The following is a 57096-nucleotide window of genomic DNA, read 5'->3' as shown; positions in this document are numbered from 1 at the left end:
ACGGCGCACATCCGGTGTCATCTGGTCCAGCGGCACATTGAACATCTCGGACGCAGTGATCGCATGGATATCCTGCCCCTCTTTGAACGCCTGTTTCAGCGCATCAATACCCGCGATATGGGCCAGTATCCGCAGCTCGATCTGGGAATAATCCAGCGAGACCAGAACCTTGCCCGGTTCCGCAATAAACGCCTCGCGAATCCGCCGCCCCTCTTCGGTGCGCACCGGAATGTTCTGCAAATTCGGGTCGGTCGAGGCCAGTCGCCCGGTATTCGCCCCGGCAATGGAATAGCTTGTATGCACCCGGCCCGTATCAGGGTTGATATGGTCCTGAAGCGCGTCCGTATAGGTCGATTTCAGCTTGCTGAGCTGACGCCAGTCCAGCACGCGGGCGGGCAGGTCATGGCCCTGCGCGGCCAGGTCTTCCAGCACATCGGCGCCGGTGGCATAGGCCCCGGTCTTGCCTTTCTTGCCGCCTTCCAGCCCCATCCGGTCAAACAGGATTTCGCCCAACTGCTTGGGGCTGCCCACATTGAACGGTGTGTCCGCCAGCGCGTGAATATCCGCCTCAAGCCCGGCCATTTTCTGGGCAAAGGCATTGGACATCCGGCTCAGCGTATCGCGGTCCACCTTAATGCCCGCCATCTCCATCCGGGCCAGAACCGGCACCAGCGGGCGTTCGAGGGTTTCATAGACCGTGGTCACCTGCGCCCGGTGCAGCCCCGGCTTGAACCGCTGCCAGAGGCGAAAGGTGATATCCGCATCCTCCGCCGCGTAAGGTGCCGCATCGGCAATGCTGGTCTGGGCGAATGTGATCTGGGATTTTCCGCTTCCCAGCAAGGATTTGATCGGGATCGGCTGGTGGCCGAGATAGCGGTCAGACAGGGTATCCATACCGTGATTATGCAGGCCCGCATGCATCGCATAGGACATCAGCATCGTGTCGTCGATCGGCGCGATCATGATGCCGTAGCGGGCCAGTATCTTCGCGTCATATTTCATGTTCTGACCGATCTTCAGAACGCTTGCATCCTCCAGCATCGGTTTCAGCGCGGCCAGGACATCTTCCAGAGCCAGCTGGCCCTCGGAAAGCTTGGCCCCGCCGAACAGGTCATCGCCGCCTTCCATATGGCCCACGGGGATATAACACCCCTCGCCCGCCGCAGTGGACAGGCAGATACCGACCAGATCGGCGGTCATCTCGTTCAGACCCGTGGTTTCCGTATCCACCGCCACGGCGCCGAAGGCATGGGCCTTGGCAATCCACTGCGCAAGGGCATCCATATCGCGCACGGTCTCATAGGCGGAAATGTCGAAGCCAACCGCCTCCGGCGCGCCCTCCGCAGGCGGGGCCGTATCCGCGATCTCGGGCGCCTCCACCCCCAATTGTTCGGCCACCCGGCGGGTCAGGGTGCGAAACTCCATCTCCGCCAGAAACGCCATCAGGGTGTCAGGTTCCGGGTCTTTCACTTCCAGATCCGTCAGCGCCACCTCGATCGGGGTCTGATCATCCAGTGTCACCAGCCGTTTCGACAGGCGAATCTGATCCGCGAAATTGATCAACGTCTCGCGGCGCTTGGGCTGTTTGATCTCATCCGCGCGCTCCAGCAGCGCGTCCAGATCGCCATATTCATTGATCAGCAGCGCCGCGGTCTTGATCCCGATCCCCGGCGCGCCCGGCACATTGTCGACGCTGTCGCCAGCCAGGGCCTGCACGTCGATCACCCGGTTCGGACCGACGCCGAATTTGGCCTCGACGCCTTCCACGTCGATCCGGGTATTCTTCATCGCATCCAGCATTTCGACGCCGCCGCCGACCAGTTGCATCATGTCCTTGTCCGACGAGATGATCGTGCAGCGCCCGCCGGCCTCGCGCGCCTGCCGGGCCAGGGTGGCGATGATGTCATCGGCCTCGAACCCCTGCATCTCAAGACAGGCCAGATTGAAGGCCCGGGTCGCCTCCCGGGTCAGGGGGATTTGCGGGCGCAGGTCTTCGGGCATTGCCTCCCGGTTGGCCTTGTACTGGTCGTAAATCTCGTTGCGGAACGTGTGGGAGCCCTTGTCGAACACCACCGCCGCATGGGTCGGCGCATCGGGGCCGGTATTCCCCTCGATCATCTTGTGGATCATGTTGCAGAACCCCGCGACCGCGCCGATCGGCAGCCCGTCGGATTTGCGCGTCAGCGGCGGCAGGGCATGATAGGCGCGGAAGATGAAGGCCGAGCCATCCACCAGATGCAGGTGATGCCCTTTGCCGAATGTCGCGTCTGCCATTTCCATCTCCCAAACCGGTCGCATCTGTTCTACGCAAGGATGGGCCGGGGTGCATCCCTGTTTTTGTCCGGCAGCTTTGTGCGGAATGCTTTAGCCGTACCACCAAAGCGACAGACGGACGGAATAGGGCGTGGGTGTCCAGATACCGGCGGGCATACCTGCAGCACGTAACATATCGGTGATCCAGGTGTTGCAGGTACGAAAGATGTGGAACCGGCCCTCAGCCTCCAGAAAACCGTCTGTCTCGGTGAAACCGGCATCAAGGATCGGTATGCCGGTGGTGCTGTCCGTGATCGCAGACAGCAAAGCACTGTATTGGGCCTGGCTCAGCTGCAGCCGGTCATATTCCAGCCCCGAAGGCAGGGCTCCCAGAACCTCCACCCGCAGCACAGACCTGTCACCGGTCACAGCCCGCATAACGGCACCGCCGGTGATATCGGCATATGTGCCTGCGGTGGTATAAAATTTCCGAGCGCCCCACCCGACCAGAAAACTCTCCACAAGCGGGTTCTGAACCGGGACGCCCACTGCCTCGGCAGAGGCTAGGGACCTGCGTGTCTCGGCTGTTGCGGGTAAAATGAAATCATAGTGGATCGGGCCGGAAATCAAGCCGATCTCGACCTGCGCACGGCCCGTGGCCGGGATGTCAACCACCTGTCCCGGCACCAAACCGCCAACAGCCGCCGCAACAAGATAGGCACCCAGAACACCGCAAAGCGCCACAAGACCCTGCCGCAGCCCCCGCCACATCAGGTTTGATCGGCGCGATCCGCGAACTCTTCGTGGATGTATTTCTTGTCGCAATAGCCGCATTCGACCCAGCCCCGCTCTGGCGAGATCTGCAGCCAGACCCGGGGGTGACCCAACGCGCCTTCGCCGCCATCACAGGCCACGCGCCAGGTTTTGACCACTTCGGTTTCCGGGGCGTCTTGCATCATATCCACGATCCTTGCGCTTGCCGGGCCTGGCGCCACAGCCTAAGTCACACCCATATTGCAGGTTGCCCCGGATCGGGCAAGCCCGGGGGAGGATGTAAACCATGTCAGGCAACGCGATAGAGGTGACGGGTCTGCGCAAAACCTATGCCGCCTCGGGCCGCACCGGGCCGAAACTGGCGTTGAACGGCATTGATCTGGCGATCCCCCAGGGCGCGATTTTCGGGCTGCTCGGGCCAAACGGCGCCGGCAAATCGACAATGATCAATATTCTGGCCGGGCTGGTGACCAAAACCGCGGGCAAGGTGATGATCTGGGGCTTCGATCAGGATGTGAACCCGCGCCAGTCCCGCGCCGCCATCGGGGTCATGCCGCAGGAACTGAACCTTGACCCGTTCTTTACCCCGCGCGGCGCGCTGGAGGTACAGGCCGGGCTTTACGGCGTCCCGAAGGCACAACGCAATACGGATGAAATCCTCAACCTGATCGGGCTGGAGGACAAGGCCGACGCCTATGCGCGGTCGCTGTCCGGCGGCATGCGGCGGCGGCTGCTTCTGGGCAAGGCGCTGGTCCATCATCCGCAGATCCTGGTGCTGGATGAACCCACCGCAGGTGTGGATATCGAATTGCGGCAGATGCTGTGGGCCAATATCCGCAGGCTGAACCGGCAGGGCATGACCATCATCCTGACCACCCATTATCTGGAAGAAGCCCAGGACATGTGCGACGAGATCGCGATCCTCAACCATGGGCAGGTGATCATCCGCGACCGCACGGTCAACCTGCTGGCGCGGATCGATGCCAAAACACTGGTGATCATACCCGATGGCCCCGCAAAACCGGTCAATCCGCCCCCGGGCGTCACCTGCCGGACACGCGGCGATGGCGCATTGGTCTTCCGCTATCGCCGCTCGGACATCTCGGCGGATGCGATCCTGCAAGCGGTGCGCGCGGCGGGCATCACCATACGCGATGTGGCCACCGAAGAACCGGATCTGGAGGATGTGTTTGTCGAACTGACCTCCTCCAGACCCGTCCCGGCGGCCTGAGGCGTTTTGTGTAGAGCATCGTCCATGTAATCTGCAACGCGCATACGTTTTGTGGAGGGCATCGTCTGAGCCGAGGGGTGGGCGAGAAGCGCCCGCCCCAGTGGGGCGGTACGGGCGCTGCCCGGCGGTGCCGCCGGGCGGAAGGATGATGTGGGGTGGTTCAGAATTTCAGTCCGAAGCTGTAAAACGCCCTAACCGCCCCCATCTGCCCGCCGGACCCGGGCCAGAAAGCAATTGTTCCGGGCAGACCGGATATCGACGAAATCCACCCCCGCATCGGCCAGCAGATGCGCAGACCGACGGGCAATCTCCGCCCTGGGTGTGATTGCGCCAGTGCCATAGATGATCCGCTCATCCGCATCATAGGCTTTCACCAGATAATCGGGGGACGCGGTGAATATCTCCGGCAATCTGTCATCCCCGCCACCGCGCTTGCATGCCCCGGCACACAAAAAGACCGGGCCGCTTTCCGCATAGGGGTGCAATGCCCTGAATGGGCGCAGGTTCAACACCAGGGCGTCGGCCCCTTCCGGCACCTCGCACAGGCAATGACGGCATGGCATGCCCGCCCCGGTCGAGATTTTGCGTTCCGCCACCTGGCCATTGGCATCGGGCGCGCCGTTGCGCAGGGCCGTCACCAGATCGGTCGGCAGGGCATGGAATTGAATGGTCATCGGCTTTCTCCGGCTCAGATAGTGTCTGAAACCAGAATGGGCATGCCACAGATCGCGGGGCGACCCGGAACCTGCGGAAATATCAGCCGTCGAACAGATGCGGGGTTTCGGCCAACTGCCGGGCAATTTCGGGGCTGGTGCTGAAAAAGCCCTGCAACACATCGGCCTGTTCATCGCGGCCATGCCCCTCGCGCAGGCGGAAATGATTGGGAAACTCCGCCTCGCGGATGCTGACGGATTGATACTCGAACTCATAGCGCAGCGTCGGCAGCAGCCGCTCCATGATCTCGGGCGGCGTATCCCGGGTCGCCAGCCCCACCCGTTCCGCATGGCCAACCAGATACTGGTCATCGAAGGCGCATTGAATTTCCAACAATTTCGTATTCGTGCGATCCGAGACGAAATCCTTCACCAGGTCTATATTGTTGGGGTCAAGGCAGATTATCATCCGGTCGGTGTTATGATAATCGAACAACATGCGCATCAGCGCCCGGCAGTGGCGGTTGCGTTTTCCCAATGTGCGTTCCAGCCCGCCCAGATGCGGAATGATGCAGGAAGCCTCATCAAACAGATACTCGATACCTTGCAGACCGGTGGCCTTTTCGGCGGCATGCAGCAGGCGTTTGGCCACATGCCATTTCTTGCAGATAATCATCAACAATTCCCGGTCCTGGCCCAGGGTTGATTCCCGTTCCCAGAAGCGCGGCGCAAACCGCCGCCCGATCCGCCCGCGCCCGGTGAGGAAATTGTGCAGTTTCTGCCCATCGCCCGCGAGCGCGAAATCGGTCCTGTCCGAGGCCCAGAGCGCGCCCAACCGTTCTTTCAGGAACACCGCCTCGGGGCTGATCTTGCGTGCAAACAGGTAATCCTGACTCAGCAGCAGGTCGAAATGATCGTTGTAGAATGTCACCGGCATCCCGTAATCCGAGAACATCTTGAAGGTAAGCGACCGGCTTTCAATCTCCACATCGGCGACCAGATGGCGCACCAATGTCTGAAAAAACGTCTCATCGGGGATCCAGGTGGTTCGGAAAAACCGCAGGATATCGGGCCGTTGCCGGCAGAACTCCAGCACCGCCTCGATGGTCCGGCGGCGCAGACACCACCATTGGCTGCCAATCATGACCTGCAGATCATCGGGAATTTTACGGTCCAGCCGCAGGCGTTTCTGGGCATTCAGCAGGGCGTAAAACAGCCATTTGTGTTTTCGCTCATTGACCAGATGGCGATAGACCAGCCGTTCCCCCTTGAATCCGATCTTGATCCAGTCGGACTGGAAGAAATCGAAGCTTTCGATGTAATCCTTGTCGGCACTGTCCAGCACATCGCGCGCATAGGCGCCGGATTTCACCGACATGCAATCCCCTGACAGCATGTAGAAATGCGTGGCCCTGGGAAAGGCGGCCTCGGCCGCCTCCAGCGCGTGCAGGCTGGCCTGAACCAGCGACCATTCCCCCCAACCGCATTTGATGCGTTTGCGGGCAAAGACCACGCCGGGATTGTCCGCAAGCGCGGTGGTGATGGCCTGATAATCCGCAGGTCTGGCGCGCGCGTCGAAATGGATCGACACATAATCGCCGGTGGCGGTCAGACGCTCCGCCTGCTGGATGACGGCGGGCGCATCCTTGTGACACAGCAGAATAAAGGCGATTTTTGCCATTTTCGAAACAGATGCCCCAATCTTTGCCGCGTCACTGATGCCACTATTAGCGGATTGCGGTTGAAGAAACCCTAGTTCTTTGCTTTTTCAGGATCAATCTGCACGTTATAACGCGTCAGACGTCACGTAGGAGGTGTCGCCAAGATGGGCTTTCCCGGAACCTGGATGACCGAAAGCGAAAGCATGGTCTATCGCGTTGTACCGAAATGTGCCTGCTCGACCATCGGTCAGATCATGTATTATTCCGATCAGGGTGAATTCTTTGACGGTGACATCCATGATGCCACGGGCGGGCTTCACAAATGGGCGCTGGAACCGTCGCAGCCCCTGATCGAAAGCAATGTGACGGCGCATAAATCCTATGCCTTCACCTGTGTCCGCAACCCCTATACCCGCATCCTGTCAAGCTTCTTTGACAAGATCTGCGGCATCCAGCGCAACGGCAACCGTTATCGCGGCAATCTGGTGCCACTGCTGATCCAGAAATACGGGATCGAGGTGGGTGATGATGACGGCAAGGAGGAATTCGACCAGATCGCCAGCTTTCGCCGGTTCCTGCTGTTTGCCCGCGACACCATCCGCTGGCGCCGCCCGATGGACCCCGATATTCACTGGTCGGCAATGTCGGGCCATGTCTCCACCTTCATCGCCAATGGCGGGCGGTATGACAACATTTTCTGGACGGAAACGTTCAATGACGGGATGCAGAGCGTGCTGGATGCGGTGCCCATGGCCCATGAGATCAAGCTGGGTGATGTGCCGCGCTTCAACGAATCCGAAGGACATGGCCCGAAACGGGCCCATCCGGTCGAGGATTACTTTGACGATCTGTCAAAACATCTGGTCTATGAAATCTACAAACGCGATTTCCAGCTGTTCAAATATGATTTCGAGGATCCGTCCAACAAGATGCCGATCAGTGAGATCGACCTGGACGAGGTGCATGCGAAGCTGGGCGGGTGACCTGAAATCATCTTGAGTCCGTTCAGATTCCATAAAGCAGAAATCGTTTCATCTGAATCAAAATCCGCTGTCTCTAAAGCACCCTGCCTGAAACTTGAATCACAAATGCCCTGCCACGCTTCGCGTTCCCGGGACATTTGTGATGCGCGATGTCTCAGGTTTAAGGCAGCATGCTGTAGATCAGCAAGTTTCTGATATAGAACGTGAATTTTGATGCGCGATGGTGCAGAATAAACGATTTCGCTATAACTTTTCTGATCATCCGCCTCCCGCCCGGCGGCACCGCCGGGCAGCGCCCGAACCGCCCCCACGGGGCGGGCGCTTCGCTTCCCACCCCTCGGTTCGGGCGCCGCCCTTAACTCTGCCCAGCCAGGTTGTGACATGTCAGATCAGCGCACTATGGCGGTTCGGCTTAAATCAGCCCCTGCTCCGCAAACAGCACTTTCAACGGCCGTTGCGGGCGCGGGCCGATATGGCGGATCACCTCAGCCGCGGCAGAGACCCCCATCCGCCCCGCCATCTCAAGCTCCTGCCCTGTGGCCAGACCATAGAGGAACCCGGCGGCAAACTGATCGCCTGCGCCGGTGGCATCAACCGGGGTGATTTCCTCGACCGGGACCGACACCTGCTGATCATCGCGGCGCAGCAGCACCGGATTGCCCGAGCGGGTGCAGACCAGCACCGGACACACCATCGCCGCCTCACCCAGTGCCACCTCCAGATCATCGGTCTCGTAAAGTGACAGCCATTCGGCCTCGTTGCCGATGACAAAATCCATCTCATCCTCGATCAGCTTGCGGAAACTGTCCCGGTGGCGATCCACGCAGAACGGGTCAGACAATGTGATCCCCGCCTGCCCACCTGCCGCGCGGCAGGCCGCCGCCGCCGCCAGAAAGGCGGATTTGCCCTTGTCCTTGTCGAACAGATAGCCTTCGAGAAACAGCAGCCGCGCGGCCCCCATGACGGACGGGTCCACATCCTCTTCGCTCAGCTCCGAGGATACCCCCAGATAGGTGTTCATCGACCGTTCCCCGTCAGGCGATACAAAGATCATCGACCGCGAGGTGGGCAGATGGTCGCCGCTGACCGGCGGGTTCGGGAAATCCGTGCCCTCACCCATCATCCGGTCCGCATAGAACAGACCCAGAGCATCCTCCTTGACCCGCCCCACAAAGGCCGTGCGCAGCCCCAGCGTGCCCAGACCGGCCAGCGTGTTGGCCACCGAACCGCCCGGCGTCTGCACCCGGTCGGACATGGCGGCATACAACACCTCGGCGCGTTCCCGTTCCACCAGTTGCATGATGCCTTTGGTGATCCCCATATTGTCCAGAAAACTGTCATCCCCGTGGGAAATCACATCGACAACCGCATTGCCGATGCCGACGACATCATAGGTCTTGCTCATAGGGTCTTATCCTCGAATTGGCATAGATCGCGGATGATACATACCCCGCATTTGGGTTTGCGCGCGACACAGATATAGCGCCCGTGCAGGATCATCCAGTGATGGGCATGGTGCTGGAATTCCACCGGAATATTGTCTTCAATGGCGCGTTCAACCGCATCCACATCCTTGCCCGGCGCAATGCCCGAGCGGTTGCCAAGCCGGAAGATATGGGTGTCGACCGCCTGCGACGGGTACCCCCACCACATGTTCAGCACAACATTGGCGGTCTTGCGCCCCACCCCCGGCAAGGATTGCAGCGCCGCACGGCTTGACGGCACCTCACCGCCATACTCCTCGACCAGAATACGGCTCAGCCTGATGACGTTCTTGGCCTTGTTGCGGTAAAGCCCGATGGTCCTGATATGCCCGATCACCGCATCCTCCCCCAGATCAAGCATCTTCTGCGGCGTATCAGCAAGTTTGAACAATTCGGCAGTGGCCTTGTTCACACCTGCATCCGTGGCCTGCGCGCTCAACGCGACCGCCACAACCAGCGTATAGGCGTTTACATGGTGAAGCTCGCCTTTCGGCTCCGCCTCGGCAGCGCGGAACCGGGTGAAAATCTCGTGAAGCGTATGATAATCGAGCTGTCTGGCCATGTCGGGCCACCATATGGCGCGACAGCCGGGGCTGGGCAAGCCCCCAACTGCCACCTGCGGGCCGGTGGGAGATGCCAGACGGTTTTGATCGTCATGTCAGCGACGGGCCTATAGTGTTTCGACTTTATATTGAGACAGTGTAACGGCTTTCGCGTTTGAGCCGAAGGCAACCCCGCCGCTTTGTGACTGTCATCGCAATAGGGCATGTTGGCGGAGGCGCCGCAGCGGCAGAGGAAACGTTCCTTCGCACTGTCCATCTGTCGGCCTGATCCGCCAGTATCCAGCCGGTTTTGGTGCCCGGTTTGAACACCCCCGGCAGGCAGCATATAGCGTGCGGTCATGGATACAGGCCCTGGCCTCAAAGGTTAGTCAGGTCATCTGTTTCGACAGGTCGCATCCGGCTCTCCGGCTGAATGGCTCTGACATCCAGCAACCCACAGGCAAAACCCATCCGGCAACCGGCTTGCGGGAGTATTATGCAACATCGGCCCATAGCGCCCAATGATCGTTCAAACTTGAAACAGATCGTTGCAAAATCCACGATCTGGCGGCCACAGCACCTTGCCAAGCGCGATTTCCCACTCATAATTGCGCTTATAAACTTCAGGGAGCTAAAAAATGACACGTCGCATTCCCGCGATAACTGCCGCTTTGCTGGCAACTGCCGCCATCACAATCTCTTCGGCTGAGGCCGAAACGCTGCGATGGGCCCGCGCAGCCGAAGCACTGACACTGGACCCCCACGCCCAGAATGAAGGGCCGACCAGCGTCTTGATGCAACAGATCTACGAGCCGCTGATCGTGCGGAACATGGAAGGCGTCATGGAACCCGGGCTGGCCTTGGACTGGGCGCCGTCCGCCGATGACCCGAATGTCTGGGTCTTCAATCTGCGCGAGGGCGTGACCTTCCATGGCGGCGAAACCTTCAATGCCGAAGATGTGGTTTTCTCGTTCAACCGTGCGATGTCGGAAACCTCGAATTTCAAAGAGCTTCTTTCAAGTGTGGCCGAAGTCCGCGCCGCCGGGCCCTACACCCTTGAAATCGTCACCAACGGGCCAAACCCGTTGCTGCCCAACAACCTGACCGGCATTCTGGTCATGGATGAAGGCTGGGCCACCGAAAACGGCGCTGTCGAGGTGCAGGATTACGCCGCTGGCGAAGACACCTACAGCGCCCGCAACACCAATGGCACCGGGCCTTATGTGCTGACCAGCCGCGAGGCGGATGCCCAGACCGTGCTGACAGCGTTTGACGCTTATTGGGGCATCGGGGCATTCCCGCTGGCCGCGTCCGAGGTGATCTTCACCCCGATCCAGAACCCCGCAACCCGTGTGGCCGCCCTGCTGTCCGGCGAGGTGGATTTCATTCAGGACGTGCCGGTGCAGGATCTTGACCGTGTGGCAAATGCCGATGGGCTGGGCCTGGCGACCACCGCCCAGAACCGGGTGATCTTCTTCGGTCTGAATGTCGGAGCCGATGATCTGACCCATGACAATGTGGAAGGGGCCAATCCGCTGGCCGATCACCGGGTCCGTGAGGCGATGACCCTGACGCTGAACCGCGATGCGATCATGCAGGTCGTGATGCGGGGCCAGTCAGCACCGACCGGTGTCGCCACTCCGCCGCCGGTCAATGGCTGGACACCTGAACTGGATGCCTACCCGGCCGTGGATGTGGAAGCCGCGCAGGCGCTGATGGAGGAGGCCGGTTACGGCGATGGGTTCACCATCCAGCTTGACTGCCCGAATGACCGCTATGTCAATGACGAAGCGATCTGTCAGGCTGTGGTCGGCATGTTTGCCCAGATCGGCATCACCATTAACCTTTCGGCCCTGCCCCGCGCCCAGCACTTCCCGCTGCTGGCCAATGGCGAGACCGATTTCTACATGCTGGGCTGGGGTGTGCCGACCTATGACAGCGAATATATCTTCAACTTCCTGTTCCACACCCGTGACGGGGAACGCGGCAGCTGGAATGCCACCAATTTCTCGGATGCCGCGATGGATACGATGATCGAAAGCCTGTCCTCCGAGGTTGATCTTGAGGCGCGCAATGCGATGATCGCCGACCTGTGGGAAATGGCGCAGGCGGAGCTTATCTATCTGCCGCTGCACAATCAGGTTCTCAACTGGGGTGTCAGTGATCACTGGATCACCGTCGTGGACCCCAATGACACCGTGAGATTCAAGTATTTCGCAACCAACTGATCCCGACAGAAACAGGCTGCACCCTGCAAAGGTGCAGCCCCTGAAAGGCGCCGCCGACAAGGTGGCGCCTTTTGCATGAAGAGATATTGGTTTGGGCGGCGGGCTTTTCACCCTTCGCCATACCTCTCACCTCACAGGCTTGTGATCAGGGTGGCTTTGCACTCCCCCCCTATCTGCGTCAGGCTTTCGCAACCCCGGACGCGGGGGGCACTTACAAGGGGACGGATTTTATGAAACGCGCACTTACTTTGACCGCCTTGGCGCTTTGCCTCGGCAGCACGGCCACCGCCGAAACGTTCCGTTGGGCCACCACCACGGACCCGCAGACGATGGACCCCCATGCAGTCAGTTCCGCGCCGGTTCTAGGCTTTCTGAACAATGTCTATGAAGGTCTGGTGCGGCGCGGCCGCGATATGGCGATCGAGCCGGCCCTGGCCACCTCGTGGGAACCGATCGGTGATGGCGCAGGCTGGCGATTTCATCTGCGCGAGGGCGTGAGTTTCCATGATGGCAGCGCATTTGATGCCGAAGACGTGCTGTTCTCGTATCAGAGGGCCGCGTCGGAAGCCTCGGATGTGGCCAGCTGGTTCGCGCCGGTTTCAGAGGTGGTCGTGGTCGATGATTTCACCGTGGATATCATGACCACCACGCCCCAGCCGATCTTTCCCGACAGCATCGCCAACTGGATGATGATGGACAGTGGCTGGGCCGAAGCCAATGGCGCGGAACTGCCCGCCCGGGATGAGGAAAACCATGCCACGCTCAACGCGAACGGCACCGCCGCCTTCATGCTGGAGGACCGCCAGCCGGGGCTGACCACGGTTCTGGTGCCTTTTGACGGCTGGTGGGGCGAGGTGGAACATAACATCACCCGTGCCGAACTGACCCCGATCCAGAATTCCGCCACTGCCGTGGCGGCGCTTTTGTCGGGGGATGTGGATATGATCGACCCGGTGCCTATTCAGGATGCCCTGCGCCTGTCGGACACGGACGGTGTGAAAGTGGTTCAGGGCATCGAGGCGCGGGTGATCATGCTGGGCTTCGCCCATGATCATGACGTGCTTTACGGCGGTCTCAATGCGGGCGATCCGAACCCGTTCTCGGATCCGCGTGTGCGTCAGGCGGTGGGTCATGCGGTCAATGTGGATGCGATCCTGCAAACCATCATGCGCGGCAATGCGGAACCGGCCAGCCAGCTGGTCAGCCCGGCGATGCGCGGCTATTCCCAGGCCAATGCGGCCCGGCCTGCGGTTGATCTGGATGCCGCCCGCGCGCTTCTGGCCGAGGCCGGATATCCCGACGGGTTTTCCTTCGGCCTGTCCTGCCCCAATGACCGCTATCTGAATGACGAGGCCGTGTGCCAGGCGGTGGTTGCGATGCTGGCCCAGATCGGGCTGGAGGCGCAGCTGGACTCCATGCCGGTGTCGAATTACTGGCCGGAATTGCGGGCCGATCATTTCGACATGTATCTGCTGGGCTGGTCACCGGGCACGTTTGATGCGGAACATCCGATCCGCTTTCTGGTTCATACCAATGGGGAGCGTCTGGGCACCTGGAATTTTGGCGGCTATTCCAACCCGCGTATCGACGAGATGCTGCCCCTGATCCAGTCGGAAATCGACGACGGCGCCCGCCAGGCGATGCTGGATGAAGCCGCCGCGATCATTCAGGATGATATGGTCTATGTGCCGATGTATGTGCAGCCCCTGATCTGGGGCACGGGCGACGATATCGACCTGACGCAGCGCCCGGACAATTTCTTCATTCTGCGCTGGGTCACTGTGAACTGAACGGCGGCACATCCGGGTATCTTGGATGGGCGTATTTGGAACAAGAAGAAAGCAGGGCGCGTCACATGATGCGCCCTGTCTGGTTGAGGGGGCCGCACCATGGGCGTGATGATAAACGGAGTCTATCATGCCGAGGATCCGGGGCCGGACACGGCCCTGAACGGGGCCTATGAGCGGCAGAAGGCCACCATCCGAAGCTGGATCACCGCCGATGGATCATCGGGATTTGGCCCGGACGGTGAAGCCCGAGATATACAAACAGGGCTATTTCTCTCCGTCCGAGCTGCGCAAACCCCTGGGCATTGTGCCCGCCGGGCCGATGATCGACTGGACCCTGCCCCATAGGCGATAAGGCGGTTTGCCGGGTTACGGGTTATGCAGGGCCGCCATCCAATGTGGTCACAAGCTCTGCAATCTTGCCGCCCCGCAGGGTGAACCGATTGGTGCCACTGCCGCGACCGCCGGGGATCGAAGGGGAATGGCAGGCCCATTGCACCTGCACCACATCGCCTTCAAGCTTGGCGCCAAGCACTTCGATCCGGGTCTCGACCATCGGCATTTCCCATCCCAGCGCCATGGCCTTCATGATCGCCGCCCGGCCTTCATGGCGGCGGGTTTCGCCGGTGAACGGCTCCACATAGACCGCGTCGTCAGTGAAATGCCCCTCCAACGCCTTGGCCCCGGGCTGGCCGGCCTGCATCGCCAAAAAGAAATTGCTCACTTCGATGGGAATCTGAGTCATAATCCGCTCCATGTTTGATCAATCATCTGCTCAGGATCTGCGCGAGGCGCTGAAAGCGCTGAGCGCGCCGGACAGTTCGGCCATGGCCTGGGACGCGATCCCGGCTTTGGGACGGCTGGCCGATGCCGGGCACCATGTGGAGATCGACCTGACCGCCACAAAACTGATCGGCGCGCCCGTGATCATCGCCCATCCCCAAAGCCCGGTCTTTGATGCACTGACACCCCGCCAACGCGACGTCGCACAGGGATTGGCGCAAGGTTTGTCCAACAAAGACATTGCCCGGACCCTTGGGATCAGCCCCGCCACAGTCAAAGATCATGTTCATGCCATCCTCAAACGTCTTGGCCTGTCCCGCCGGGGCGAAGTTGCCGCGTCTATCCGTCAACCCAAAGCCTAACAGAGCGGCACAAACCGGCATATCCGCCAAAGGATGGATCAATTCATCCGCATCAGGGCTGCAGAAACCTTGACCCGACCCGCTCCACAGCCCAAGACTTTCTGATGTTCACCTATATCATCCGCCGTATCCTCCAATCCGTTCTGGTCCTTTTGATCGTGGGGCTGGTTGCCTTTGCCATGTTCCGATTTGTGGGCGACCCGATTGACAATATGCTGGGCCAGGAACGCACGATGGAAGATGTGGAACGGCTGCGCACGCAGTTGGGCCTCGATCAGCCCTTTGTTGTACAATATTACCGGTTCCTTGAAGGCGCGGTGCAGGGCAATTTCGGCATTTCATACCGGCAGGGCCGACAGGTTTCGGAGATCATTGCCGAACGTGTGCCCGCCACTTTGGAACTGGCCTTCGTATCCGGCTTCTTTGCGCTGACACTTGGCATCGCTCTGGGGGTGTTCACGGCGATCCGGCGCGACGGCTTTGCCTCGAACGCGATCATGACACTCAGCCTGATCGGGGTTTCGCTGCCAACCTTTCTGATCGGGATATTGCTGATCTATCTCTTCTCGGTGGAACTTGGCTGGCTGCCCAGTTTCGGGCGCGGCGAGGTGGTCAGGTTGGGCGGCTGGTCCACCGGCTTTCTGACCCGATCAGGGCTGCTGGCCCTTATCCTCCCCTCAATCACGCTTGGACTTTATCAGATGACACTGATCATGCGGCTGGTCCGCTCGGAAATGCTGGAAGTGCTGCGGCAGGATTACATCCGCTTTGCCCGGGCGCGCGGGTTGAAACAACGCGCCATCAACTTTCGCCATGCGCTGAAAAACACGCTTGTTCCGGTGATCACCGTGACCGGGCTGCAACTGGGCTCGATCATCGCTTTCGCAATCATCACCGAGACGGTGTTTCAATGGCCCGGAGTGGGCCTTTTGTTCATCAACGCCATCCAGTTTGTCGATATCCCGGTCATGGCCGCCTATCTGATGCTGATCTCGGTGATGTTCGTGGGCATCAATCTGGCGGTTGACCTGCTTTATGTCGCGATTGACCCGCGTCTGCGAACCGAGGGGAAAAGCCAATGACCGATGCCCCGCTGACCTCGCCGACAGAAAAGCCCCGCGCGCAATCGCGCCTGTCCATCGCCTGGGACAGTGATGTGGGCTATTCCTTCCGCCATTCCCCGGTTGCGATCATCTCTCTGGCGGTGACGCTTTTGCTGGTGCTGAGCGCGGTTTTCGCGCCACTGATCGCCCCCCATGACCCGTTCAACCCCGCAACGCTGAACCTGATGAACGGGTTCACCCCGCCGGGGGAGGCCAATGCCTTTACCGGCGACACATTCTTTCTGGGCACCGATGATCAGGGAAGGGATGTGTTTTCGACCATCCTCTACGGGTTGCGGATTTCACTGTTTGTGGGTTTCGCGGCGGTGCTGTTTGCCATGATCCTGGGCATCTCGCTTGGTCTGCTGGCAGGCTATGTGGGCGGCTGGGCCGAAACGATCATCATGCGGATCGCCGATGTTCAACTGACCTTTCCGGCCATTCTGGTGGCGATGCTGATCTTTGGCGTCGCCAAGGGGATCACGCCGATTGAATACCGCGATCAGGTGGCGATCTGGGTGTTGATCATCGCCATTGGCCTGTCGGATTGGGTGCAGTTCGCGCGGGTGGTGCGCGGCGCCACACTGGTGGAAAAGTCCAAGGAATATGTGCAGGCGGCGCGTCTGATCGGGCGGTCGCCCATCGCGATCATGGTCCGCCATATCCTGCCCAATGTGCTGTCACCGGTTCTGGTCATCGCCACGATCAGCCTGGCGCTGGCGATCATCGCCGAGGCAACGCTCAGCTTTCTGGGGGTGGGCGCGCCGCCCACGCAACCCTCGCTTGGCACGCTGATCCGTATCGGTCAGGGTTTCCTGTTTTCGGGTGAATGGTGGATTCTGTTCTTCCCGGCCTGCACCCTTCTGGGTCTGGCACTGGCAGTCAATCTGCTGGGGGACTGGCTGCGCGATGCGCTGAACCCGAGGCTGCGCTGATGGCATTGCTGGAAATCGAAAACCTCACCGTGGAATTCCCCACAAGGCGGCAGACCTTTGTGGCGGTCAGCAAAGCTGACCTGACTGTTGAGCCGGGCCAGATTCACGGGCTGGTCGGCGAAAGCGGCGCCGGTAAATCCACCATCGGGGCCGCCGTCATGGGGCTTCTGGACCCGCCCGGGCATATCACCAGCGGCACGATCCGGTTCCGAGGCGAGGAGATGTCGGGCCTTGATGCGGCTGCGATGCAGGCCCTGCGCGGCAAGAAAATCTCGATGATCTTTCAGGACCCGCTGACCTCTCTCAACCCGTTATTCACCGTAAAGCAGCAACTGGTCGAAACCATTCAGCAACATCTGGGCTTTGACGATGCCGCCGCAGAGACCCGCGCGATTGAGCTGATCAACCGCGTGGGCATTCCTGATCCCGAAACCCGGGTCAACCAGTATCCGCACCAGTTTTCCGGCGGCATGCGGCAGCGGGTGGTGATCGCCCTGGCGCTTTGCTCGGAACCCGATGTGATCATTGCCGATGAACCGACAACCGCGCTTGACGTGTCGATCCAGGCGCAGATTCTGGACCTGATCAAGGAACTGGCGCGGGAACGACAGGTTGGCGTGATCCTGATCACCCATGATATGGGCGTGATTGCCGATACCACCGACAAGGTCACGGTGATGTATCAGGGCGAGGTGGTTGAAAACGGCGAAACCGCACAGGTTCTGGGCAAGCCCGAACATCCGTATACAAAATCCCTGATCGCGGCGGTGCCCCGGCCCACGGTCAAGCTGAACCGGTTCCCCCTGATCAGTTATGGCGGGCGGGTCACCGAGTTTCATATCGAGGATCTGGCGCGCAACTGGCCCTCGACCGATGCAAAACGCGGCATGCGCCTGCTTGAGGTTTCGGGACTGAGCAAACGCTTCCTGCAAAAACCCGCTTTGTTTCGCTCCCGCCGGCAGTTTTTCACAGCCGTGGACAATACCAGTTTCGAGATCAGACAGGGGGAGGTCTTTGGCCTGGTCGGCGAAAGCGGCTCGGGCAAGTCGACCATCGCGCGGATGATCGCGGGGCTGTATCCGGTGGATGGCGGCTCGGTCAGGTTTGAAGGGAAAAACGTGACCGCAGGCCGCCGGGGGGTGCCTGAATTCTACCGCAAGCAGATTCAGATGATTTTTCAGGACCCGTATTCCAGCCTGAACCCCCGTATGCGCGTTGACCAGATCGTGGCCGAACCCGCCCGCCATCACAGGCTGCTGGAGGGTGAGGCGCTGCAATCGCGGGTCGATGAATTGCTGGACCGGGTGGGGCTTGGGGCCGAGGCAGGGCTGAAATATCCGCATGAGTTTTCGGGCGGACAGCGGCAGCGCATTTCAATCGCCCGGGCCCTTGCAACCCAACCCCGCTTCCTGATCTGTGATGAGCCGACAAGCGCGCTGGATGTCTCCATTCAGGCGCAGATCCTCAACATCCTCAAGGATTTGCAGGAGCATCTGAACCTGACGATGCTGTTCATCTCTCATGACCTGCCGGTGGTGCGTCAGATGTGCGATCGCGTGGGCGTTCTGAAAGGCGGCCAACTGGTCGAGGTCGCAGAAACGGAAAAGCTGTTTGCAGCACCTGAACATGAATATACCCGTGATTTGCTATCACTCATGCCCAAGCTTGACGGGCTCTCGAACGAAGGACTTGCCGTCGCATAAATGACCGGCCTGCCGGTGGGGGGGAACGGCAGGCCGGTGCGGCGGGCCCTGATTTTTGGGGATGATCAGAGCCCGGCATCTGCCCCGGTCAGGCCGAGGAAGACAGAGGCGTCAGGGTCAAGGATGTGGTGGCATTGTCGAGCAAAGCAGCGGGACGAAGCATCGGGTTTCTCCTTGATGAGCATGGGCCCGTGGCAGCGGGCATTGTTATGCCTTTAGGTCGCGCCAGGGCCCATCAGGGTTCAAAGAATATGGCATCCGACATGCAATCGGCCTGCCTTCGATATTGCGAAGGCGGGCCGATGAATTCATGTCACTCAGAGAACGCGCAATGCCGCCGGTTCAGCAGCCCCCTGCCCGCACCAGACCCCAGCCAAACTCCGCATCCCGGCCCGGATTTCCCAGATCGACCGAGGCAGCGCGCAACCGCTCACGTACTGTGTCCACGGGCGCCCCGGGCGCCAGCCGCGCCGCCAGTGCGGTGATGATCGGTGCCGCATAAGACGTGCCCGAGGCATAGCTGGCCCCGCCGCGCCGGGTTGCGACGAAGATATCCACGCCGGGGGCCGCGAACTCGATATGATCTCCGAAATTCGCCCGCCGGTAGCGCCGATAGCCCGCATCAATGGCGGTGACCGCAATCACATCCGGGTGGGCCGCCGGATAGGCCGCCAGCGCCCGGCCATTATTGCCCGCCGCCGCGATCATCACCGCGCCCCGTTGGGCCGCCGCATCCAGGACCCGGTCCATGGCGCGGTTTTCCGGCCCGGCGAAAGACATGTTGATCAGCCGCACATTCTGGCTGATCAGACGGTCCAGCGCCGCGGCAATGCGTTCGATATCGCCAGCCTCCCGCCCCCGGTCCCGGGTGAAGGCGGAAACGGCATGAAGCCGGGCACCACCGGCCAGCCCCATCAAGGGCCCGCCGCCATCCTGACCGGCCATGATCACGGCAACAGCCGTACCATGCGCGGTATTCGGCGGGCGTTCCCCCCGGGTCAGCACACTTTCATTGGTGACCTGCACGGATCTGAGGGCCGGATGTGACGAATCCACCGGCCCGTCAATCAGCCCGACGGCGACCGAGCCGGACAACCGGCAGGCCCCGGGCACCGCAACACCCACCATCTCGGGCGCATAAAGCCGTGGGCCCGCCTGGGCAAAACGATAATAGGCATGGGTATCCACATAACTCAGCGGCGCCACTTGCGCCAACAGGCGTTCGGCCTGGGGCAGTGTAAGTGCGTTACGGAAATCGAAAATCAACCCCCGACGGTTCAGACTGGGATATTCCCGGCTCCGGCGCAGCACAGCCCCGGCACCGGTCAGGGCCTGAATGACGGTATTCGACTGCCCGGGCGGCCCGATCACAATATATTCCAGCCGGTTTCCGGCAATGTAGACTGCATCGCTCCGTCGCGATCTTCGGGCTTCGTCCAGCGCCCCGTCACCGCGGTCACTGCGGTCACCGGTGTTATCAGAAACCGAACCCTGCTGGCGTGGCCCGGGCTGCCCCGTCGCCTGTGCAAGTGCAAGATCAGTTTGCAGAAATCCAAAACACAGAAATAGACATAATGTAAAAATACGCATGTTCGTCGGCCTCATCTCAGGGGGCCGCGATCTCCAGCGTCTCAATTACGCCATCCTGCCCCGCTGTTTCCAGAACCTCCTGGGCGGTGGCATTTGCCACATCATCCAGAACGCTCAACTCATACAGGCCAAGTGCAGACGGACCGGCGACAATCTCAACCCCTGCATCCAGCAACAAGGCCCTTATCCGGGCCTCTGTCGCATCGGCTGCAAAACCAACCACAAAATCCGCCTCAGCGGCGCCTTCCCCACTTGCCAGCTCATAACCGGACTGATCCGATCCGGAGTATACTATCACAGTTTGCGCCAAAGCCACGGTCAAAACCACTGCCGCCGCAATTTGCCAGATTCGCATCTGGCGGATCGGCACAACATTGTCGGCAGGCTGTGGCGTGGCAGAACCCGCGCGGTCGGCCTCAACATCGCGCATCAGACGGGCAAGGCCCAATTCTCCGGGGGTTTGCAGAACTTCGGCCTGCATGGTTTCACGCAAGGCAAGCAGCGCCTCCAGTTCCGCCCTCAGATTCGCATCATCGGCCAAAGCCGCTTCAACCTCGGCACGTTCCGCCTCCTCAAGGGTGCCATTGGCATAGAACACCAGAAGCTCTTCGATATGCCGGGTCATGCGGGCACCCCCCGTTCCACAAGGCCAGAGAGACAATGCATCAACAGCTTTTTGGCATGGAACACACGGGTTTTGATCGTGCCCTCGGGAACGCCGGCCACCTCGGCAATTTCGCCATAGGTCATGTCCTCATAGAAGGCCATCGAGATCGCCGCCTTGTGATCATCCTTCAGCGTCTGCAGACAGTGGCGGACATGATCCGCCTCCTGCCCCGCGCTCAGGCAAGCCTCGGCATCGGGGCTGTCATCTGCCGCATCGGGAATATCGCCTGTCAGATCGGTGCGCCCCCGTTTGCGATGGGCGTCGATCACCTTGCGATAGGCAATGCCAAATATCCAGGTCTGCACTTTTGATCGTCCCTCAAACCGGCCAGCAGAACGCCAAACCTCCATAAACACGTCATGGAGTATGTCGCTGGCCTCGAACGGATCGTTCAATCTGGAGCGGATAAATCTGAAAACGGGCTTTTCCAGCGCGCGATACAACGCCGCCAGCGCCTGTTTATCCCCGTTGGCGGTGGCCGATAGCAACGCCGCCTGAGTCTGGTCATTGGTCATGATATCCACCGGATCGGTGAAGCGAATAAGGGTTCTGGAAATTGCATAATCTGAAAACCTGAAAAATATAGGTGTCAATCATGCCCTTCTAAAACATTTCAAGTTAAAGATGTATCGGTTTTCGCAACCTTTGTGACAGGGCAATATTTTGCCAAACCGACACACGGCACCGGGCAGGATCCTTGCGCCGGGCCCCATATCCCGCCCCCTGTCAGGCATCAGACCTCCAGATCGGTCACCAGAATACCCTTGGCCCCGCCGGTTGCGGCGGCGACCAGCAGCCCCCCGGCCTTCTGGTGATCGGGATGGCCATCATAGGCCAGATGGGCGGCGCGATCCGCAAAGGTGATAATGAACCCGTAAGGGTAGGCCTGTGATTTCCCTTCAAAATCAAGATTGGGCCCATGGCTCAGGTCCAGCATGCCCGGGATTTTCTGCAGCATCCCCTCAATCAGCGCCATCGCCTCGGCGGTCCGGGCCAGGGCATCAGACGTGTCAGCAGCGACAAATACACAGTGTTTCAGCATGTTATAATGCTCCGTCAATCAAAATGGCGCGGAAATCATTGACATTGGTCAGGGTCGGGCCGGTGATCACCTGATCGCCAATCGCGGCGAAAAACCCGTGGCTGTCATGATCGGCAAGCGCGGCTGCCGGGTCGACACCGGCAGACAGCGCTTTGGTCAGGGTCTGCGGGCCAATCACGGCGCCCGCAATCTCGGCCGCGCCATCAACACCATCGGTGTCGCAGGCCAGCGCATGAATGCCCGGTGCGCCGTTCAGGGCCAGGGCAAGGGCCAGGGCATATTCGGCGTTTGGCCCGCCACTGCCGCTGCCGCGACGGGTCACGGTCAACTCCCCCCCTGAGAGGATCAGATGCGGGGCCGTATCGGCGCGCATCCGGTCCTGCCGGTCGCGGGCCAGCCCCGCATGCCCGGCGGCAATCTCTCTGGCCTCCCCCTCCAGCGCATCGCCCAATATCTCAACCGTGAAACCCGCCGCCTGCGCCTGTTCCGCTGCGGCCGCAAGGGATTGGGACGGGGCGGCATAAATATGGTTTTCAACATGCGCCAGATGCGGGGCGCCCGGGGGCAGAACCCCGGTTTTCCCTGCCAGCACGGCCTGAACAATATCCGGCATGGGGATATTCCAGCGTGTCAGGATGGCCAGCGCCTCCCCGGGCGTACTGGCATCGGCGACGGTGGGGCCCGAACCGATGAAAGCCGGGTCATCCCCCGGCACATCGGAAATCAGCAGGCTGTACATCCGGGCCGGAAACGCCGCACCCGCCAGTTGCCCGCCCTTCACCCGGCTCAGATGTTTGCGGACCGTGTTCATCTGATCAATCGGCGCCCCCGATGCCAGCAGTGCCGCATTCACCGCCTGTTTCTCTGCCAGCGTGATCGCGCCTGCCGGTTGCACCAGCAGTGCCGAGGCCCCGCCGGAAATCAGCGCCAGCACAAAATCATCCGCCCCCAATCCGCCAAGCAGGTCCAGCATCCGCGCGGTGGCCGCCTGCCCCGCCGCATCGGGCACCGGGTGGGCGGCCTCGACAATCTCGACCCCCTTGCAGGGCCGGCCATATCCGTAGCGGGTGATCACCAGACCCTCGCAGGGGCCCCAGACCTGCTCCACCGCCTCCGCCATCCGGGCCGAGGCTTTGCCCGCGCCGATCACCACCACCCGGCCCGGTGGTTTCGGCGGCAGATGGCCGGGCAGGCTGCGCATCGGGTCAGCCACCTCAACCGCGCGATCAAACAGGGCCCGCAGGCGGGTTTCAGGGGTCATATCGGGGCCTTTTTGCTTGAAGCGCGGGGGACAAGTTGCACGGCCGCGCGATATTCAGCCTCAGGGCGCTTATTGTTTTCCAGCCAATCCAGCATCAGTTTCGCCGCATAGGCTCCAAAACTTTCAATATCACAACTTACCGAGGAAAGCTGTGGATAAACCTGTGCACATTCCTCGATATCGTCAAACCCGATCAGCTGAAAATCTGTGCCAACCCGCCGCCCGATCTCTGCAAAGCCGGAATGCAGGCCCAAAGCCACCAGATCATTGAAACAGATCGCCGCATCAATCCCGGGATGATCCCGGGCCAGGTGCAGCGCTGTCTGACGTCCGAAACTGCGCGAGGCCCGACCGTGGAACACAACCGGGTCACGCCCGGCGGCCTGCATTTCATGCAGATAGCCTGACAACCGTTCCCGGGTGATCGCCCGATCCGCGACCCCACCCACAAAGGCGATATTCCTCGCACCGGAGGCCAGCAAAGCCCGGGTCGCCTCGGCCCCGCCGGCTGCATAGTCAAACGAGGCAAAGGGGAACAGATCGGTACGCATATCCACCCGGCGCAGCATTTGCAGACAGGGCAGCCCGGCCTGCGCGATCCGGTCGAACAGGGCATCGGTCGCCCCATAGGCCGGGGAGATGATCAGCCCCGACACCCCGTGTTCGATCATCGAGCCTGCAACCTGCGCCTGCAATTCCGCATCCTCATTACTGTTGGAGATGATCGTGGCATAACCGCGGGCCGACAGGCTCATCTGCACCGAGGTGGCAAATTCGGTGAAAAACGGGTTTCTGAGATCGTTGATCACCATGCCGATCAGGCCAACGCCGCCCGCGCGCAACTGTGCCGCCGCCCGGTTATAGACATAGCCAAGCGCGGCCATGGAATTGCGCACCAGATCAGCGGTTTCCGCCTTGACCAGCGGGCTGCGCTGCAACACCAGCGACACGGTCGATTTCGACACGCCTGCATGGTCCGCCACATCCAGAATGGTCGGTCTTTTTCTCACCCGGGCTCAACCCCCATCAATCCCATGCAGCCCCAATAACATACGCATGCGCGACAGGGCCAGATCGGGGCGCGCCAGCAGCCGGGCCTGATCGGCCAGCCGGAAAACCTGCGCGTAATGGGTGATGTCGCGGGAAGACTGGAAACCCGCAGGCATGATGAAATGATCCTGCGCGCCATTCAGCCAGGCCAGATAAGCGATGCCCGCCTTGTAGAATTGCGTCGATGGCCGGAAAATTTCGCGGCTAAGCGGCACGGTCGGCGCCAGAAGCGCGTGATAGGTGGCATGGTCCCCTGTCGCCAGCGCCTCCAGCGCCTGAGAGGCTGCGGGTGCGATGGCGGCGAAGATGCCAAGAAGCGCATGGGAATGATGGGTGTCATCCCCCTCAATCAGGGGCGCATAGTTGAAATCATCCCCGGTATAAAGACGGATACCCGCCGGGAGACGTTTGCGGAATGCTTCCTCATGGGCCTGATCCAGAAGGGAGATCTTGATCCCGTCCACTTTCGCCATGTTCGAGCCGATGATCCCCAGCACGGTTTGCGAAGCCTTCGATATATCTGCACTGCCCCAATATCCGGTCAGGGCCGGGTCAAACATATCACCCAGCCAATGCAGGATCACCGGGTCTTTCGCCTGGGCCAGCAGATGGTCATAGACCCGGATATACATGGCCGCATCCGCCCCGATCGCAGGCAGCGCGCGGGTGGCCATCAGAATGATCTGCCCGCCCGCCGCCTCAACCGCCGCCATCTGGGTCTCATAGGCGGCAATGATATCCTCGGCGCTGCGCAATTCTTCCAACGCCTTATGATCCGTGCCCGCGCCACAGGCCACGCGGGGCGCCAGCGGGTGGGCTTTTGCCTCGCCCATCGTGCGTTCAATCAGCTCTTTCGCAGTCTCCCAATCCACCCCCATGCCCCGCTGTGCGGTATCCATGGCTTCGGCCAGATCAAGCCCCTGATCCCACAGGAAATGGCGGAATTTCAGCGTGTTCTCCCAATCCACGGCCGGGCGACCCTGCCATGGGTCACGATCTGCCAGCGGGTCGCTGACCACATGGGCGGCGGCAAACCCGGTGCGGGTGAACGGCACCGATGGCGCGCGCGGGGTCAACGGGTCCCCTTGCAGGTCATAGGGGGCCAGTGTTCCGGCAGAGGTGGGCAGCAGCATCGGTTCAGACCCCGTAATCGGCGCGGATCATATCGGCGGCCTTTTCCGCGATCATGATCACCGGCGCATTGGTGTTGGAGGAGACCAGCCGGGGCATGATCGAGGCATCCACCACGCGCAACCCGTTGATCCCGTTGAAACGCAGGCGCGGATCGACCACCGCAGTGGCATCCGCCCCCATGCGGCATGTGCCCGCCGGGTGGTGATCGGTCTTGGCATTGGCGCAGGCGAAGGCAAAGACATCCGCATCGCTTTGCACATCCGGCCCGGGCAGCACCTCGCGTTTCACGAACCCCGCCAGCGCAGGCTGGCGCAAGATTTCCTGCGCCAGTTTCAGCCCCCGGATCGACATTTCCCGGTCATTGGGATCGGCCCAGTAATTCGGGTCGATCAGCGGCGGTTCTGCCGGATCGGCACTGGCCAGCCGCACACTGCCCCGCGACCGGGGGCGCAGATAGGCGGAATTCAGGGTCACGCCTGCATTCTGCATCTTCGCCACCCCCGCCTCGATCCCTGAGCCAAGCCCCAGATGAAACTGGATATCGGGGCTGCGCGCGCCCTCTTCGGCATACCAGAAGCCGCCGGTTTCAAACAGGCTGGAGGCCACCGGCCCGGTTCTGGTCAGCAGATAGCGCAGACCCGCGACAGCCGACCAGAAGGGCCGGGCGTATTTGTCATAGGTATGATCACCGGTGCATTCCGAGATGGTGAAAAGGTCCAGATGATCCTGAAGATTGGCGCCGATCTCCGGCTGGTCGAAGACCGGCGGCACCCCCAGCTCTTTCAGATGATCCGCCGGGCCAAGCCCCGACAGCATCAACAGCCGGGGGGAGCCGATGGCCCCTGAGGCCATGATCACCTCGGTTCCGGCCATAAGGCGGGTGCCATCCATCAATGCGACCCCTGTGGCGCGGTGGTTTTTGATGATCAGATGCCGCACCTGCGCGCCGGTTTTAAGGGTCAGATTCGGCCTTTTTCTGGCGGGTCCCAGATAGGCGACAGAGGTTGAAGACCGCCGCGCATGTCTCTGTGTCAGCTGATAAAACCCAACCCCGTCCTGGCGTTCCCCGGCCATATCCGGGTTCTGCGGGATACCCAATTGCCCCGCCGCCTCGAAATAGGCCTGACAGATCGGCAGCGGCGCGCGTGGCTGCGACACGCCAAGCGGGCCGCCCTGCCCGTGATAGGCATTGCTGAACGTGTCATTATCCTCGGCCTTGCGGAAATAGGGCAGCACATCCTCATAGCTCCACCCGTCACAGCCCACCTGCCGCCACTCGTCGTAATCCAGCGCATTGCCCCGGGTGTAGATCTGCGCATTCACAGTCGAGCCGCCACCGATCACACGTGCCTGGGTGTAATTGAACACCCGGTTGCCCATGTGCCGCTGCGGCACCGTCTGCCAGCCCCAGGAACCGATGCCCCGGGTCATTTTCGCAAATCCCGCAGGCAGGCGGTAAAACGGGTGCCGATCAGCGCCGCCTGCCTCCAGCAGACAGACCCGCAGATCTGCGGCCTCGGACAGGCGGGCGGCAAGAACACAGCCGGCGCTGCCCCCGCCGACGATGATGATGTCATAGGTTTCCGTCATCCGCGCCTCACAATTGCTGAACCGACAGGCCGCCATCGACGGGAATGACCGTGCCGGTGGCATAGGCAAACGCGCCTCCGGCAAGGGCCGCGACCACCTGCCCCACATCCGCCGGCTGGCCCCACCGCCCTGCAGGCACCAGCCCATCGGCGATTTTCGCGTCATAGGCCTCTTTCACAGCGGCGGTCATGGCCGTGTCGATGATCCCGGGGCGGATGTCGAACACGCCGATCCCGGCCCCGGCCAGCCGCGCGGCGTAAAGCTGCGACATCATGGCGGCGGCGGCTTTCGACATGCAGTATTCCGCCCGCTCGACCGAGGCCATGGCGGCGCTGACCGAGGTGATGAAATGCAGCGAGCGGTATGGATCGGACGGCACCGCCAGCATGCGCCGGGCGACCGCCTGCGCCAGAAAGAACGCCCCGCGCAGATTGACCGACAGAACATGGTCGAAACTCTCGGCGCGCATCTCCAGCATATCGTCGCGTACCAGAGCGGGAACACCGGCATTCGAGACATAGCAGGTGATCGGCCCAAGAGTGTTTTCCACAGCAGAAACGACTTCAGCTTCGCCCCCGAGCGTATTCAGATCATGTGTAAAATATTCGGCCCCAAGCTCTTTACACACAGCCTGCACTTCGGGGCTGTCCACAGGGTGGTCCGCGCAGATGGCAATGCGAAACCCGGCGGCGTGCAGGGCACGGGCAATCCCCAGCCCGATCCCTTGCTGGCCTCCGGTGATCAGGGCGACACGGGTCATGCGGCAAGCTCCTTCCGGTGAATGTGATCGGCCATACGCAGGGCATTGGCGGCAATGGTCAGGCCCGGATTGACCGCCGCCGATGTGGGCAGAATGCTGGCATCGGCAATGAACAGATTGGGGTGATCGAAACTGCGCCCGAACCGGTCCACCACCGCGCTTTCCGGGTCCAGCCCCATCCGTGCCGTGCCACATTGATGGGACGGTGTGCGCCGGTCAAAGGCGCGCGACAGCACCAGCGGAAAGCCCGCCTTGCGCAACGCCCGCTTCAGCCGCGCCACCAGTGCCTCATGCGCCGCCCAGTTTGATCGCTTCCAGTCCAGCATGATCTGCCCGTCCCTCAGCGTTACGCGACTGTCTGGATCGGGCAGATCTTCGGACATCACATAGAAATCAATCGCATGATCGGCGATCCAACGGGCCAGTGGCCCCGGCAGCCGGGTCTGCGCCGCGAGGATCGGGGCAGAGATGCGACCAAGCAATTGGACATTGCCAAGCGGTGCGCCATCCGGGCCACCTTTGGTGTAGAAATCATTGATTTGCAGCGTTTTTTGATAGATTGAGCGATTGCGCCGGAACGGATGAATCGCCAGCGCGGCAGAGCAGTTATGGTTCATGAAATTCCGCCCCACCTGCCCTGACCGGTTGGCCAGACCGTCAGGATGGGCGCTATCCGCTGACCGCAGCAGGATCGCGGCGCTGTTCACGGCACCTGCGGCCAGAACGATGCGGGCCGCAGTGATGTCCCGCGCCCCTTGCGGGCCCGTGACCTGAACCGCCTTGACCCGCCCTGTGGCATCGGGCAGCAGGCGATCCACATGGGTGCCGGTGATCAGGTCCACATTGTCAAAGCTGAGCGCACGGGCCAGGCCGATGCTTTCGGCATCCATCTTGGCGCCGGTCGTGTCGGGGAACGCATCCCAGGGGGTGGCGGCACGGTCCAGCCAGCGGGGCAGATCAACCCCAAGCGGAAGCGAGGACGGGTGCAGACCGGCGCGGCGCAGACGGCAGCGCAGATCGGCGATCTCGGGCTCATCAAGCACGGGCGGGTGGGGATAGGCCCCGGAATGGGGTGGCTCACTCGGGTCATCGCCCAGATGGCCGCGCACCTGATACATCTCTTCCGCCGCCTGATACCACGGCTCAAGCTCGGCATAGGGAAAGGGCCAGCCCGGCGTGGTGCCCCCCATATGCCGGACCGGCGCGAAATCCGCCTCCCGATAGCGGATCAGAACCGCGCCGTAGAATTTCGTATTGCCGCCAACGCAATAATAATTCCCGGGATTGAACGGCTGCCCCTGCCCGTCCAGCCAGGTCTCGCTTGGGCGAAAGACCCCCTCGCGGAAAATCGCATCCGCATCGCGGGCCGCGGGGCTGTCGGTCAGGTGTTCGCCGCGTTCCAGGATCACAATCCGTACCCCGGTCGGCGCAAGGGCGGCGGCCAGCGTTGCCCCGCCCATGCCGGAGCCGATGATCAGGATATCAATGCTCATCTCGTCAACCGTGCTTTTGAGTCGTGATTTTGGAACATTCCAATTCCCACATAAAAGACAGGGCGACACCCCCGCCGCCCTCTTGCTTCAGCCGATCCGGTCTTCGGTTTTCGGGTCGAAGGCCACGGCCTTGTCCATATTGATCGCAAAATCAAACGCCGCGCCGGGATGCACATCCGCATCCGCCCGCATCCGCGCGATACAATCCTTGCCCGAGATCACCGAGGTCACAAAGGTATCGGCCCCCGCCGGTTCGGTCACCTCGACCATATTCGGGAAGCTCTGCACATTCTGCGCGTTGCGATCCGCGCCTTCCGGGTCGGTGATCGCCTCGGGCCGGATGCCAAGGATAACCTCCTGCCCCAGATAGCTGCGCAGGGCGTCAGAGGCCTCCGTGATCTTCAGACCAATGGGCGTGCCTTCCGCATTGGTGACTTCCGTATGTAGCGCGCCGTTCAATTCCACCACTTTGGCGGGCAGCAGGTTCATCGACGGGCTGCCCATGAAACTGGCCACAAACAGGTTGGCCGGGCTGTTATAGATCTCTCCCGGCGTGCCAAGCTGCTGCACATAGCCTTGATTCATAACCGCAATCCGGGTCGATAGCGTCATCGCCTCGATCTGGTCATGGGTGACATAGACAATGGTTGTGCCCAGATTCTGGTGCAGTTTCTTGATCTCGGTGCGCATGTCCACGCGCAGTTTCGCATCAAGGTTCGACAGCGGTTCATCGAACAGAAACACATCCGGGTTGCGCACCAGCGCCCGGCCCATGGCAACCCGCTGGCGTTGACCGCCGGATAATTGCCCCGGTTTGCGGTCCAGCAATTGTTCGATCTGCAACAGCTTCGCCACATCCGCCATCGCCTTGTCACGCTCGGCCCTGGGGGTGCCATGCATTTCCAGCCCGAAAGTGATGTTCTGCCCCACGGTCATGTTCGGATAAAGCGCGTAGGACTGGAACACCATCGCGATATTGCGTTTCGAGGGGTGAACGCCGTTCACCACCTTGTCCCTGATCGCAATCTCGCCTGAACTGATCCCCTCAAGCCCGGCGATCATGTTCAGAAGCGTGGATTTCCCGCAGCCCGAGGGGCCGACAAGAACCAGAAACTCCCCCTCTTCCACCGAGATGTCGACTTTGTGCAAAACCTCGATCGCGCCGTAGGATTTGGTGACGTTGTTGATGTCCAGAAAACCCATGCCTCAGGTCCTTCCATGATTGGTTTGGCGCGCCCGGAATTCCCCGGAATTCCGTTTGTTTTCCGCGCGGAAAACAGGCCCGCTCATCCTTTGACGCTCCCGGCCATGAGGCCGCGCACGAAATACCGGCCCGCCACGATATAGACCAGCAGGGTCGGCCCCGCCGCCATGATCGCCCCGGCGAAATGAACATTGTATTCCTTCACCCCGGTGGAGGATTGCACCAGATTGTTCAGCGCCACGGTCATCGGCTGGCTGTCGAGATCGGCAAAACTGGCCCCGAACAGGAAATCATTCCAGATATTGGTGAATTGCCAGATGATCGAGACAACGATGATCGGCCCGGAGCTTGGCAGAAGGATGCGCCAGAAGATGCGGAAGAACCCGGCCCCGTCAATCTGTGCCGCGCGCACCAGCTCGGTCGGGAAGGCTGCATAGTAATTGCGGAAATAAAGCGTGGTGAAGCCAAGCCCATAAACCACATGGACCAGCACCAGCCCCGCGGTGGACCCCGCCAGCCCGGTGAGGCCCAGAATCCGCGCCATCGGGATCAGCACAATCTGGAACGGGATGAAACAGGCAAACAGCATCAGGCCGAACAGGATCGTATCGCCCCGGAACCGCCATTTGGTCAGGATATAGCCGTTCAGCGCCCCCAGCACGGTGGAGATTGCCACGGCGGGCACCACCATCTGGATCGAGTTCCAGAAATAGGGCCGCAGGCCTGTGGGCTCGACCCCGATCTGCGCCGTTGACCAGGCATCCAGCCAGGGCTGAATCGTCCAGACATTTGGCAGCGCAATCATATTGCCATCGGTGATTTCCTGCAGTGGTTTGACCGAGTTGACCAGCATGATCCCGAATGGCAGCAGATAGAACAGCGCGAACAGCAGCAGCACCAGATAGATCAGCACGCGGGTGACATTCCCGGTGCGGATCGCGGTATCCTGAGTGGCGACAGACACTATGATTTCTCCCGCAATTCGGCATAGAGATAGGGGATCATGATCGCCGCGATGGTCATCAGCATGATCACCGCCGAAGACGCGCCGATCCCCATCTGGTTGCGGGTGAATGTATAGGAATACATGAAGGTTGCGGGCACTTCGGTCGCCCGCCCCGGTCCGCCCCCGGTCAAGGCAATGATCAGGTCATAGGATTTGATCGCCAGATGGCTGAGAATGACAAAGGCCGACAGGAAGGCAGGCCGCAATTGCGGAATGATGATGCGACGATAGAGGTTCCAGTTGCTGGCCCCGTCCATCTGCGCGGCTTTCAGGATTTCATTGTCGATCCCGCGCAGCCCCGCCAGAAACATCGCCATCACAAACCCGGATGTCTGCCAGACAGCGGCCAGAACAACCGTATAGATCGCGTAATCGCGGTTCTTGATCCAGTCGAACTGGAAGCTTTCCCAACCCCAGAGATGCATGGTGTTTTCCAGGCCGATCCCCGGGTCGAGAAACCATTTCCAGGCGGTGCCGGTGACAATGAAGCTCAACGCCATGGGATAGAGGAAAATCGGCCTCAGCATGCCCTCGCCACGGATTTTCTGATCCAGAAAAATGGCAAGCGCCAGCCCGATCAGCGTACAGATCACGATGTAAAGCGAGGCGAAGATCGCCAGATTGGTGATCGCGATCGACCAATGGCTCAGCCGGAAGAGATTGCTGTAATTCTGCAAACCCACCCAGTCATAGCTGGGCAACATCCGGCTGCCGGTGAAAGACAGGTAGATCGTGTACAGAATGAACCCGTAGACAAAGACCATGATCAGCGCGACCGAGGGCGCCAGAACGATCTTCGGCATCAGGTTTTGCAGACGCGTTCGGAAATCCGCTTGGGTCTCGGCGGCCATAGCACATCCTCTGCGAAATTGGGGCGTGTCGCGGGGCAGCGCATTGGCCGCCCCGCAAACGTCACGTGAGTGCTTACTGGGCGATCTCGACCGCCGTCACCATTTCCTCGGCGGCGGTTTCGGCATCGAACTCGCCGTTGAAATGCGCGGTGATGACATCATACATCGCATTTTTCACCGAGGCCGGGTTCGCATGGCCATGGGCCATCGACCCGAACAGGCCACCGCTTTCGGACGCGGCTGCCAGATCGGCCATGCCCTGACGCCCGCAGGCATCAAACGCATCATTGGGCACATCGGTCCGCGCGGGAACCGAGCCCTTGACCACGTTGAACGCCGACTGGAATGTGGGTGACATGACAGCAGAGGCCATCAGGGCCTGGGCTGCCTGGGCGCCCTCATCGGCCACATTGAACATGGCAAACTGGTCCGAGTTGAAAGTGACCGTGCCTTCGGTGCCCGGCACGCGGAAACACTGGAATTCAACGCCGGCGGTCTGGCCTGCATTGATGAATTCACCCTTGGCCCAATCCCCCATGATCTGGAACAGTGCCTCGCCATTGGCAACCATCGCCGTGGCCAGGTTCCAGTCACGGCCCGAGAAATTGTCATCGACAAAGCCGCGCAGCGTATCCATGCGCCCGAACGCCTCAACCATGGTCTCGGAGCCCAGAGCATCCGCATCCAGATCAATCATCGAGGCCTGATAGAAATCAGGGCCGCCGACGCCCATCACCATCGAATCGAATATTGTGGCGTCCTGCCAGGCCTGACCGCCATGGGCCAGCGCCACATAACCGGCGGCCTCGGCGGCCTCCATTGCGGCGACAAATTCATCCCAGGTTTCAGGCTGTTCCAGACCCAGCTCTTCCATGATCGCGGTATTGGCCCAGACCCAGTTGGTCGAGTGGACATTCACCGGAGCCGCCACCCAATTGCCGTCATAGCGCGAAAAGCGCTGCAGGGCTTCGGGCACCACAGCGTCCCAGCCTTCGGCCTCGGCCACGGCGTTCAGATTGGCAAGGGCGCCTTCGGCGGCCCAGTCCTGAATGTCAAAGCCCAGCATCTGCACCGCGGTCGGCGGGTTGCCCGCCGTGACGCGGGCGCGCAGCACGGTCATGGCATCGGTTCCGCCGCCACCGGCAACCGGCATATCGGCCCAGGAAACGCTCTGGGATTCCAGATCATCCTTCAGAACGCTCAGCGCCGCGGCCTCGCCGCCGGATGTCCACCAGTGCAGCACTTCCACTTCCTGCGCGGCAGCCATGGTCATCGACCCGGCCAGCGCGATGGCTGTTGTCAGTGTCAGGTTTCTAAGACTACGCATATTCGGTATCCTCCCTAGATTGCGTTTAGTCATGCCACCAACCGGGTCTGCCGGTCAGCGGGTCTTTACCCAAGGGTCCCGTCCACGGTTAACCCGCATTTGGACTGTTTTGACCTCAAGGAATTCTTCCAGACCATACCGGCCCAACTCACGACCCTGGCCGCTTTGCTTCACACCCCCGAAGGGAAGCTCGGCAAAACCGTCCATCCAGGTATTGGTCCAAACCGTGCCTGCTTGCACACGGCGTGCGAAATCGAGACATGTATGCACATTCCGGCTCCAGACCCCCGCCGACAAACCATAGGCAGCATCATTGGCCAAGGCCAAGGCTTCCCCAGGGTCACGGAATGTTAATACGGACAACACAGGACCAAACACCTCCTCTTTTGCGATGGCCATGTTAGCGGTAACATCCGCAATCACCGTGGGTTGATAGAACGCTCCTGTCAAGCTGCTTATCGACAAGCGGTCACCCCCCAGAACAACCCTTGCCCCCTCGGCCCGGGCGTCTTTGACATAGCCGTCAATCCTGGCCTGATGATCGGATGAAATGATCGCACCCACCTGCGTTGCCGGGTTCAGCGGATCGCCAAAAGGCACCTGCCGCGACAGGGCGACGATCTTCGCCGTCAGCGCCTCGGCGATATCTTCATGAACGATGATCCGGCTGCCCGAATTGCAGCATTCGCCGGCATTGAAATAAACGCCGAAGGTGATGGCATCGGCTGCCGCCTCGATATCCGCATCGGGAAAGACGACCTGCGGGTTCTTGCCGCCCAGTTCCAGCGAGACCTTTTTCAGCGTGTCGCCCGCAGCTTTGACAATCTGCCTGCCAATAGCGGTGGAGCCGGTGAACGACACCATATCGACCGCGTCATGGGTGCTCATCACCGCGCCCACCGGATCACCATGACCCAGCACGATATTGACCACGCCCGCAGGCAACCCGGCCTGTTGCAGCAATTGCCCAAGAATGACCGTGGTGGAGGGTGTCAGCTCCGACGGTTTGACAACTGCCGTGCACCCGGCGGCCAGCGCGAAGGGCAGTTTCTGGCTGACAATCAGAAACGGGAAATTCCAGGGGCAGATGATCGACACCACACCGATCGGCGCTTTCAGCACCACACCCAGCATATCGGCGCCAAGACTGTTATGACTGTCCCCATGCAACGTGCGCGCCAGGGCGGCCGCATAGCGCCAGAGATCGGCGGCGCCTTCGATCTCTGCTTTCGCCTGCGTGATCGGCTTGCCGCTTTCAAGGGTTTCGATCAGGGCAATATGATCCCGATTTTCATCAATGAGGTCAGCCATTTTGAGCAATATCTTCGCCCGCGCCTGCCCGGAAGAAAACGCCCAGTCACCAAGGTCGAACACCCGGCGCGCGGCGGTAATGGCAGCCTCGGTTTCCGCCACACCCCCCTTGGCAGACCGGCTGATCAGATCGCCATGGGCGGGGGAGTTCCGGTCAAAACCTGCACCATCGGCGCTGTCCGTCCAGACCCCGTCAATCAGGTGCTGGCCGATGAACGGTTCTGCAGGAATGGCAGTGCCGGTGTCTTTGGCGGGGATCAGGGTCAGCTCTGTCATGTCATTTCCCCGGGAAATCGGGTTTGCGTTTTTCGGTGAAGGCGGCGACGCCTTCGGCCTTGTCGGCACTGGCCGCGATCATCCCGCCGCCAAGGGTTTCGATCATCGCGGCGCGGTCTTCGCCTGCCGCTGCGTGGATCATGTATTTCGCCACCTCGGTTGCGCGGGGGCTGGTTCGGGTCAGCCGGTTGGCAATGGTTTCCGCGCTCGCCAGCGGATCATCCGAAACCTCGGCCACAAAGCCGCAGGTCAGGGCCCGGTCCGCATCCAGCCGCCGCCCGAACAGGGCCATCTCCTTCACCACCGGTTCCGGCAGCAGGCGCAGCAATCGCTGTGTGCCCGACCAGCCGGGAACAATGCCAACCCCGCTTTCGGGCAGGGCCAGCATCGCCTCCGGCGCCATCACACGGATGTCGCAGGCGGCGGCCAGTTCCAGCCCGCCACCAAAGGCGTGGCCGCCGATCACCGCAATTGTGGGTTTGGACAGCCGGGCAAGCCGGTCGAACACCCGATGCCCGTCGCGCACCCAGGACCGGGCGAATTCCGCCGGGGGCAAATCACCCCAGGCGGTGATATCGGCACCGGCGCAAAAGGCTTTGCCGGGGGCGGCTGTCAGTAGCACGCCCAGAACCGCAGGATCAGAATCCAGCGTGGTGCAATGATCTTCAAGCTGGCTCAGCATCCGGGCGGTGAAAGCGTTCAGCCGGGCCGGGTTGTCCAGTTCCAGCCGGGCAATCGCGCCCCGGTGCAGATGCACCGCGCTCATAAGACCAGCCCCATGGGCTGCTCGGACAACAGGCTGACCGGCATCAGGCTGGCCCCTTCGGCGATGCGCACCCGGCCTTCCGAGGCTGCGACGATATCCTGCTGAGGCTTGATCCCCGGCATGATTTCCGTGGCCACCAGCCCGGTTTCCGTCAGCCGCATCACGCAACGTTCCGTGACATAAAGCACATCCTGCCCCTGACGCAGCGCCCGCTGCCCGGCAAAGGTCACATGCTCAACCGCCTCCACCATCTTGGTGAATTTCCCCGGCGTCGTGACGCGCAGCGCATCCGGGGTCAGCGACAGGCCCGCCCCGGCCTCGAAATACCCGGAAAAGACGATTCGACCCGCATGGGCGGTGATATCGACAAACCCGCCGCAACCTGCTGTCAGGTAAGGTTTTTTGCCAAGTTTCGAGACATTCACATTGCCCGCGGTATCGACCTCGAGGAAAGACAGGAAAGACACGTCAAACCCGCCCCCCTGAAAATAGGTGAACTGGTTCGGGGATGGCACAAACGCATGGGCGTTGGAAGCGCAGCCAAAGGCAAACCCGGTCAGCGGCATGCCCCCCACGGCCCCCTGTTCGATGGCCCATGTCACCGATTGCGCGTGGCCTTCTTCCAACAGCACACGGGGCACCAGCGCCGAAATGCCAAAGCCCAGATTTGCGGTCTGCCCGGCCTGCAACGCCATGGCGGCGCGGCGCGCGATCACTTTTTCAACAGTATGATCGGCAAGCGCGAAACTGTCCCAGGGTCGCATGATCTCACCCGAGATTGCCGGGTCATAAAGGGTTTCGGTGGTCTGTTTCTGATCCGGCGCCAGCACGATCAGATCCACCAGATGCCCGGGCACATGCACGTCATGGGGCCGCAATGACCCCGCTGCCGTCACCCGTTTCACCTGTGCAATCACCAGCCCGCCATGGTTGCGCACCGCAATCGCCTGATCCAGCGCCCCAAGCGTCGCGCCCTCATGTTCATAGGTCAGGTTGCCCTGTTCATCGGCGGTCGTGGCCCGGATGATCGCCACATCGGGGGGAATATTCGGAAAATGCAGCCAGGTTTCGCCGCCAAATTCCTGCCGCTGGACAATCGGGCGTGATGCCGCAACCTCATTCATCGCGCAGCCTTCGCGGATCGGGTCCACAAAGGTCTCCAGCCCGACCTTGGTCAGCACCCCGGGTTTGCGCGCGGCCACATCGCGGTGCATGTCGAACAGGATACCCGAGGGCACATTATAGGCCGCCACCCGGTTTTCGACGATCATCTGCCAGATCGCGGGCATCGGCAGGCTGGACGGCCCCGAAGGGTATGACCCGCCGATGATCGTCTCCAAAAGCCCGTCGCGGGCGATATGATCCACGCCCTTGACGCCATACATATCACCGGCCGCAATCGGGTGCAGCGTGGTCAGGGCGCGGGGGTGTCCCTCGGCCTCGAAACGCGCGCCGATCGCCTCCAGCACCGCATCCGGGCAGCCAAGTGCGGAAGACGACGACACGCTGACCACCGCGCGATCCCTGATCCGCGATGCGGCCTCTGCCCCTGAGACGAGTTTGCACATGGGTCAGATGCCCTCGTAATCGACGGGAATGCGCTGCCCCGTCTCAGCCGCTTTCGACACGGCAGCGGCCACCGCGAGGGATTTCACCCCATCCACCCCATCAGCCGAAGGGCGGCCCTGCCCCGCCACGGCATCGCAGAACATCGCGACCGACCGGTGATAGAGATTGTGGCTGTCAAACGTCAACGCCTCCTGCCCCGCATCGGTTGTCAGCATGACCTCCCCCACCGGGCGCTGTGACATCACATCACGCGCCACCAGCGAACCTTTGGTGCCGTGAAGCTCAAACCCGCCGCACGCATAGCGATGGGTAAAGCTTTCATGGGTCTGCACCGTCACGCCCGAGGGCATCGACCAGACCGACATGACACTGTCCTCAACCCCCTTGCCCATCCCGGCACTGCTGGCGATGGCCACCACATCCGCCGGGTCTTCGCCCAGATGGAACCGCACCGTATCCGCATCATGCACCACGATATCGGGAATGACCCCGCCGCCCGCGCCCGGATTGTCCAGACGCCAGCCCTGCAAATGGGGCGGCAGATAGACCGCATGGAAGGCCCGCACGCTCAACACCTCGCCAATCCGCCCGGCAGCAACCGCCTCCCGCATCGCCAGATGGCTGCCCGCATTGCGCAGATGGTGGTTTGTGGCAAAGACCAGCCCGGCCTGTTCCGCCGCGCGGACCATGCGCACCGCATCCGCGACAGTCATCGCCAGGGGCTTTTCGCACAGCACATGTTTGCCCGCCGCAATCGCCGCAAGGGCCTGGGGCGCGTGTTTTTCGTTGGTGGTGGAGATATAGACCGCATCCAGACTGTCATCGGCCAGCAATTCCTCCAGATCAGTCAGGCCCCGCGCGATCCCGTGATCCGCTGCGTAGGTCTGCGCCCGTTCTGCGTTTGAGGACAGCACGCTTGCCACGCTGCCGCCCGGGGTCGCACGAAACGCCTCAATCATATGCTCAGCCGCGATTGTGCTGGCCCCGATCAGTCCCCATTTCATGCAGTGTCTCCTCCCTTGCGTGTCTTTTCAGTTTCGGGCGACTCATCACCCGAAATTGGAACGTTCCATATTTCTAGATGACAGCCCCGAAGACCGTCAACCGCTTTCTTTCGGCAGGGTCTGGCCCCCCGCCGCAGTTCAGGCGATAGTCCCGGATAAGGGGAGGCGTAACGATCATGACAATCCGTTTCTTTTCCGACGCGAAGCGCCCGGTGCATCTGGGCCCCTATCCGTTGGAACGACTGTCGCGCGGGGCAATGCCGGATCTGTCCGGGGTTCCGCCATTTCAACCGCTGGATTTCACGCGACCCGACATGCCTGCCTCGATTATCAACGCGATGCGCGATTATCAAGCGATGATGGATGCGATCCGCGACGGGCTGCTGAACAGGGCGAAATCAGGCTGCCCCGATGACCCTGCGGAACGCGCCAACCATCTGAAAGCCTTTGGCTATTTCTCTGACGCCTCGATGGTTGGCATCGGCCCCCTGCCCGATCTGGCCCGGCTGGAAACACCCTATCGCAACCCGGGGATCGACGCGCTGGCCCATGATCTGAAAACCCGGCAGACCAAGACGCTGGCTTCGGGCATCGACATGATCATGGCCGATCTGAAAGAGGCGGTGGAGGCGCCGCCCGGCACCATCGACGGCCATAACAGGGCGATTGTCTTCCTGTATGAGATGCCCCGCGATCCGCGCGCGGATGAACAAGGCGTGGCCTGGCTGGCCGATGCCCAGGCCCATCGCGCCTGTCTGCGGGCGACGGAAACCGCCGTGGTCATCGCCAATTACATCCGAATTCTGGGCTGGGATGCCAAGGCCCATACCGGAACCTCCGCCGATGTGGACCTGAACATGCTGAGTGTCGCCGCAGGTCTGGCGACAGTCGAGAATGGCAGGCTGGAAAACCCCTATCTGGGGGACCGGTTCGGCGTCGCCGTGGTGACCACCGATTTCGACATTGCCATGGATCAGCCGCTGGTTCCGCTGTCAGATCAGCCCTGGTTCAAGACCAGGGGCCCGGCCTGGTGGCTGGGCAAGGGGTTTGCCAAATCCGCACTGAATGGCGACCCGTTCGCCAGACGCGATTTCGCCGATGGTCCGCACCCGTTCGAGACGCTGAAACGGGTCGACACGCCCACCACCTATATTGATGAGCCCAATGTCGCGCGCGTGCCCAAACGGGCCGACATGTTCGCCCGGGCGCAGTTCGGCGATATGGGCAAATCGAACCAGACGGCTGCCACCGGCGGTTACTACGTGCGCAAGGCGGCTCCGTCGATGGCGCAGCGCCGGATGCTTGGGGCATTCGTGCTCTTGCAGGACGGGGCATCAGAGGACGGCCCGCGCCCCGATGACGCGGCAGCCAATGCAGCGGCGATCAAGGCCGCAAGCTATTTTCTCGGCGTCGACGCGGTGGGGATCAGCCGCTGCCCGGACTGGACCTGGTATTCCCATGACGCCCGCGGCGAGCCGCTGGACCCGCCCCATGATCAGGCGATCAGCATGATCATCGACCAGGGGTATGAGACGATGGAAGGCGCCTCGGGCGATGACTGGATCAGCGTAGCGCAAAGCATGCGCGCCTATCTGCGGTTTTCGCTTCTGGGCGGGGTGATTGCCAAGCAAATCAGGAACCTGGGCTATAAGGCAAAGGCGCATTCGGTGATGGATGGCGAGGTGTTGCAGCCGCCGCTCCTCCTGCTCAGCGGGCTGGGGGAGGTTTCGCGCATCGGCGAGGTGATCCTGAACCCGTTCCTGGGCCCCCGCCTGAAATCCGGCGTGGTGACCACCGACATGCCGCTGGCCCATGACAAACCGATTGATTTCGGCATGCAGAAATTCTGTGAAAGCTGCAATAAATGCGCCCGGGAATGCCCCTCGGGCGCAATCACCGCCGGGCCGAAACTGATGTTCAACGGCTATGAGATCTGGAAATCCGACAGTGAACGCTGCGCCAGTTACCGGATCACCACGCTTGGCGGGGCGATGTGCGGGCGCTGCATGAAAACCTGCCCGTGGAATCTGGAAGGGCTGTTTGCCGAAAAACCCTTTCGCTGGGCGGCGATGCATCTGCCCGTAGCCGCGCCCGCGCTGGCCAGGCTGGATGATATGGTGGGCAATGGCGGGCTGAACCCGGTCAAGAAATGGTGGTGGGATCTGGAACTTGGCGCCGATGGCGGCTATCGCCCCACGGAACACCCGGTCAATGCCCGTGATCTGCAACGCGGCCTTGATCTGAAATATGAGGATCAGACCCTGGCGGTCTACCCCGCGCCGCTTGCCCCCCACCCCTATCCCTATCCGTTTCCGATAGACCGCGAAGCGGGGATCGAGGCGTATCAGGCAATGGTCACCGCCGAGGCATATCGCGACCGGCTGGCACAGGGCGATGACAGTGTCGTCCACCGCTATACCAGTGATGGGGACAGCCCGGTCTTGCAGGTGCTGGTGGCCAAAGCAGACGCAATGACCCCGGATGTCACGAAATATGAGTTTCGCGACCCCGAAGGCGGTCTTATGCCCGAATGGACCGCCGGCGCGCATCTGGACATTGTGGTGGCGCCGGAATTTCTGCGGCAATATTCCATGTCCGGCGATCCCGCCGACCGGTCGAAATATCAGATCGGCGTGCTGCGCAAGGATCAGGGCCGGGGCGGATCAAAGCTGATGCACCGGATTTTCAGCGAGGGGCGGCGGATCTTCATCTCGAAACCGATCAACCATTTCCCGCTGGAAAAAGACGCGCCCTTCAGCCTGTTGATGGGTGGCGGCATCGGCATCACCCCGATGATCGCCATGGCCCATGCACTGCACGCTTTGGGCAAGCCCTTTGCCCTGCATTACTGCGCCAAATCCCGGGCCACGGCCGGGTTCCTGGACGATCTGGCCGCGATGCCCTGGCGCGACAATCTGCATCTGCATATCTCAGACGAAGACACCCGCGCCGATCTTGATGCCATCATGGCCGCCGCGCCCAGCGGCACCCATGTCTATACCTGCGGGCCCGAGGTGTTCATGGGCGCGGTGATGGACAGTGCCACGCAAAACGGCATCCCCGAAGAGGCGCGGCATCTGGAATATTTCTCGGTCCCCGAAGTGCCGGATTATGTGAACCATGATTTCACCCTGCGCCTGAAGGACGGGCGGGAATTGCTTGTTCCGGAAGATAAATCCGCCGCGGATGTGCTGGGCGAAAATGGCGTGCATGTGGATGTGAAATGTTCAGACGGGCTGTGCGGGGTCTGCAAATGCGGGCTGATCTCGGGCGAGGTGGAGCACCGGGATTTCGTACTGTCCAGGGCGCAGCGGGAGAGTGCGATCATCCTCTGCCAGTCCCGCGCGGCGGAACCTGACGGGGTGGTGGAGATTGACCTGTAAAATAGTTCCGCCTTTCGCAGGGTTGGAAAACTCCGGTTTTCCACACGGAATTCTGCAGAATTCCGGCCCGTCTCATCATCCCCTGTCGTAATAGCGCATCACACTGTGTTCCGCCTCGGCGAAGAACAGCCAGCGTTCCGCCAGAAGACCGGCCAGAAACGCCAGAACCGCAAGGCACAGAAACAGGCCCGGCAGCAGCCCCCAGGCGGCAAACAGGGTCGCCACAACCGGGATCATGCCGCCAAGCCCAAGGGCGATCTGGCGCAGTTTCGCCTGATGTTTCCGGCCAATCCTGTAGCCCATTTCCTTCAGCAGGTAATTCCCGCCCGTATGGGGCGCTTCCAGCATGCGCACCCTGCCCATCGCCCCCAGCCCGGTGGCGCTTTCAGGGGTGGATAATGCGGGCGCCGTATCGCCCCGCCGCCACCAGCCCAGCTTGACCCCCCAGGCCAGCACCACCAGCAGCGCCGCAAGGCTTGGCAGCGCCCCGGCCCCATCTGCGAAAAGCTGGCGGAGACAGGCATAGACCAGCGCGCCATTGGCCAGCGCGAAGCCCAGAAACACCGCCGGGGTCAGCGGCTGATACCAGCGCTGCACGGTTTTCAGTTGCCCATAGATCATCGAGGTGGAATAGACCGTCACCAGCGAGGCCAGCGCCGTCAGCAGGCCCAGAATGCGCCCCTGCCCGCCCATCAGCAGGGTCAGGGCAAAAAGCCCGCCCAGGGCAAGGGCCGCAATTGCCAGCACACCTTCCCGCGACAGCCAGGAACTGCGCCATTGGCTGAGCGCCCGCCAGGCCCGTTCCGGGTGGCCCAGATGGAAGGTCGAGGAGATCAGACCGGCCGAGGACAAGCCGAAGCCAAGGATAAACCCGGCCCAGTAGAGCCCGCCGACCGGCGGCACTCCGAAAAACGCCGCCAGCCCCAAAGCCGCCAGAATGCCAAACCCCGCGCCGGAACTGACCGTGAAGAAGATGATCGAATAGGCCGGATGCATCAGAGCCGCTCCAATGTTCTGTCAAGCCAGCCAAAGAACCCTTCGGCTTTCGCTTCCCCGGTCTCGGCGGCCAGCCCGGCCAGATCCGTCAGGTCGGGTAAAACCGGCAGGGGCGCGGGCGTTTTCGGGCGTGGTGGCAGGTATTTATTGACCGGTTTGGTGCCCTGTTCCGGCATCAGGTCAAACCCGCCCCGGTCGGCCACCAGTTGCGACACATCAGACCCCGGATCGTTCAGATCCCCGAAATGACGCGCGCCTGCCGGGCAGGTCCGCACGCAGGACGGGATACGGTCTTCCTCGGCGATATTGTCATTGTAGATCCGGTCAACGCAGAGGGTGCATTTCTTCATAACCTTCTCCACCGGGTCCATCTCACGCGCGCCATAGGGGCAGGCCCAGGCACACAGGCCACAACCGATGCAGGCCTCTTCATTGACCAGCACAATCCCGTCCTCGGCGCGTTTATAGCTGGCCCCGGTGGGGCACACGGTCACGCAGGGCGCATCATCGCAATGCAGGCAGGATTTCGGGAAATGCACCACGGCGGCAGGGCCCTCCTCGGGCCTGGCCTCAAATGTGTGGACCCGGTTCAGAAACGCGCCAAGGGGGGCCTCACCATAGGCATCCGTATCGGCCAGGGGCGCGCCATAGCCGCCGGTATTCCATTCCTTGCAGGAAATCACGCAGGCATGGCAGCCGACGCATGTGTCCAGATCAATGACCAGACCCAGTTTCACCTCGGGCGGGGTGGCCGGCAGGCTGGTCATGTCCACTCCTCCCCATAGGTCATGTCGCCTGTGCCGGTGCCGACCGGGCTTTCCTGCGTCTTGAACAGCGGATCAAGCGGCCCGTCCTCTGCCGGTTCGATCCGCACCCGCAGATCATACCAGGCCGCCTGCCCGGTCACCGGGTCGGAATTCGCCCAGCGCATCCCGTCGCCCTTCGGGGGCAGCAATTCGGCAATCAGATGGTTCAGCAGGAAGCCTTTGGTCGCTTCCGGCGCGCCGGGTGACAGCGCCCAGGCGCCCTTGCGTTTGCCGATCGCATTCCAGGTCCAGAGCGTTTTGCCATTGGCGGCCCCGGTGCGGCGCACAGGCACTTTGATCCTGCCGTGATGGGAAATCACCCAGGCCCAGCCGCCATCGGTCAGACCGGCGCTGTCCATCACCTCATCGGGCACATAAAGCGGGTTCTGCCCATGGATCTGCCTGAGCCAGGCATTTTGCGAGCCCCAGGAATGGTACATCGCCGCCGGGCGCTGTGTGACGGCATGAAGCGGGAAATCCCCGATCACGGCCTCCCCTTCGAAAGGCGGATACCAGACAGGCAACGGATCAAACGCCTCAGCCACCTGCGCGCGCAGATGATCGGGGGGCTGACGCTCCCCGTGACCTTCGGCGGCCAGCTGGAATTTTCGCAGGGTTTCCACATATATATCAAAGGTATAGGCTTGTGGCGCGTCATAGAACCCCATGCCCACGGCCCAATCCTGATACCCCGCATTGGCCATCTTGTAGAATTGCGCCGCCTCGGGGATATGGCTGCTCCAGAAACCGCCATTGTCGATATAGCGTTGCAACTGATCGGGGTTCGGTGCGCCGCGACCGCCTTGCGTGCCATCGCCGCGAAACCCGGCCAGCGGCCCGATGCCGGGTTTGCGCAGATGGTTGACCATGTAATCGGCATAATCCCTATACGCCGCGCTGCCATCTTCCTTCACCAGCCCCGGCAGGGACAGGCGCGCGCCCAGATCCACCAGAACCGACTGGAAGCCACGCACATCCCGGTCCGGCTCCACCACCGGCCAGCGGATCGCATCCGCCGCCGCCTCGGGCTCACAAATCGGGCGGTCCAGCATCGAGATGCAATCATGGCGTTCCAGATAGGTCGTATCCGGGAAGACCAGATCCGCATAGGCCACCATCTCGGAAGAATAGGCATCGGAATAGATGATATGCGGGATCTTGTAGGAGCCATCCTCATGGGTCGCCTCCAGCATCTCCATCACGCCGCGCGTGTTCATCGACGAATTCCACGACATATTCGCCATATAAAGAAACAGCGTATCAATCTCATACGGGTCGCCCGCCACCGCGTTCGAGATCACCATATGCATCAGGCCATGGACCGATAGCGGTGCGTCCCAGGAAAACGCCTTGTCGATACGCTCCGCCCGGCCATTGTCATCCAGCAGCATATCCTCGGGCCCCCTGGGATAGCCCAGATGCGGCCCGGATAACGGGGCATTCGGATGGCATTCGCTGTGCGGTGTGGGATGGGCCGCCACCGGTTTGGGATAGGGCGGTTTGAAGCGGAACCCGCCGGGGCATTCAACCGAGCCCAGCAGGATTTGCAGCACATGCAGGGCGCGCGCGGTCTGAAACCCGTTCGAATGGGCCGAGATGCCGCGCATGGCATGAAAGCTGACCGGGCGGCCGATCATCTTTTCGTGCCGTTCGCCGCGCATATCCGTCCAGGGTTGGTCAATCGTGATCGCCTCGTCAAAGGCGGTGCGGGCCAGTTCTGCGGCCAGACGGCGGATCGTATCGGCGGGGATGCCGGTCTGTTCCGCCACTGCCTCGGGGGCATATGCCGCATCCAGATAGCGCCGGGCGAGCAGATCAAAGGACGGCACGGCCCTGCGTCCATCGGGCAGGGTCACCTCCCCATGCAGCGCGGCCCCGGTGGAGATCTCTTTCCAGTCCCGCGCGCGCGCTTCGGCCCGGTCCCAGACCTGCGGCTCCCCCGTTGCGGGATCGCGCGCAATCAGCCCGTGATCGGCGCCCCCTTCATTCTGTATCACCAGATGCGGCGCATTGGTGTAGCGCAGCAGATAGTCCAGATCGACCTTGCCCGCGCGCAACAGCTCATGCACCAGCGCCAGAATGAACAACCCGTCCGTGCCCGGCGTGATCCCCACCCATTCATCCGCAATCGCGTTATAGCCCGATCGCACCGGGTTCACCGCCACCACCTTGGCGCCGCGCTTCTTCAGCTTGCCCAGACCCATTTTGATCGGATTGCTGTCATGATCTTCGGCCACGCCGAAAATCATGAACATCTTGGTCCGATCCCAGTCGGGCGATCCGAACTCCCAGAACGCGCCGCCCATCGTATAGATCCCTGCGGCGGCCATATTCACCGAACAGAACCCGCCATGGGCCGCGTAATTCGGCGTGCCATATTGCTGCGCCCACCAGCCGGTGAAACTTTGGCTTTGATCGCGCCCGGTGAAAAACGCCAGCTTCTTCGGATCCGTCTCGCGGATCGGTTTCAGCCAGGACACCGCCAGTTCCAGCGCGTCATCCCAACTGATTTCCTCAAATTGCCCGGACCCGCGCGGGCCCACCCGTTTCAGCGGTGCTTTCAGGCGCGCGGGCGAATAATGCTGCATGATCCCGGCAGAACCCTTGGCGCAGAGCACACCCTTGTTCACCGGATGATCGCGGTTGCCCTCGATATAACGGACCCTGGGCACACCCTCGGCATCCTTGCGCAGATGCACATCAATGCCACAGCGACAGGCACACATATAGCAGGTGGTCTTGCGCACCTCATCCGAGACATGGGGCGAGGTATCCAAATCTGGCTGAATATTGCTCACCCGGGCAACCCCATGCCCATCTGAAACTGCACATACCCCATCGGCAGCGCCGACATATCCGGCCTGATCAAAGTCAAGATTTTCCTCCCAGAACGGGCGGGCATCTGATGACGCCACACCTCAAAAGCACTTTGTTTCCATTCGCTTCGCCTGACAAGGGGCAGAACAAAAGGCAATGGAACGGGCTTATATAGAAGTCCCGGCGGACTCAAGCACATGCTCCTCATCGGGCGGCTGTGGCAAACACATATATGTGCTTTGATGGGGCAAAAAGGCAGCGCCGCAAGGTCATTGAGCGCCACAGCACATCAAATGTTCATGCCCCCACAAAACTGTGTAAAAACCGGGCTTGATTAACCTGACAAATTTCGTCAAGAATACGTGTGAAGCAACCCACTCACCTGGCAGCCGAAGTAACATATCACCAGTTTCGGGACCACTTAGCGACGGCAGATGGCGATGTCCTCTCGCCCCTGTGCGTTGCCCGTGATCCCGAAAACGACTGAAGGGCGGCGCAATGGTCCTGCACCTGATCTTGATACTCACGGCCCGGGTCATCAGGACACCGGTGCGCTGTTGCCTGCCAACAGAATCTGCCCATCCGATCCCGGCGGGAGACCAGCCATGAAAACGCCTCGTCAGGACCTGTCCCAGTGCTGCGGCCTGCCGAAAGCCGGGCGGCGCACCGAACGCGTTGCCGATCTGGACAGGTTCGAGGCCGATATCCTTTCTGTGGCGCGCTGCTTTTTCCAGACATTTGCAAGCCCTGAAAGACAGACCTGGGTGCAGGCGTTCGGTATGGCGCAAACCCTGTTCCCCGGGCTGGACGGGGCCAATCTGGCGATTGGTGTTCTGAATGTCGTCCAGGCGATGCGCGTCTCGCGCAGTTCGGTCTTCACCTTCTCAAACCCCTATTGCGCAGATTGCGCAAGAATTCTGTCCGACGGGGAACGACAACTGACCTCGGCCCTTTACGCCGTCCGCCTGGGCCATCGCAGCACCGCCCATATTCATGCGCTGATACTGACCGAAGGCGGGGAGACCGAGCGCCTGATATACGCGTTGGAGAAACTGGCCGCCCTGGCCGATATCAGCGCGGACCACAGCCCGCAGCCCCCCGAATGCGGAAACGAAAACTGAAATGCCGCAGGCCATCCACCCTTTTCTGGCCCGCAGCAAAGGGATCAGCGCGCATTCCGGCCCTCACGGCCCGGAACAGCATCGGCTGATCTCTGTCATATCCAAGGAAAACCGATGACTGTTCCCAAGCCGCCGGCACGTCTGGCCAGATTGCTGATCGTATCTCATACGGCCCGGATCACCCCCAATATGATCCGGGTGACGTTTCAGGGCGCCGATCTTGCCGATATCCCTGCCGAAAGCGCCGGGGCCCATTGCAAACTGTTCTTTGCAGAGGCCGGGCAAAGCCGCGAAAGCTTCCGCCAGCAACTGGCCGATGGGCCGCGCCCGGTGGCCCGCACCTATACAATCCGCCATGCGCGCCCGGATATGGGGGAAATTGATATTGATTTTGTCGCCCATGGCAGCGAAGGTCCCGCCTCGACCTGGGCACTGGAGGCTGGCCCCGGCAGTTTCTGCGGCATGGGCGGCCATGGGCAGCCCAAACTGACCCGGTTCGATGCGGACTGGTATCTGCTGGCCGCCGATATGACCGCTCTGCCCATGGCCTCGGCCGCGCTGGAGGCCCTGCCCCGCAAGGCCAGGGGGATTGCGGTGTTTGAAATCACAAGTGAGGCGGATATCCAGACACTTGCCGCACCACCAGGCATGACCGTGCAATGGCTGATCCAGCCCGACCCTCACAAAGCCTCGACAGCGCAGTTGGATTTCCTGACCGCAATGACATGGCCCGAAGGCCGCGTCCGGGTCTGCATCGCAGGCGAAGGCAGCGCGATTGCAGCGCTTCGCAGCTATGTGCGCGTGGAACGGGCAGTGCCGCGCGGGGACGTATATATCTCTGGTTACTGGAAGATCGGCCTGCGTGAGGATGATCACCAAAAGATCAAACGACAGGAAGCCGAAACCGCAGAACGCGCGTTGAGTTGAAGCGTTTTACCATTACAGCACCGGACTGAAATTCAGCATCATATATATTGCGCGAGGGCATCGCCCGAACCAAGGGGTGCCGCTGTTCGGCGGTGCCGCCGGACGCAAGGATGATGCGGGGTGTTTCAGAGTTTCCGTCTGAAACGACTGAGAGGAAATGGTGGGTGATGAGAGGCTCGAACTCCCGACATCTTCGGTGTAAACGAAGCGCTCTACCAACTGAGCTAATCACCCGATCCGGGCACGCTCTAACAAATAGGGCGCAGAGGATGCAAGAGTGTGTTTTGCAGAAAGGCGGCAAGGCGTGATGACAGGGGGGCGTCCTACGCCATAGGCCCCACAGATGCTGGCCGCAGGATCGTCTCCATGCCGCTGTCGATCGCGAAGACAACGCCCTGATCGGGGCCAAGCCAGGCCATTTCGTCGAATTCCAGCCCCAGAAGCAGGCCGCGCAGGACTGACGAGGTGATGCCATGGGTCACCACAAGCGCAGGGGTTGCAAGCGCGCTGACAAAAGCGGACACGCGGTTTACGAGGCTTGGATACCGCTCCCCCTCCGGCGCGTTCAAAGACAGCTCGAAACTCGTTTCATGGGCCTGATAGGTGCCCGGCCAGCGCCGGGCGATCTGATCATGGGTCAGGCCCTGCCAGTCGCCGATATCCACCTCCATCAGCCGGGGGTCATATTGCACCGGCCCGTCAAAGCCCCCCGCGCAATTTCCCATGTGGCGCGGGCGCGGCCCTGCGGGCTGCAATAGATTTTGAGATCCGGGTGGGTTTGCAGCAGGTCTGCCACAACCTGACCCTGGGCGGCGGCCTGGGCCCGGCCCTTGTCGGTCAGGGGGGCGTCCAGACGGCCCTGTAGCCGACGGTCGATATTCCAGAGGGTTTCCCCATGGCGGAGGATATAGATCGGATGCATTTGGCAGGGGTAAGCCGGGCCGCAGACGGGTGCAAGCGGGTTGCCCCGCGCCCGGGTGATATGGCCCGGGTCCGTACCGGGTCAGAGGACCGGCAAAAGGCTGTTACGTCTCAACCATGGCCCGCTCCCCCGCCCCGCCGATCCAGCGCCTTGGGCCGGCGCCGTTCGCCGCCAGACTGTCATCGGCGTTGTAAAGCGGGCAACTGGTCAGCGACAGGCAGCCGCATCCGATGCAGGATGTCATCTGCTTGCGCAGCCGCTGCAATCTTTCGATCTGTGCATCCAGCCGCACAGCCCAGCTTTCTGCTGCCCGGGCCCAGTCTTCGGCCTTGATCACCTTGTTGGGCGGCAACGCATCCAGCACCGTTTTGATCTCGGCCAGGGGCACGCCCACGGATTGGGCGCTGCGGATGATTGCCACGCGGCGAAGCTCCTTGCGGTCATAACGCCGGTGATTGGCCCCGTTGCGCCAGGAGCGGATCAGCCCTTCGGCCTCATAGTAATGCAGGGTCGAGATCGCGACACCCGCCCGCGCCGCCATCTCCCCCACGCTCAGATCTTTCGCAACAGCTGACATTTCCGCTTTACCTCAAGTTCACTTGAGGTCGTAGCGTGAGGATATTGAAACGATTCGCCAAGAGGAAAATCCAATGCTCGATTCCTTAGCCCGCGCCCGTCATCACAAAGCTGACACCCGCGCCCCCGGTCTGTTCACCCTGCTGATCCGCGCGTTTTTGCAAACGCTAAGCCAGCGCCGCCAGATGCATGATTTCCGTCAGGTGCTCAGCAATCCGCATCTGGCACGCGATATCGGCCTGCCCGATACGTCGCCCGGCAATCCATCGGCCGATCCGCTTTCAACCGGAGATCTGAGATGACCCGCGCCCTTCAGGCCCTTCTGGCCCTGACCCGCCATGTAACGGCCCCGCCAACCGGGCTGTGCCGGGCCTGCCCCGAAGATGATTTGCGGCAGGAACTGTCCAGCCTGTCGCGGGCCGCAGATATCGCGCGGATCGCAAGCGCAACAGATGAGAGATAAGTGGCACATAGCTTACGCTACGTCACCCGAATGACGCCATACAGCCACTTCAAACTGCTTAAAATCTGTCGCTGACCGAAGATGCTGCGCCCAAAAACACACCATCGGAGGAATCCGGGCTGAAATTGCCGCGCTTCGCTTGGGGTCCCGCGCCGGCATCTGGCAGGGTGAATGTGTCAGGTCCCGTCGGCGCGCCTCTCCTCCCTTCCTTCGGTGCGTCGGCGGCCTGATTAGAGTAGCTTGCTGGTGACCTGTCTCCTTGTCTCTCTTCCTCTTCGATCAGGTCGCCAGCCTTTTTTCCCTGAAAACAAAACCTTCTTATTTGGCATGGCCGTTGGGGTATCGCTGCCGGGCAAGGCCTGTTCATGGCCCCGCGCCCCGGGACCCGTCTGCACGGAATTGACCGGAAATGGACCATTTTCGGCACCATAAAACCACAGTCTTGCCACATTCATGTCCAGGTCAGAACAAAATCCGGGGTGATCTTATGTGTCTATAGGCACATAAGCCTGATCCCGGAGCTGTTTCATGCAGACACGCAAACCCCAACCGAAAGATACACCGCCCCCAAAAGAGCGCCCTGTACCTGTGCGCTTTTCCGACTGGGCCAGCATCTGATATAGCGTTTCGACTTACTGTTGAAACGCTATAGACTGCAGGGCCAGATGGGAGGCCCTGACATGAGTGACGCCAGCGCAGATGATCCGGTCACCGCGATTCGGAATATCGGGCCTGCGCAGGCAAAGCTTCTGGCGCGCGCGGGCATCACAACCGCAACCGCGTTGCGCGACATGGGGGCCGATGCCGCCTATGCCGCCATGCTGGCCACCGGCACCCGGCCCCATTTCATCATGTATTACATATTGCATATGGGGTTGCAGGGCCGCCCCTGGAACGATTGCAAAGGAGCCGAGAAAGACGCGTTACGCACAAAATTCGATGCCCTGAAAGCCGATCATACCGCCGATAGCGATGATGAGATGGAACGGTTTCTGAACCAGATCGGCGTCGGGCTGCGGCGCTGAGGTTTTGCGAAACCGCAGGGCCATAGTCTGAAATCTGCACCGCACAGGCATTACGCGGAGGGCATCGCCCGAACCGAGGGGCAGGAAGCGAAGCGCCCGCGCCCCTTGGGGGCGGTACGGGCGCTGCCCGGCGGTACCGCCGGGCGGAAGGGTGATTTATAGCGTTTCGGGTTTAAAGCACCCTGCCTTAAATCTGAAACATCCGAGCATACCCCTCAATCAGCACATAGCCGATCTCGAAGGCGCATTTCGACAGATACTGTTTCAACGAAAACGCAAACCGCTTTAGCCGACCAGTTCAAGCCCCGAGAAGAAATAGGCAATTTCCTCTTTCGCGGTCTCGGGCGCATCGGAACCATGGACCGAGTTTTCACCAATCGACAGCGCAAATTCCTTGCGGATCGTGCCCTCGGCAGCCTCTGCCGGGTTGGTCGCGCCCATCACTTCGCGGTTCTTAGCAATCGCATCTTCGCCTTCCAGAACCTGCACCACGATCGGCTCGGAGGACATGAATTCGCACAGCTCGTCATAAAACGGGCGTTCCGCATGGACACCATAGAACACACCCGCCTGCGCCTTGGTCAGGTGGATACGCTTGGAGGCGACCACGCGCAGGCCCGCAGCTTCGAATTTGGCGATGATCGCGCCGGTCAGATTGCGTTTGGTGGCGTCGGGTTTGATGATTGAAAAGGTCCGTTCCAGGGCCATGTGTCTTGCTCCAGCTTTACAGGTTGGCGCGCCTCTAACATGGGGCGCGCGCCATGGGAACCCGCCGATTGACATGGGCTCTGGCCTCCGCCACACCACGCCCATGCTGCGCATCTCTGACATATCCTATTCCGTCGCCGGTCGCCCCCTGCTGGAAACGGCCTCTGCCACCATCCCGGCCGGCCATAAGGTTGGCATTGTCGGGCGGAACGGCACCGGGAAAACCACGCTCTTCCGTCTGATCCGGGGGGAGCTGGTGCTGGATGGCGGCGCCATCACCCTGCCAGAGCGGGCCCGCATCGGCGGCGTGGCGCAGGAGGTTCCCTCCTCCGGGACATCGCTGCTGGACACGGTGCTGGAGGCCGATACCGAACGCGCCGTGCTGATGGCCGAGGCGGACACCGCTGAAGAGGCCAGCCGTATCGCCGAGATTCAGACCCGGCTGGCCGATATCGACGCCTGGTCGGCCGAGGCACGGGCCGCCACCATCCTGAAAGGGCTTGGCTTTACAGATGCGGAACAACAGATGCCCTGTTCGGCCTTTTCCGGCGGCTGGCGGATGCGCGTGGCGCTGGCCGGCGTGCTGTTCTCTGCCCCCGATCTGCTGCTGCTGGATGAGCCGACCAACTATCTTGATCTGGAAGGGGCGCTGTGGCTGGAAAGCTATCTGACGAAATACCCCCATACGGTGCTGATCATCAGCCATGACCGGGGGCTGTTGAACCGGGCCGTGGGGCATATTCTGCATCTGGCCGACCGCAAGCTGACCCTTTATGCGGGCGGGTATGACACATTCGCCCGCACCCGCGCCGAAAGACGCGCGGTTCAAGCGGCAGAGGCCAAGAAACAGGAAACCCGCCGCGCCCATCTGCAAAGCTTTGTTGACCGGTTCAAGGCCAAGGCAAGCAAGGCGAAACAGGCGCAATCCCGGGTCAAGATGCTGGAAAAGATGGACACGATCCGCATACCCGAAGATGCGGCGCGGACGGTTTTCACCTTTCCCAAACCCGAAGACCTGTCGCCGCCGATCGTGCAACTGGATGCCGCCGCCGTCGGCTATGACGGCCCGCCGGTTCTGAAGCGGCTGAATCTGCGGATTGATCAGGATGACCGGATCGCCCTTCTGGGCCGGAATGGCGAAGGGAAATCGACCCTTTCCAAGCTGTTGGCCGACAAACTTAAACCAGCCGAGGGGCGCAAGACACAATCCTCCAAACTGCGCGTCGGCTATTTCGCGCAACATCAGGTGGATGAGCTGCATATCGACGAAACGCCCCTGCAGCATATTCAGCGGGACCGCCCCGGCGAGATGCAATCGAAGCTGCGCGCCCGGCTGGCGGGGTTCGGTCTGGGCCCCGATCAGGCAGATACCGAGGTGGCGCGCCTCTCGGGCGGTCAGAAGGCACGCCTGTCGCTGCTGCTGGCGACGCTGGATGCGCCGCATATGCTGATCCTGGATGAGCCGACAAACCATCTGGATATCGAAAGCCGCGAGGCGCTGGTCGAGGCGCTGACCGCCTATTCCGGGGCGGTTATTCTGGTCAGCCATGACATGCATCTGCTCAGCATGGTGGCCGACCGGCTCTGGCTGGTGAAAGATGGCGGCGTGGCGCCCTATGCCGACGATCTGGAAGCCTATCGCCGGTTGCTTCTGCAAGGTGAGGAAAAACCCGCAAAACCCCGGAAATCCAAGGAAAAACGCCCCAGCCATGCACAAATGCAGGACCTGCGCGCCGAGGTAAGGAAATGCGAGGCGCGGGTCGAGAAGCTGAACCAGATGCGCGATAAACTGGCCAGGAAACTGGCGGATCAGAGCCTCTATGAAGACGCCCGCGCCCGCGAATTGGGCACCTGGCAGGAAAAATATGCCGAGGTGATGGAGGCGCTTGACCGGGCCGAGGCCTTGTGGATGGCCGCGCTGGAACGGATCGAAAAAGCCGAAGGGGCAGTGGCATGAAGGTGACCCATGCGCTTTCACTGCGGGGTTATGGTATCGGTCTGAAATTCCGCGCCACTGCGCATCATGCTCCCGCCCGGCAGCCCCGCCGGGCAGCGCCCACCCCTCGGTCCGGGCTCTGCCCTCTGCGCAATGCATATGCGTTGCGGAATTTTGGGTCGGGACTTTAGACCATGGATCTGGCCACCGCCATCCCCGCCTTTGTGGCGCTTTTCGTGATCATCGACCCGATCGGACTGGCACCGCTTTTCGTTGCCCTGACCCAGGGCATGACCAGCCGGATGCGGCGCGGCATTGCCATCCGCGCCTGTCTGGTGGCGCTGGCGCTGCTGACGCTTTTCGGCGTTGCGGGGGAAACGGTGCTGGCCTTTCTGGGCATCTCGATGCCCGCCTTCCGCATGGCGGGCGGCATTCTGCTGTTCCTGACCGCGCTGGATATGCTGTTTGAACGCCGCGCGCCGCGCCGTCAGGGCCAGGCCGAAACCGCCCATGCGGAAGACCCGTCGGTCTTTCCGCTTGCCATCCCGCTGATTGCAGGGCCCGGGTCGATCACCACGATGATCCTGCTGGCCGGGCAACCCGGGGGCGATATGCTGCAAATCGTGATGATCCACGGGGTCATGGCGCTTGTTCTGCTTTGTGTGTTCATCCTCTGCCTGCTGGCCAGCCCGCTGGAACGTCTGCTTGGCCCTGTGGGGATCAATGTGGTCACCCGTATTCTTGGCATGCTTCTGGCGGCCCTGTCGGTGCAGTTCGTCATCGACGGGTTGCGGGATTTGCAGGTGATCTGATCCGCAAAGCCCCTATATGAAAGCGGGAATGGAGGCCATTTCATGGACGGCGATCAGATCGCAAGACTGCTTTATCTGGGGCTTTTCGGCATCGTGATCGGAGGTTACTTTCTGGTCGCGAACCGGCGCCGGATGGGCAGGGTTGTGCAGCAGGCCGCGATCTGGCTGTTCATTTTCCTTGGCGCGATTGTGGCCGTGGCCCTGTGGCAGGATATCCGCAGCACGGTTCTGCCCCGGCAATCCACGGCGATGGATGGCGGCGTGATCACCGTGCCGCGCGCGCCTGACGGGCATTACTACCTGACCCTGCAGATCAACGAGGCCCCGGTGCGGTTCGTGGTCGATACCGGGGCGTCCGACATGGTGCTGACCCAGCAGGACGCGGTCAGCGCAGGCGTGGATATGGACCGGTTGATCTTTTCCGGCCGGGCGATGACCGCCAACGGGCTGGTGGAAACCGCGCCCGTGCGTCTGGACCGGGTTGGTCTTGGCGGCGTGACCGAGATCAATATACCCGCCGTGGTGAATGCCGGACAGATGGCTGAAAGCCTGTTGGGCATGGCCTATCTGCACCGGTTCGAGCGGATCGAGATCACCGACGGGCAATTGGTTCTGACCCGCTGAAACGGTGTTATTCGGGTGAGGGGCTTTGCGCCTTCATCTGCCACGATCCCCCTTCTTCCGACCAGTATTGCGCGGCACAGCCTGCAGTGGTCAGGGTCTTCCACTGCTCCCGCGCCTGTTGCACCGCGCCGGGGTCATGCCCGTCAAAAAGCACGCAGACCCGGTCAAGACTGTCCACCTCCCCGGCGCTGATCGCGGCGCCTTCGACGCTTATCAGGCAGGTTGCGCCATTGGGCAGGGCCGTCCGGGTTGTCAGCAGAACCGGCTGATCGGCGTCATGCGCGCCACCCGCCTTGCCATGGGGCAGAAACCCGTCTTCGGGCCGCAGCCAAAGCAGATCGTCCAGCCGGTCCATCATCGCCTCTGACTGCGCGCGCACGGCCACCCGCCAGCCTGCCCCGCGCGCCTTGCCCGCAAGGCTGGTCAGCGTGACCTCCAAAGGCCGCCGGGTCAGATGGTAGAAATAGGCCGCCCCCACCGGTCAGCTTTCGTAATTGTCGCGGATCAGGCGATCAAGCGCCAAAACACCCCAGCCCGTCGCGCCTTTCGGGGCCAGCACCCGGTCTGATTTGGAGGCGGCAACACCGGCAATATCCAGATGAATCCACGGGATTTCGTCTTTCACGAACCGCTGCAGGAACTGCGCCGCGGTGATCGCCCCCGCAGGCCTGCCGCCGATATTCTGCATATCCGCAACAGGAGACTTCAGCAACTTGTCATATCCCGCCCCAAGCGGCATGCGCCAGGCGCCTTCGCCTTCCGCCCTTGCCGCTTTCAGGAACGCGTTGCAGAACACGTCTTCATTCGAAAACACACCGGCATTTTCATGGCCCAGCCCCACAACAATCGCCCCGGTCAGGGTCGCCAGATCGACCATGCCGGAGGGGGCGAACCGATCCTGCGCGTACCACATCACATCGGCCAGAACCAAACGCCCCTCCGCATCGGTGTTGATGACTTCGATCGTGTCGCCTTTCATCGAGGTGACCACATCCCCCGGGCGCTGTGCGTTGGAGCCGGGCATGTTTTCCACCAACCCCACAAGCCCCACCACATTCGCCTTGGCCTTGCGCAGCGCCAGCGTGCGCATCACGCCCGACACAACACCGGCCCCGCCCATATCCATGGTCATGTCTTCCATGCCCGCCGCCGGTTTCAGGCTGATCCCGCCGGTGTCGAAGACCACGCCTTTGCCGACCAGCGCCAGCGGCGCCTCCTTCTCACCGCCATTCCAGGTCATCACCACAACTTTCGAGGGCGCATCGCTGCCCTGCCCCACCCCCAGAAGCGCGCCCATACCCAGTTTCGCAAGTTCCTTTTCTTCCAGAACCTCGACCTCAAGCCCCAGATCCCGCATATCGGACAGACGGGCGGCGAAATCCTCGGTGGTCAGGATATTGGCCGGTGCATTCACAAGATCACGGGTGAAGAACACGCCATCGGCCAGGGCCATCGCAGGTTTGGCCGCAGCGCTGACCTCGTCAGATCTGCTGCACATGATGGTGGCCGCCCCCTGCGCAGGCTGATCTGCAGTTTTATGCGCGGTAAAGCTGTAGGCCCGCAGCGCCAGCCCCAAAGCCATCTGGTCGATCCGGGT

Annotated in this window: 52 protein-coding genes, 1 tRNA gene and 1 pseudogene (2 of these 54 only partly in view); 18 read left to right on the top strand and 36 right to left on the bottom strand. The window is 61.5% G+C overall.

Annotated features, from left to right (window positions below; all coding sequences use genetic code 11):
• The 3 genes from polA to E2K80_RS04125 form a co-directional block, all read right to left on the bottom strand.
• Window positions 1-2274 carry the 5' portion of a DNA polymerase I gene (polA, locus tag E2K80_RS04135; protein ID WP_135373049.1) on the bottom strand. The gene continues 525 nt to the left of window position 1, outside the view, so 2274 of the gene's 2799 nt are visible here — the first part of the coding sequence; its start codon is at window positions 2272-2274; its stop codon lies beyond the left edge, outside the window.
• Between the two features lie 90 nt (window positions 2275-2364).
• Complete coding sequence (locus E2K80_RS04130; RefSeq protein ID WP_168193094.1) at window positions 2365-3024, bottom strand: TIGR02117 family protein; 660 nt, start codon at window positions 3022-3024, stop codon at window positions 2365-2367.
• Window positions 3024-3212, bottom strand: coding sequence for a zinc-finger domain-containing protein (locus E2K80_RS04125; protein ID WP_135373045.1), 189 nt, complete (start codon window positions 3210-3212; stop codon window positions 3024-3026). Before E2K80_RS04125 ends, E2K80_RS04130 begins: the two co-directional genes overlap by 1 nt.
• A 101-nt stretch (window positions 3213-3313) precedes the next feature.
• On the opposite strand from E2K80_RS04125, the gene E2K80_RS04120 reads away from it, so the two are divergent.
• Window positions 3314-4258, top strand: coding sequence for an ABC transporter ATP-binding protein (locus tag E2K80_RS04120; RefSeq protein WP_135373043.1), 945 nt, complete (start codon window positions 3314-3316; stop codon window positions 4256-4258).
• A gap of 191 nt (window positions 4259-4449) precedes the next feature.
• Here the strand turns inward: E2K80_RS04120 and E2K80_RS04115 are convergent, their stop codons facing one another.
• The gene (locus E2K80_RS04115; RefSeq protein WP_135373041.1) at window positions 4450-4932 is read right to left on the bottom strand and encodes a DUF1203 domain-containing protein; all 483 of its coding nucleotides are present in this window, start codon (window positions 4930-4932) and stop codon (window positions 4450-4452) included.
• An 82-nt stretch (window positions 4933-5014) separates the two neighbouring features.
• Entirely contained in the window at window positions 5015-6592 is a 1578-nt protein-coding gene (locus E2K80_RS04110) for a DUF5928 domain-containing protein (RefSeq protein ID WP_135373039.1), read from the bottom strand.
• Between the two features lie 144 nt (window positions 6593-6736).
• On the opposite strand from E2K80_RS04110, the gene E2K80_RS04105 reads away from it, so the two are divergent.
• Window positions 6737-7555, top strand: coding sequence for a sulfotransferase family protein (locus tag E2K80_RS04105; protein ID WP_135373037.1), 819 nt, complete (start codon window positions 6737-6739; stop codon window positions 7553-7555).
• A gap of 412 nt (window positions 7556-7967) precedes the next feature.
• Here the strand turns inward: E2K80_RS04105 and E2K80_RS04100 are convergent, their stop codons facing one another.
• Genes E2K80_RS04100 through E2K80_RS04090 form a run of 3 tightly spaced genes read right to left on the bottom strand, consistent with a single transcriptional unit; the run spans window position 7968 to window position 9858 of the window.
• Window positions 7968-8960, bottom strand: a complete 993-nt coding sequence (locus E2K80_RS04100; protein ID WP_135373035.1) for an adenosine kinase — start codon at window positions 8958-8960, stop codon at window positions 7968-7970.
• Window positions 8957-9601: an endonuclease III gene (gene nth, locus E2K80_RS04095; RefSeq protein ID WP_135373033.1), complete on the bottom strand. Its 645-nt coding sequence runs from the start codon at window positions 9599-9601 to the stop codon at window positions 8957-8959. Before nth ends, E2K80_RS04100 begins: the two co-directional genes overlap by 4 nt.
• A complete protein-coding gene (locus tag E2K80_RS04090) occupies window positions 9508-9858 on the bottom strand; it encodes a CDGSH iron-sulfur domain-containing protein (protein ID WP_238475755.1) in 351 nt (116 codons plus the stop codon). Before E2K80_RS04090 ends, nth begins: the two co-directional genes overlap by 94 nt.
• A 361-nt stretch (window positions 9859-10219) precedes the next feature.
• Between E2K80_RS04090 and E2K80_RS04085 the strand changes: the two genes are divergently transcribed.
• The 3 genes from E2K80_RS04085 to E2K80_RS04075 all read left to right on the top strand — a co-directional run bounded on the left by E2K80_RS04085 (window position 10220) and on the right by E2K80_RS04075 (window position 13951).
• Complete coding sequence (locus tag E2K80_RS04085) at window positions 10220-11809, top strand: ABC transporter substrate-binding protein (protein WP_135373029.1); 1590 nt, start codon at window positions 10220-10222, stop codon at window positions 11807-11809.
• 230 nt (window positions 11810-12039) lie between these two features.
• Window positions 12040-13599 carry an ABC transporter substrate-binding protein gene (locus E2K80_RS04080; RefSeq protein ID WP_135373027.1) on the top strand — a complete coding sequence of 520 codons (1560 nt, stop codon included), beginning with the start codon at window positions 12040-12042 and terminating at the stop codon, window positions 13597-13599.
• 211 nt (window positions 13600-13810) lie between these two features.
• Entirely contained in the window at window positions 13811-13951 is a 141-nt protein-coding gene (locus E2K80_RS04075; protein WP_210405424.1) for a hypothetical protein, read from the top strand.
• Between the two features lie 21 nt (window positions 13952-13972).
• Here the strand turns inward: E2K80_RS04075 and E2K80_RS04070 are convergent, their stop codons facing one another.
• Window positions 13973-14341, bottom strand: a complete 369-nt coding sequence (locus tag E2K80_RS04070; protein ID WP_168193093.1) for a nuclear transport factor 2 family protein — start codon at window positions 14339-14341, stop codon at window positions 13973-13975.
• A gap of 10 nt (window positions 14342-14351) precedes the next feature.
• Between E2K80_RS04070 and E2K80_RS04065 the strand changes: the two genes are divergently transcribed.
• From E2K80_RS04065 to E2K80_RS04050, 4 genes are all read left to right on the top strand, one after another.
• A complete protein-coding gene (locus E2K80_RS04065; RefSeq protein ID WP_135373023.1) occupies window positions 14352-14741 on the top strand; it encodes a response regulator transcription factor in 390 nt (129 codons plus the stop codon).
• Between the two features lie 104 nt (window positions 14742-14845).
• Window positions 14846-15823, top strand: a complete 978-nt coding sequence (locus tag E2K80_RS04060; protein WP_135373021.1) for an ABC transporter permease — start codon at window positions 14846-14848, stop codon at window positions 15821-15823.
• On the top strand, window positions 15820-16779 hold the full coding sequence (locus tag E2K80_RS04055; RefSeq protein ID WP_135373019.1) for an ABC transporter permease: 960 nt from the start codon (window positions 15820-15822) through the stop codon (window positions 16777-16779). Before E2K80_RS04060 ends, E2K80_RS04055 begins: the two co-directional genes overlap by 4 nt.
• Entirely contained in the window at window positions 16779-18482 is a 1704-nt protein-coding gene (locus E2K80_RS04050) for an ABC transporter ATP-binding protein (protein WP_135373017.1), read from the top strand. Before E2K80_RS04055 ends, E2K80_RS04050 begins: the two co-directional genes overlap by 1 nt.
• Window positions 18483-18824: 342 nt before the next feature.
• Here the strand turns inward: E2K80_RS04050 and E2K80_RS04045 are convergent, their stop codons facing one another.
• The 18 genes from E2K80_RS04045 to E2K80_RS03960 form a co-directional block, all read right to left on the bottom strand.
• Window positions 18825-19853, bottom strand: coding sequence for a S8 family serine peptidase (locus E2K80_RS04045; protein WP_168193092.1), 1029 nt, complete (start codon window positions 19851-19853; stop codon window positions 18825-18827).
• A gap of 235 nt (window positions 19854-20088) precedes the next feature.
• Entirely contained in the window at window positions 20089-20697 is a 609-nt protein-coding gene (locus tag E2K80_RS04040) for a hypothetical protein (protein ID WP_135373013.1), read from the bottom strand.
• Window positions 20694-21254: an RNA polymerase sigma factor gene (locus E2K80_RS04035; protein ID WP_135373011.1), complete on the bottom strand. Its 561-nt coding sequence runs from the start codon at window positions 21252-21254 to the stop codon at window positions 20694-20696. The genes E2K80_RS04040 and E2K80_RS04035 overlap by 4 nt, the downstream gene beginning before the upstream one ends.
• Window positions 21255-21472: 218 nt before the next feature.
• Complete coding sequence (locus E2K80_RS04030) at window positions 21473-21781, bottom strand: Dabb family protein (RefSeq protein WP_135373009.1); 309 nt, start codon at window positions 21779-21781, stop codon at window positions 21473-21475.
• Between the two features lies 1 nt (window position 21782).
• Window positions 21783-23042, bottom strand: coding sequence for a glycerate kinase type-2 family protein (locus E2K80_RS04025; RefSeq protein ID WP_135373007.1), 1260 nt, complete (start codon window positions 23040-23042; stop codon window positions 21783-21785).
• On the bottom strand, window positions 23039-24052 hold the full coding sequence (locus tag E2K80_RS04020) for a LacI family DNA-binding transcriptional regulator (RefSeq protein ID WP_135373005.1): 1014 nt from the start codon (window positions 24050-24052) through the stop codon (window positions 23039-23041). Before E2K80_RS04020 ends, E2K80_RS04025 begins: the two co-directional genes overlap by 4 nt.
• 6 nt (window positions 24053-24058) lie before the next feature.
• Window positions 24059-25225, bottom strand: coding sequence for a dihydrodipicolinate synthase family protein (locus tag E2K80_RS04015; protein ID WP_135373003.1), 1167 nt, complete (start codon window positions 25223-25225; stop codon window positions 24059-24061).
• A 4-nt stretch (window positions 25226-25229) separates the two neighbouring features.
• Window positions 25230-26816: a GMC family oxidoreductase gene (locus E2K80_RS04010; protein ID WP_135376468.1), complete on the bottom strand. Its 1587-nt coding sequence runs from the start codon at window positions 26814-26816 to the stop codon at window positions 25230-25232.
• A 7-nt stretch (window positions 26817-26823) separates the two neighbouring features.
• Window positions 26824-27576: a 3-ketoacyl-ACP reductase gene (locus E2K80_RS04005; protein ID WP_135373001.1), complete on the bottom strand. Its 753-nt coding sequence runs from the start codon at window positions 27574-27576 to the stop codon at window positions 26824-26826.
• Entirely contained in the window at window positions 27573-29069 is a 1497-nt protein-coding gene (locus E2K80_RS04000) for an FAD-dependent oxidoreductase (protein ID WP_135372999.1), read from the bottom strand. Before E2K80_RS04000 ends, E2K80_RS04005 begins: the two co-directional genes overlap by 4 nt.
• A gap of 87 nt (window positions 29070-29156) precedes the next feature.
• On the bottom strand, window positions 29157-30272 hold the full coding sequence (locus tag E2K80_RS03995; protein WP_135372997.1) for an ABC transporter ATP-binding protein: 1116 nt from the start codon (window positions 30270-30272) through the stop codon (window positions 29157-29159).
• A gap of 83 nt (window positions 30273-30355) precedes the next feature.
• Window positions 30356-31237, bottom strand: a complete 882-nt coding sequence (locus E2K80_RS03990) for a carbohydrate ABC transporter permease (protein ID WP_135372995.1) — start codon at window positions 31235-31237, stop codon at window positions 30356-30358.
• Window positions 31237-32130, bottom strand: coding sequence for a carbohydrate ABC transporter permease (locus E2K80_RS03985; protein WP_135372993.1), 894 nt, complete (start codon window positions 32128-32130; stop codon window positions 31237-31239). The genes E2K80_RS03990 and E2K80_RS03985 overlap by 1 nt, the downstream gene beginning before the upstream one ends.
• Window positions 32131-32203: 73 nt before the next feature.
• Window positions 32204-33457 (bottom strand): ABC transporter substrate-binding protein, encoded by a 1254-nt coding sequence (locus E2K80_RS03980; protein ID WP_135372991.1) that lies wholly within the window; start codon window positions 33455-33457, stop codon window positions 32204-32206.
• 54 nt (window positions 33458-33511) lie between these two features.
• Window positions 33512-35044, bottom strand: coding sequence for an aldehyde dehydrogenase family protein (locus E2K80_RS03975; RefSeq protein ID WP_135372989.1), 1533 nt, complete (start codon window positions 35042-35044; stop codon window positions 33512-33514).
• Between the two features lies 1 nt (window position 35045).
• Window positions 35046-35810 carry an enoyl-CoA hydratase/isomerase family protein gene (locus E2K80_RS03970; RefSeq protein ID WP_135372986.1) on the bottom strand — a complete coding sequence of 255 codons (765 nt, stop codon included), beginning with the start codon at window positions 35808-35810 and terminating at the stop codon, window positions 35046-35048.
• The gene (locus E2K80_RS03965; RefSeq protein WP_135372984.1) at window positions 35807-37378 is read right to left on the bottom strand and encodes an acyl CoA:acetate/3-ketoacid CoA transferase; all 1572 of its coding nucleotides are present in this window, start codon (window positions 37376-37378) and stop codon (window positions 35807-35809) included. Before E2K80_RS03965 ends, E2K80_RS03970 begins: the two co-directional genes overlap by 4 nt.
• Before the next feature lie 3 nt (window positions 37379-37381).
• Window positions 37382-38383, bottom strand: a complete 1002-nt coding sequence (locus tag E2K80_RS03960; protein ID WP_135372982.1) for a Gfo/Idh/MocA family protein — start codon at window positions 38381-38383, stop codon at window positions 37382-37384.
• A 176-nt stretch (window positions 38384-38559) separates the two neighbouring features.
• Here E2K80_RS03960 and E2K80_RS03955 point away from each other — a divergent pair, with 176 nt between their 5' ends.
• Complete coding sequence (locus E2K80_RS03955; protein ID WP_135372980.1) at window positions 38560-41766, top strand: reductive dehalogenase; 3207 nt, start codon at window positions 38560-38562, stop codon at window positions 41764-41766.
• A gap of 75 nt (window positions 41767-41841) precedes the next feature.
• Here the strand turns inward: E2K80_RS03955 and E2K80_RS03950 are convergent, their stop codons facing one another.
• The 3 genes from E2K80_RS03950 to E2K80_RS03940 are packed head-to-tail and all read right to left on the bottom strand — an operon-like array spanning window position 41842 to window position 46366.
• Complete coding sequence (locus E2K80_RS03950; RefSeq protein ID WP_135372978.1) at window positions 41842-42762, bottom strand: dimethyl sulfoxide reductase anchor subunit family protein; 921 nt, start codon at window positions 42760-42762, stop codon at window positions 41842-41844.
• Window positions 42762-43529 carry a 4Fe-4S dicluster domain-containing protein gene (locus tag E2K80_RS03945; protein ID WP_135372976.1) on the bottom strand — a complete coding sequence of 256 codons (768 nt, stop codon included), beginning with the start codon at window positions 43527-43529 and terminating at the stop codon, window positions 42762-42764. The genes E2K80_RS03950 and E2K80_RS03945 overlap by 1 nt, the downstream gene beginning before the upstream one ends.
• The gene (locus tag E2K80_RS03940; RefSeq protein ID WP_135376467.1) at window positions 43526-46366 is read right to left on the bottom strand and encodes a molybdopterin oxidoreductase family protein; all 2841 of its coding nucleotides are present in this window, start codon (window positions 46364-46366) and stop codon (window positions 43526-43528) included. The genes E2K80_RS03945 and E2K80_RS03940 overlap by 4 nt, the downstream gene beginning before the upstream one ends.
• Window positions 46367-46990: 624 nt before the next feature.
• On the opposite strand from E2K80_RS03940, the gene E2K80_RS03935 reads away from it, so the two are divergent.
• A complete protein-coding gene (locus tag E2K80_RS03935; protein WP_135372974.1) occupies window positions 46991-47506 on the top strand; it encodes a hypothetical protein in 516 nt (171 codons plus the stop codon).
• Between the two features lie 114 nt (window positions 47507-47620).
• Window positions 47621-48433, top strand: a complete 813-nt coding sequence (locus tag E2K80_RS03930) for a siderophore-interacting protein (protein WP_135372972.1) — start codon at window positions 47621-47623, stop codon at window positions 48431-48433.
• A 158-nt stretch (window positions 48434-48591) separates the two neighbouring features.
• Here the strand turns inward: E2K80_RS03930 and E2K80_RS03925 are convergent.
• The 3 genes and pseudogenes from E2K80_RS03925 to soxR form a co-directional block, all read right to left on the bottom strand.
• A tRNA-Val gene (locus E2K80_RS03925) sits at window positions 48592-48667 on the bottom strand.
• 89 nt (window positions 48668-48756) lie between these two features.
• Window positions 48757-49355: pseudogene (locus tag E2K80_RS03920) on the bottom strand (histidine phosphatase family protein).
• 103 nt (window positions 49356-49458) lie between these two features.
• Entirely contained in the window at window positions 49459-49932 is a 474-nt protein-coding gene (gene soxR, locus E2K80_RS03910; protein ID WP_135372966.1) for a redox-sensitive transcriptional activator SoxR, read from the bottom strand.
• A 73-nt stretch (window positions 49933-50005) separates the two neighbouring features.
• On the opposite strand from soxR, the gene E2K80_RS03905 reads away from it, so the two are divergent.
• The 3 genes from E2K80_RS03905 (at window position 50006) to E2K80_RS03900 (ending at window position 51419) form a co-directional block, all read left to right on the top strand.
• Window positions 50006-50233 carry a hypothetical protein gene (locus E2K80_RS03905; RefSeq protein WP_135372964.1) on the top strand — a complete coding sequence of 76 codons (228 nt, stop codon included), beginning with the start codon at window positions 50006-50008 and terminating at the stop codon, window positions 50231-50233.
• Complete coding sequence (locus E2K80_RS19040; protein ID WP_168193091.1) at window positions 50230-50394, top strand: hypothetical protein; 165 nt, start codon at window positions 50230-50232, stop codon at window positions 50392-50394. Before E2K80_RS03905 ends, E2K80_RS19040 begins: the two co-directional genes overlap by 4 nt.
• A gap of 680 nt (window positions 50395-51074) precedes the next feature.
• Entirely contained in the window at window positions 51075-51419 is a 345-nt protein-coding gene (locus tag E2K80_RS03900) for a TfoX/Sxy family DNA transformation protein (RefSeq protein WP_135372962.1), read from the top strand.
• Window positions 51420-51704: 285 nt separating this feature from the next.
• Here the strand turns inward: E2K80_RS03900 and ndk are convergent, their stop codons facing one another.
• Complete coding sequence (gene ndk, locus E2K80_RS03895) at window positions 51705-52127, bottom strand: nucleoside-diphosphate kinase (protein ID WP_135372960.1); 423 nt, start codon at window positions 52125-52127, stop codon at window positions 51705-51707.
• Window positions 52128-52230: 103 nt separating this feature from the next.
• Between ndk and E2K80_RS03890 the strand changes: the two genes are divergently transcribed.
• The 3 genes from E2K80_RS03890 (at window position 52231) to E2K80_RS03880 (ending at window position 55499) form a co-directional block, all read left to right on the top strand.
• Entirely contained in the window at window positions 52231-54084 is a 1854-nt protein-coding gene (locus tag E2K80_RS03890; RefSeq protein WP_135376466.1) for an ABC-F family ATP-binding cassette domain-containing protein, read from the top strand.
• Between the two features lie 173 nt (window positions 54085-54257).
• Window positions 54258-54875, top strand: coding sequence for a MarC family protein (locus E2K80_RS03885; protein WP_135372958.1), 618 nt, complete (start codon window positions 54258-54260; stop codon window positions 54873-54875).
• 42 nt (window positions 54876-54917) lie between these two features.
• Window positions 54918-55499 (top strand): retropepsin-like aspartic protease family protein, encoded by a 582-nt coding sequence (locus tag E2K80_RS03880; protein ID WP_135372956.1) that lies wholly within the window; start codon window positions 54918-54920, stop codon window positions 55497-55499.
• Between the two features lie 7 nt (window positions 55500-55506).
• On the opposite strand, the gene E2K80_RS03875 is transcribed toward E2K80_RS03880, so the two are convergent.
• Both E2K80_RS03875 and E2K80_RS03870 read right to left on the bottom strand, forming a co-directional pair.
• On the bottom strand, window positions 55507-55977 hold the full coding sequence (locus E2K80_RS03875; protein WP_135372954.1) for a DNA polymerase III subunit chi: 471 nt from the start codon (window positions 55975-55977) through the stop codon (window positions 55507-55509).
• A gap of 3 nt (window positions 55978-55980) precedes the next feature.
• Window positions 55981-57096: the 3' portion of a leucyl aminopeptidase gene (locus tag E2K80_RS03870; RefSeq protein ID WP_135372952.1), read on the bottom strand. 351 nt of this gene lie beyond the right edge of the window; 1116 of the gene's 1467 nt are visible here — the last part of the coding sequence; its start codon lies off the right edge, out of view; the stop codon is at window positions 55981-55983.

Origin of the sequence: Rhodophyticola sp. CCM32 (assembly GCF_004751985.1) — a bacterium.
In the GTDB taxonomy this organism is placed as follows: Bacteria; Pseudomonadota; Alphaproteobacteria; order Rhodobacterales; family Rhodobacteraceae; genus Rhodophyticola.
Note: the sequence above shows the minus strand (reverse complement) of the source record. Positions and strands in the feature narration are given on the sequence as shown.

Excerpts from the sequence above, each read along its gene's own strand:
- E2K80_RS04130 (WP_168193094.1), bottom strand. The coding sequence starts at position 3,024 with ATGTGGCGGGGGCTGCGGCAGGGTCTTGTGGCGCTTTGCGGTGTTCTG.
- E2K80_RS04125 (WP_135373045.1), bottom strand. The coding sequence starts at position 3,212 with ATGATGCAAGACGCCCCGGAAACCGAAGTGGTCAAAACCTGGCGCGTG.
- E2K80_RS04120 (WP_135373043.1), top strand. The coding sequence starts at position 3,314 with ATGTCAGGCAACGCGATAGAGGTGACGGGTCTGCGCAAAACCTATGCC.
- E2K80_RS04115 (WP_135373041.1), bottom strand. The coding sequence starts at position 4,932 with ATGACCATTCAATTCCATGCCCTGCCGACCGATCTGGTGACGGCCCTG.
- E2K80_RS04110 (WP_135373039.1), bottom strand. The coding sequence starts at position 6,592 with ATGGCAAAAATCGCCTTTATTCTGCTGTGTCACAAGGATGCGCCCGCC.
- E2K80_RS04105 (WP_135373037.1), top strand. The coding sequence starts at position 6,737 with ATGGGCTTTCCCGGAACCTGGATGACCGAAAGCGAAAGCATGGTCTAT.
- E2K80_RS04100 (WP_135373035.1), bottom strand. The coding sequence starts at position 8,960 with ATGAGCAAGACCTATGATGTCGTCGGCATCGGCAATGCGGTTGTCGAT.
- nth (WP_135373033.1), bottom strand. The coding sequence starts at position 9,601 with ATGGCCAGACAGCTCGATTATCATACGCTTCACGAGATTTTCACCCGG.
- E2K80_RS04090 (WP_238475755.1), bottom strand. The coding sequence starts at position 9,858 with ATGGACAGTGCGAAGGAACGTTTCCTCTGCCGCTGCGGCGCCTCCGCC.
- E2K80_RS04085 (WP_135373029.1), top strand. The coding sequence starts at position 10,220 with ATGACACGTCGCATTCCCGCGATAACTGCCGCTTTGCTGGCAACTGCC.
- E2K80_RS04080 (WP_135373027.1), top strand. The coding sequence starts at position 12,040 with ATGAAACGCGCACTTACTTTGACCGCCTTGGCGCTTTGCCTCGGCAGC.
- E2K80_RS04075 (WP_210405424.1), top strand. The coding sequence starts at position 13,811 with ATGGATCATCGGGATTTGGCCCGGACGGTGAAGCCCGAGATATACAAA.
- E2K80_RS04070 (WP_168193093.1), bottom strand. The coding sequence starts at position 14,341 with ATGACTCAGATTCCCATCGAAGTGAGCAATTTCTTTTTGGCGATGCAG.
- E2K80_RS04065 (WP_135373023.1), top strand. The coding sequence starts at position 14,352 with ATGTTTGATCAATCATCTGCTCAGGATCTGCGCGAGGCGCTGAAAGCG.
- E2K80_RS04060 (WP_135373021.1), top strand. The coding sequence starts at position 14,846 with ATGTTCACCTATATCATCCGCCGTATCCTCCAATCCGTTCTGGTCCTT.
- E2K80_RS04055 (WP_135373019.1), top strand. The coding sequence starts at position 15,820 with ATGACCGATGCCCCGCTGACCTCGCCGACAGAAAAGCCCCGCGCGCAA.
- E2K80_RS04050 (WP_135373017.1), top strand. The coding sequence starts at position 16,779 with ATGGCATTGCTGGAAATCGAAAACCTCACCGTGGAATTCCCCACAAGG.
- E2K80_RS04040 (WP_135373013.1), bottom strand. The coding sequence starts at position 20,697 with ATGACCCGGCATATCGAAGAGCTTCTGGTGTTCTATGCCAATGGCACC.
- E2K80_RS04035 (WP_135373011.1), bottom strand. The coding sequence starts at position 21,254 with ATGACCAATGACCAGACTCAGGCGGCGTTGCTATCGGCCACCGCCAAC.
- E2K80_RS04030 (WP_135373009.1), bottom strand. The coding sequence starts at position 21,781 with ATGCTGAAACACTGTGTATTTGTCGCTGCTGACACGTCTGATGCCCTG.
- E2K80_RS04025 (WP_135373007.1), bottom strand. The coding sequence starts at position 23,042 with ATGACCCCTGAAACCCGCCTGCGGGCCCTGTTTGATCGCGCGGTTGAG.
- E2K80_RS04015 (WP_135373003.1), bottom strand. The coding sequence starts at position 25,225 with ATGCTGCTGCCCACCTCTGCCGGAACACTGGCCCCCTATGACCTGCAA.
- E2K80_RS04010 (WP_135376468.1), bottom strand. The coding sequence starts at position 26,816 with ATGACGGAAACCTATGACATCATCATCGTCGGCGGGGGCAGCGCCGGC.
- E2K80_RS04005 (WP_135373001.1), bottom strand. The coding sequence starts at position 27,576 with ATGACCCGTGTCGCCCTGATCACCGGAGGCCAGCAAGGGATCGGGCTG.
- E2K80_RS04000 (WP_135372999.1), bottom strand. The coding sequence starts at position 29,069 with ATGAGCATTGATATCCTGATCATCGGCTCCGGCATGGGCGGGGCAACG.
- E2K80_RS03995 (WP_135372997.1), bottom strand. The coding sequence starts at position 30,272 with ATGGGTTTTCTGGACATCAACAACGTCACCAAATCCTACGGCGCGATC.
- E2K80_RS03985 (WP_135372993.1), bottom strand. The coding sequence starts at position 32,130 with ATGGCCGCCGAGACCCAAGCGGATTTCCGAACGCGTCTGCAAAACCTG.
- E2K80_RS03980 (WP_135372991.1), bottom strand. The coding sequence starts at position 33,457 with ATGCGTAGTCTTAGAAACCTGACACTGACAACAGCCATCGCGCTGGCC.
- E2K80_RS03975 (WP_135372989.1), bottom strand. The coding sequence starts at position 35,044 with ATGACAGAGCTGACCCTGATCCCCGCCAAAGACACCGGCACTGCCATT.
- E2K80_RS03970 (WP_135372986.1), bottom strand. The coding sequence starts at position 35,810 with ATGAGCGCGGTGCATCTGCACCGGGGCGCGATTGCCCGGCTGGAACTG.
- E2K80_RS03965 (WP_135372984.1), bottom strand. The coding sequence starts at position 37,378 with ATGTGCAAACTCGTCTCAGGGGCAGAGGCCGCATCGCGGATCAGGGAT.
- E2K80_RS03960 (WP_135372982.1), bottom strand. The coding sequence starts at position 38,383 with ATGAAATGGGGACTGATCGGGGCCAGCACAATCGCGGCTGAGCATATG.
- E2K80_RS03955 (WP_135372980.1), top strand. The coding sequence starts at position 38,560 with ATGACAATCCGTTTCTTTTCCGACGCGAAGCGCCCGGTGCATCTGGGC.
- E2K80_RS03950 (WP_135372978.1), bottom strand. The coding sequence starts at position 42,762 with ATGCATCCGGCCTATTCGATCATCTTCTTCACGGTCAGTTCCGGCGCG.
- E2K80_RS03945 (WP_135372976.1), bottom strand. The coding sequence starts at position 43,529 with ATGACCAGCCTGCCGGCCACCCCGCCCGAGGTGAAACTGGGTCTGGTC.
- E2K80_RS03935 (WP_135372974.1), top strand. The coding sequence starts at position 46,991 with ATGAAAACGCCTCGTCAGGACCTGTCCCAGTGCTGCGGCCTGCCGAAA.
- E2K80_RS03930 (WP_135372972.1), top strand. The coding sequence starts at position 47,621 with ATGACTGTTCCCAAGCCGCCGGCACGTCTGGCCAGATTGCTGATCGTA.
- soxR (WP_135372966.1), bottom strand. The coding sequence starts at position 49,932 with ATGTCAGCTGTTGCGAAAGATCTGAGCGTGGGGGAGATGGCGGCGCGG.
- E2K80_RS03905 (WP_135372964.1), top strand. The coding sequence starts at position 50,006 with ATGCTCGATTCCTTAGCCCGCGCCCGTCATCACAAAGCTGACACCCGC.
- E2K80_RS19040 (WP_168193091.1), top strand. The coding sequence starts at position 50,230 with ATGACCCGCGCCCTTCAGGCCCTTCTGGCCCTGACCCGCCATGTAACG.
- E2K80_RS03900 (WP_135372962.1), top strand. The coding sequence starts at position 51,075 with ATGAGTGACGCCAGCGCAGATGATCCGGTCACCGCGATTCGGAATATC.
- ndk (WP_135372960.1), bottom strand. The coding sequence starts at position 52,127 with ATGGCCCTGGAACGGACCTTTTCAATCATCAAACCCGACGCCACCAAA.
- E2K80_RS03890 (WP_135376466.1), top strand. The coding sequence starts at position 52,231 with ATGCTGCGCATCTCTGACATATCCTATTCCGTCGCCGGTCGCCCCCTG.
- E2K80_RS03885 (WP_135372958.1), top strand. The coding sequence starts at position 54,258 with ATGGATCTGGCCACCGCCATCCCCGCCTTTGTGGCGCTTTTCGTGATC.
- E2K80_RS03880 (WP_135372956.1), top strand. The coding sequence starts at position 54,918 with ATGGACGGCGATCAGATCGCAAGACTGCTTTATCTGGGGCTTTTCGGC.